The 57,671-nt window shown below is 42.6% G+C and carries 51 protein-coding genes; 45 read left to right on the top strand and 6 right to left on the bottom strand.

Annotation, left to right across the window (positions count from 1 at the left end; translation table 11 throughout):
• Positions 1–74: 74 nt before the first annotated feature.
• From WKT01_RS11015 to WKT01_RS10920, 20 genes are all read left to right on the top strand, one after another.
• Positions 75–1,139, top strand: coding sequence for a sugar ABC transporter substrate-binding protein (locus tag WKT01_RS11015; RefSeq protein WP_117975762.1), 1,065 nt, complete (start codon positions 75–77; stop codon positions 1,137–1,139).
• Between the two features lie 47 nt (positions 1,140–1,186).
• A complete protein-coding gene (locus WKT01_RS11010; protein ID WP_117975761.1) occupies positions 1,187–2,170 on the top strand; it encodes an ABC transporter permease in 984 nt (327 codons plus the stop codon).
• Positions 2,171–2,173: 3 nt separating this feature from the next.
• Positions 2,174–3,685, top strand: a complete 1,512-nt coding sequence (locus WKT01_RS11005; RefSeq protein WP_117975760.1) for a sugar ABC transporter ATP-binding protein — start codon at positions 2,174–2,176, stop codon at positions 3,683–3,685.
• Positions 3,682–4,635: an ABC transporter permease gene (locus WKT01_RS11000; protein ID WP_117975759.1), complete on the top strand. Its 954-nt coding sequence runs from the start codon at positions 3,682–3,684 to the stop codon at positions 4,633–4,635. Before WKT01_RS11005 ends, WKT01_RS11000 begins: the two co-directional genes overlap by 4 nt.
• Before the next feature lie 12 nt (positions 4,636–4,647).
• Entirely contained in the window at positions 4,648–5,682 is a 1,035-nt protein-coding gene (locus WKT01_RS10995; RefSeq protein ID WP_117975758.1) for a lactonase family protein, read from the top strand.
• A gap of 15 nt (positions 5,683–5,697) precedes the next feature.
• On the top strand, positions 5,698–6,540 hold the full coding sequence (locus WKT01_RS10990; protein ID WP_117975757.1) for an SDR family NAD(P)-dependent oxidoreductase: 843 nt from the start codon (positions 5,698–5,700) through the stop codon (positions 6,538–6,540).
• A gap of 4 nt (positions 6,541–6,544) precedes the next feature.
• Positions 6,545–7,555 (top strand): 6-bladed beta-propeller, encoded by a 1,011-nt coding sequence (locus tag WKT01_RS10985; RefSeq protein ID WP_270396207.1) that lies wholly within the window; start codon positions 6,545–6,547, stop codon positions 7,553–7,555.
• A 23-nt stretch (positions 7,556–7,578) separates the two neighbouring features.
• A complete protein-coding gene (locus WKT01_RS10980) occupies positions 7,579–9,015 on the top strand; it encodes an aldehyde dehydrogenase family protein (protein ID WP_340312342.1) in 1,437 nt (478 codons plus the stop codon).
• Between the two features lie 9 nt (positions 9,016–9,024).
• The gene (locus tag WKT01_RS10975) at positions 9,025–9,903 is read left to right on the top strand and encodes a dihydrodipicolinate synthase family protein (RefSeq protein ID WP_340312341.1); all 879 of its coding nucleotides are present in this window, start codon (positions 9,025–9,027) and stop codon (positions 9,901–9,903) included.
• Entirely contained in the window at positions 9,900–11,312 is a 1,413-nt protein-coding gene (locus WKT01_RS10970) for an aldose epimerase family protein (protein WP_117975754.1), read from the top strand. Before WKT01_RS10975 ends, WKT01_RS10970 begins: the two co-directional genes overlap by 4 nt.
• 115 nt (positions 11,313–11,427) lie before the next feature.
• On the top strand, positions 11,428–14,091 hold the full coding sequence (locus WKT01_RS10965) for a translation factor GTPase family protein (RefSeq protein ID WP_117975753.1): 2,664 nt from the start codon (positions 11,428–11,430) through the stop codon (positions 14,089–14,091).
• A complete protein-coding gene (locus WKT01_RS10960; protein WP_059066177.1) occupies positions 14,081–15,484 on the top strand; it encodes an alanine/glycine:cation symporter family protein in 1,404 nt (467 codons plus the stop codon). The genes WKT01_RS10965 and WKT01_RS10960 overlap by 11 nt, the downstream gene beginning before the upstream one ends.
• 131 nt (positions 15,485–15,615) lie before the next feature.
• On the top strand, positions 15,616–16,212 hold the full coding sequence (locus WKT01_RS10955) for a CD225/dispanin family protein (RefSeq protein WP_082667406.1): 597 nt from the start codon (positions 15,616–15,618) through the stop codon (positions 16,210–16,212).
• Between the two features lie 49 nt (positions 16,213–16,261).
• Positions 16,262–16,657, top strand: a complete 396-nt coding sequence (locus tag WKT01_RS10950) for a DUF2752 domain-containing protein (protein ID WP_270396204.1) — start codon at positions 16,262–16,264, stop codon at positions 16,655–16,657.
• 215 nt (positions 16,658–16,872) lie between these two features.
• A complete protein-coding gene (locus WKT01_RS10945) occupies positions 16,873–17,586 on the top strand; it encodes an HAD family hydrolase (protein ID WP_117975752.1) in 714 nt (237 codons plus the stop codon).
• A 163-nt stretch (positions 17,587–17,749) separates the two neighbouring features.
• Positions 17,750–19,366: a phosphoenolpyruvate--protein phosphotransferase gene (ptsP, locus tag WKT01_RS10940; protein ID WP_059066180.1), complete on the top strand. Its 1,617-nt coding sequence runs from the start codon at positions 17,750–17,752 to the stop codon at positions 19,364–19,366.
• Between the two features lie 667 nt (positions 19,367–20,033).
• On the top strand, positions 20,034–21,314 hold the full coding sequence (locus tag WKT01_RS10935; protein WP_059066181.1) for a cation:proton antiporter: 1,281 nt from the start codon (positions 20,034–20,036) through the stop codon (positions 21,312–21,314).
• A 112-nt stretch (positions 21,315–21,426) separates the two neighbouring features.
• Complete coding sequence (locus WKT01_RS10930; protein ID WP_117975821.1) at positions 21,427–21,804, top strand: diacylglycerol kinase family protein; 378 nt, start codon at positions 21,427–21,429, stop codon at positions 21,802–21,804.
• Between the two features lie 48 nt (positions 21,805–21,852).
• Positions 21,853–22,200 carry a phasin family protein gene (locus WKT01_RS10925; protein ID WP_117975822.1) on the top strand — a complete coding sequence of 116 codons (348 nt, stop codon included), beginning with the start codon at positions 21,853–21,855 and terminating at the stop codon, positions 22,198–22,200.
• Complete coding sequence (locus WKT01_RS10920) at positions 22,193–23,776, top strand: ABC1 kinase family protein (RefSeq protein WP_059066184.1); 1,584 nt, start codon at positions 22,193–22,195, stop codon at positions 23,774–23,776. Before WKT01_RS10925 ends, WKT01_RS10920 begins: the two co-directional genes overlap by 8 nt.
• Positions 23,777–23,844: 68 nt before the next feature.
• Here WKT01_RS10920 and WKT01_RS10915 read toward each other — a convergent pair whose 3' ends face one another.
• Positions 23,845–25,551: a S8 family peptidase gene (locus tag WKT01_RS10915; RefSeq protein WP_059066185.1), complete on the bottom strand. Its 1,707-nt coding sequence runs from the start codon at positions 25,549–25,551 to the stop codon at positions 23,845–23,847.
• Between the two features lie 224 nt (positions 25,552–25,775).
• Between WKT01_RS10915 and WKT01_RS10910 the strand changes: the two genes are divergently transcribed.
• Genes WKT01_RS10910 through WKT01_RS10890 form a run of 5 tightly spaced genes read left to right on the top strand, consistent with a single transcriptional unit; the run spans position 25,776 to position 28,978 of the window.
• The gene (locus WKT01_RS10910) at positions 25,776–26,489 is read left to right on the top strand and encodes a zinc ribbon domain-containing protein (RefSeq protein ID WP_117975823.1); all 714 of its coding nucleotides are present in this window, start codon (positions 25,776–25,778) and stop codon (positions 26,487–26,489) included.
• Positions 26,490–26,528: 39 nt separating this feature from the next.
• A complete protein-coding gene (locus WKT01_RS10905; protein WP_059066187.1) occupies positions 26,529–27,029 on the top strand; it encodes a signal peptidase II in 501 nt (166 codons plus the stop codon).
• An 11-nt stretch (positions 27,030–27,040) separates the two neighbouring features.
• Complete coding sequence (nudC, locus tag WKT01_RS10900) at positions 27,041–27,877, top strand: NAD(+) diphosphatase (RefSeq protein ID WP_059066188.1); 837 nt, start codon at positions 27,041–27,043, stop codon at positions 27,875–27,877.
• 12 nt (positions 27,878–27,889) lie between these two features.
• Positions 27,890–28,312 carry a bacteriohemerythrin gene (locus WKT01_RS10895; RefSeq protein WP_059066189.1) on the top strand — a complete coding sequence of 141 codons (423 nt, stop codon included), beginning with the start codon at positions 27,890–27,892 and terminating at the stop codon, positions 28,310–28,312.
• 6 nt (positions 28,313–28,318) lie between these two features.
• Positions 28,319–28,978, top strand: a complete 660-nt coding sequence (locus tag WKT01_RS10890; protein ID WP_340312336.1) for a YczE/YyaS/YitT family protein — start codon at positions 28,319–28,321, stop codon at positions 28,976–28,978.
• 105 nt (positions 28,979–29,083) lie between these two features.
• On the opposite strand, the gene WKT01_RS10885 is transcribed toward WKT01_RS10890, so the two are convergent.
• The 5 genes from WKT01_RS10885 to WKT01_RS10865 form a co-directional block, all read right to left on the bottom strand.
• Positions 29,084–30,274 carry a quaternary amine ABC transporter ATP-binding protein gene (locus WKT01_RS10885; RefSeq protein ID WP_059066191.1) on the bottom strand — a complete coding sequence of 397 codons (1,191 nt, stop codon included), beginning with the start codon at positions 30,272–30,274 and terminating at the stop codon, positions 29,084–29,086.
• Between the two features lie 15 nt (positions 30,275–30,289).
• Positions 30,290–32,176, bottom strand: a complete 1,887-nt coding sequence (locus tag WKT01_RS10880; RefSeq protein WP_082667407.1) for a glycine betaine ABC transporter substrate-binding protein — start codon at positions 32,174–32,176, stop codon at positions 30,290–30,292.
• A gap of 35 nt (positions 32,177–32,211) precedes the next feature.
• Positions 32,212–32,829, bottom strand: coding sequence for a TrkA C-terminal domain-containing protein (locus tag WKT01_RS10875; protein WP_059066192.1), 618 nt, complete (start codon positions 32,827–32,829; stop codon positions 32,212–32,214).
• Positions 32,830–33,140: 311 nt separating this feature from the next.
• Positions 33,141–33,983, bottom strand: a complete 843-nt coding sequence (locus WKT01_RS10870) for an ABC transporter permease (protein WP_059066193.1) — start codon at positions 33,981–33,983, stop codon at positions 33,141–33,143.
• A gap of 14 nt (positions 33,984–33,997) precedes the next feature.
• Entirely contained in the window at positions 33,998–34,681 is a 684-nt protein-coding gene (locus tag WKT01_RS10865; protein WP_242866567.1) for an ABC transporter ATP-binding protein, read from the bottom strand.
• 215 nt (positions 34,682–34,896) lie between these two features.
• Between WKT01_RS10865 and WKT01_RS10860 the strand changes: the two genes are divergently transcribed.
• From WKT01_RS10860 to WKT01_RS10765, 20 genes are all read left to right on the top strand, one after another.
• Entirely contained in the window at positions 34,897–35,616 is a 720-nt protein-coding gene (locus WKT01_RS10860; RefSeq protein ID WP_340312331.1) for a helix-turn-helix transcriptional regulator, read from the top strand.
• Positions 35,617–35,715: 99 nt separating this feature from the next.
• Positions 35,716–36,030 carry a hypothetical protein gene (locus WKT01_RS10855; protein WP_242866568.1) on the top strand — a complete coding sequence of 105 codons (315 nt, stop codon included), beginning with the start codon at positions 35,716–35,718 and terminating at the stop codon, positions 36,028–36,030.
• A gap of 367 nt (positions 36,031–36,397) precedes the next feature.
• Entirely contained in the window at positions 36,398–37,879 is a 1,482-nt protein-coding gene (locus WKT01_RS10850; RefSeq protein WP_059066195.1) for an RNA-binding domain-containing protein, read from the top strand.
• A 10-nt stretch (positions 37,880–37,889) separates the two neighbouring features.
• On the top strand, positions 37,890–38,381 hold the full coding sequence (locus tag WKT01_RS10845; RefSeq protein WP_059066196.1) for a hypothetical protein: 492 nt from the start codon (positions 37,890–37,892) through the stop codon (positions 38,379–38,381).
• 228 nt (positions 38,382–38,609) lie between these two features.
• Complete coding sequence (gene clpB / locus WKT01_RS10840; RefSeq protein WP_340312330.1) at positions 38,610–41,207, top strand: ATP-dependent chaperone ClpB; 2,598 nt, start codon at positions 38,610–38,612, stop codon at positions 41,205–41,207.
• On the top strand, positions 41,204–42,463 hold the full coding sequence (locus tag WKT01_RS10835) for a Y-family DNA polymerase (RefSeq protein ID WP_340312329.1): 1,260 nt from the start codon (positions 41,204–41,206) through the stop codon (positions 42,461–42,463). Before clpB ends, WKT01_RS10835 begins: the two co-directional genes overlap by 4 nt.
• Positions 42,426–43,457, top strand: a complete 1,032-nt coding sequence (locus WKT01_RS10830; protein WP_340312328.1) for an acyltransferase — start codon at positions 42,426–42,428, stop codon at positions 43,455–43,457. Before WKT01_RS10835 ends, WKT01_RS10830 begins: the two co-directional genes overlap by 38 nt.
• Positions 43,458–43,533: 76 nt before the next feature.
• Positions 43,534–45,006 (top strand): UDP-N-acetylmuramoyl-L-alanyl-D-glutamate--2,6-diaminopimelate ligase, encoded by a 1,473-nt coding sequence (locus WKT01_RS10825; protein ID WP_340312327.1) that lies wholly within the window; start codon positions 43,534–43,536, stop codon positions 45,004–45,006.
• Between the two features lie 13 nt (positions 45,007–45,019).
• Complete coding sequence (gene priA / locus WKT01_RS10820) at positions 45,020–47,248, top strand: replication restart helicase PriA (RefSeq protein ID WP_340312325.1); 2,229 nt, start codon at positions 45,020–45,022, stop codon at positions 47,246–47,248.
• Between the two features lie 27 nt (positions 47,249–47,275).
• The gene (def, locus tag WKT01_RS10815; RefSeq protein ID WP_117975038.1) at positions 47,276–47,767 is read left to right on the top strand and encodes a peptide deformylase; all 492 of its coding nucleotides are present in this window, start codon (positions 47,276–47,278) and stop codon (positions 47,765–47,767) included.
• Positions 47,768–48,721, top strand: a complete 954-nt coding sequence (fmt, locus tag WKT01_RS10810) for a methionyl-tRNA formyltransferase (RefSeq protein ID WP_117975039.1) — start codon at positions 47,768–47,770, stop codon at positions 48,719–48,721.
• A 39-nt stretch (positions 48,722–48,760) separates the two neighbouring features.
• A complete protein-coding gene (locus WKT01_RS10805; protein WP_117975040.1) occupies positions 48,761–49,468 on the top strand; it encodes a zinc metallopeptidase in 708 nt (235 codons plus the stop codon).
• Entirely contained in the window at positions 49,461–50,825 is a 1,365-nt protein-coding gene (gene rsmB, locus WKT01_RS10800) for a 16S rRNA (cytosine(967)-C(5))-methyltransferase RsmB (RefSeq protein WP_117975041.1), read from the top strand. Before WKT01_RS10805 ends, rsmB begins: the two co-directional genes overlap by 8 nt.
• Positions 50,822–51,853, top strand: a complete 1,032-nt coding sequence (rlmN, locus tag WKT01_RS10795; protein WP_059066207.1) for a 23S rRNA (adenine(2503)-C(2))-methyltransferase RlmN — start codon at positions 50,822–50,824, stop codon at positions 51,851–51,853. The genes rsmB and rlmN overlap by 4 nt, the downstream gene beginning before the upstream one ends.
• A gap of 13 nt (positions 51,854–51,866) precedes the next feature.
• Positions 51,867–52,607 carry a Stp1/IreP family PP2C-type Ser/Thr phosphatase gene (locus WKT01_RS10790; protein WP_059066208.1) on the top strand — a complete coding sequence of 247 codons (741 nt, stop codon included), beginning with the start codon at positions 51,867–51,869 and terminating at the stop codon, positions 52,605–52,607.
• The gene (pknB, locus tag WKT01_RS10785; RefSeq protein WP_117975042.1) at positions 52,604–54,631 is read left to right on the top strand and encodes a Stk1 family PASTA domain-containing Ser/Thr kinase; all 2,028 of its coding nucleotides are present in this window, start codon (positions 52,604–52,606) and stop codon (positions 54,629–54,631) included. The genes WKT01_RS10790 and pknB overlap by 4 nt, the downstream gene beginning before the upstream one ends.
• Before the next feature lie 19 nt (positions 54,632–54,650).
• Positions 54,651–55,529 (top strand): ribosome small subunit-dependent GTPase A, encoded by an 879-nt coding sequence (gene rsgA, locus WKT01_RS10780; protein ID WP_117975086.1) that lies wholly within the window; start codon positions 54,651–54,653, stop codon positions 55,527–55,529.
• Between the two features lie 2 nt (positions 55,530–55,531).
• Positions 55,532–56,194: a ribulose-phosphate 3-epimerase gene (gene rpe / locus WKT01_RS10775; protein ID WP_059066210.1), complete on the top strand. Its 663-nt coding sequence runs from the start codon at positions 55,532–55,534 to the stop codon at positions 56,192–56,194.
• Positions 56,187–56,840, top strand: a complete 654-nt coding sequence (locus tag WKT01_RS10770; protein ID WP_059066211.1) for a thiamine diphosphokinase — start codon at positions 56,187–56,189, stop codon at positions 56,838–56,840. Before rpe ends, WKT01_RS10770 begins: the two co-directional genes overlap by 8 nt.
• Before the next feature lie 33 nt (positions 56,841–56,873).
• On the top strand, positions 56,874–57,611 hold the full coding sequence (locus WKT01_RS10765) for a hypothetical protein (RefSeq protein WP_117975044.1): 738 nt from the start codon (positions 56,874–56,876) through the stop codon (positions 57,609–57,611).
• The last annotated feature ends 60 nt before the right edge of the window (positions 57,612–57,671 follow it).

The raw sequence follows: 57,671 nt of genomic DNA, 5'->3' as shown, positions 1-57,671 counted from the left end.
AAAATCGATCCGGAGCAATTTTACTATTTGTTTAAATAGGAAAGTAATTTTTATAAACAAAAAGGAGAAAAAGTATGCAGGTGAAGAAAAGAATGAAAAAGATTTTGGCAATTGTATTGTCCGCAGCACTTTTAACAGGTTTAGGCCTTACTGGTTGTTCCCAGACGGAAGAAAAAGAGGAGGATGGCAAAAAAAGTGAAGTAACAATTGGAATTGCATGGCCATCTTTAGGAACTCAGGCATGGTCAGCTATGGCAGATTATTTGAGATGGTACGTAGAAGACTGGAATAAAGAGAATGATGTACAGATCAAATTAATAGAAACAACTGCCGGAGATGATGCGGCGGCTCAAGAGACGCAGATCAGGGATTTGTTAAACCAAGATGTAGATGTTGTTATATCAGGAGCAATTGATACAACAGCTATTTGGTCTTCCATCACAGAGACGCATGATGCAGGAAAAAAGTTTATGTCATTTTGCCGCAGACTGACACCTGGCGGACCAGAAGCTGATTCTACAGTTGGACCGGATACCTATGATACAGCCTATGTATCTGTAGATGCTGCGATCAAAAAAATGGTAGAAGATGGAATCGCAGCAGAAGACATTCAAGTAATCCGTGTACAGGGGGACTTGAAAGATCAAAATGCCATGCGCTATGGAGAAGGTTGTGAAGCGGCAGTTGAAGATAACGGGGCAAAAATCGTAGCAGATATTGAAAGTAATTGGTCTGTGGAAACAGTTATGAATAAATTAGCACCTACTTTACAGGCAAATGAAAAAGCAAATCTTATTTTTACCCCTAATGAAGATCTGATGTTGGGCGTACAGAGTGTACTGGAAGGCCAGGGACAATGGATCAAGTCTGGAGAAGAAGGGCATATTTATCTGGCAGCTGCCGGTGGATGTGAAATCGGTTTGGAAATGATTCAGAGTGGATACCTGGATGCAACAGGTTATGAAGATTTGAAGGCTGTATCAGAAAATGCAGTGGAAAATGCAGTAAAACTTGCGTTAGGTGAGGAACCAGGCGATTCTTTTGTGAAATCAGAGGCGATTACACAGGAGAATATAGAGCCACTGTTAAGCGAAAATCATTTTTGGGTATATGATTATGTAGAAAAAACAGAAAAGTAGGTGTGTGCCGGCAGGCATACGCCTGCCGGAATTAAAAGGAGGTTTCTATGAGTATACGGCAATATTGTGTTGACAAAAAAAACGCCTTTATAAACAGAAAAGATAAAGAATTTGTTCTTATAAGCCTGCTGGTTGTTATAGCTTTCCTACTTATTATCCTGTTTACTCGTCCTAATTTTTTTAATGCAAGAAATATATCCAGTATTTTGATCCAGTGTAGCGCAGTAGCAATTATGGCGGCCGGACAAATCTACGTTATGGTAAGTGGAGGTATTGATTTGTCTATTCCTTCTGTGATGATGCTTTCTGGTTGTATAGGTGCGCTGATAATGAAAAATACAGGAAGTATAGTTTTAGGAATTTGCTGCATATTTGCAGTATCCATTACGGCGGGGTTGTTTAATGGGTTATCAGTGGCTAAATTAAAAATTAATGCGTTTGTAGCAACAATGATTACAATGTTGATCGCAAACGGACTTTCATTGAAAGTGACTAATTCAAGCAGCATACCTATACCACAGCAATTTACAAAACTATTTGGCAGTTATTACGGTCCATTTCACGCAAATATAATTGCTATGATCATTTGCTTGATTATTCTACAATTTTTATTGACTAAGACAGGATTTGGACGTTGTATCTATGCGATAGGAACAAACGAAAAGAGTGCGGAATCATGTGGGATTCCGACTAGTAGAGTAAAAATTCAAGTGTATCTTATTTCTGGTATTTTGTCAGGAATTGCAGCGGTTGCGTTAACAGCCAGATTATCTTCCTCTTCACTGTCATTAGCGTCTGATTCAACATCTTTGGATGTTATTGCGGCGGCGATTATCGGTGGAGCGAGTATAAAAGGGGGAGTAGGAACTGCTCTAGGAGCTTTTGTAGGAGCATTTACAATTAATGGCTTATCGAATTTGCTGGTATTATATGGAATTGATTATTATACGATTCAAATAATAAAAGGTTTAGTATTTATTTTTATTACGTATTTTGATACTATCCGTTCAAAAGTGAGGAGGGAGGTATAAAATATGCAAAACCAAAAATATTTTGAGGCAAAAAGATTACATAAATATTTCCCAGGAGTACATGCTTTAAATGATGTAAGTATAGCGGCGGACAAAGGAGAAGTATTAGGTGTTATAGGAATTAACGGAGCCGGTAAATCTACATTTATGAATGCTTTGGCGGGAGAAATCTGTATAGATTCAGGAGAATATTATATAGATGGTATAAAGACAGAAATTAGAAATCAAAAAGATTCTGAAAAAAATAAGATCGCATTGATCCACCAGGAAGCGGTTGTATTCAAGGATATTACGGTTGCAGAAAATATTTTTATATACAATATGCAGAAATATGAAAAAGCAGGATGTCTGCAGTATAAGAGAATGTTTAAGGATGCGGCAAAATACCTGGAGATGATTGGTGCAGACGTAAATCCAAAAGAGTTAGTGAAAAATATTACAGTAGGACAAAGGCAGATGATCGAAATTGCAAGAGCTTTGGCAAGGAGTGCAGAAATCGTTTTATTTGACGAACCGACATCATCGCTGTCTATTGAGGAAAAAGAGAATTTATTCCGCATTATCGGACAATTAAAAGAACAGAAGAAGATCGTTATGTATATTACGCACTTTCTAGATGAAATTATCCGCGTATGTGACAGAGCAACAGTAATGAGAGACGGAAAAGTGGTAGGAGATTTCCGGATGAGTGAAGTAAGTACAAGAGATTTGATCACTGGAATTGCTGGACGAGAGGTAGAAACGATTATTAACCGGACGGAAGAGACGAACAGGGAAGATGTTTTAAAAGTAGAGGATCTGAATTGTTATCCTATGGTTAAAAACGTAAATTTCACAGCAAAAAAGGGAGAAATTTTAGGATTATGGGGTCTGTTGGGCTCTGGAAGAACAGAAATTATAAGGAGCATTTTAGGACTGGATAAAGCAGACAGTGGAAATGTATATAGAAGAAGTTCAAATGGCGACATGGTAAAGATCAGCGGACATAGGTTATTGGAAGAATGTGCCTATGTAACAGAAGACAGGCATCAGGATGGTTTGTTTATGCCTATGCCTATTTGGAAGAATATTACGATGGCGAATCTGCGTAAATTTTCAAATATACAAATGAATGAGAAGAAGGAACATATATATGCAAAAGAAATGATTCAGGAAATGGAGATTAAAACACCGGACGAAAATGTATCCGTTGGAACTTTAAGCGGAGGAAACCAGCAGAAAGTTGTGATGGCCAGATGTATCGGCAAAAATCCGGATATATTTTTTATCGATGAACCCACAAGAGGAGTTGATGTCAATGCGAAATCTTTCATTCATAAAAAGATTTTAGAACTGGCACAACGAGGGTGTACAGTTGTAATGGTATCTTCAGAAATAGAAGAGAATTTGAATTTATGCGATAGAGTGTTGATTGTAAGAAATGGAGAAATAACAGCAGAAGTAAAAAAGAAAGATATCAATAAACAGTGCTTGATGGATCTTTGTCTTGGAATAGAAAAGGAGGGCAGAAAATGAGTAAAACCATGAAACTTAAAAATATAAAATTAACAGCTCTCAATAATGCGGTGTATATATTTGGACTTCTGATGATTATTACGTTTTCTGTTCTATCTGAACATTTTTTTACGGCTACGAATGGAATTACTATTTTAAGAAATTCTACTTTGATGTTATCTATAGGAATCGGACTCACCTTTGCGCTGATCGTCGGAGAACTAGATCTGTCTGTAGGAGCAAACTGTAGGTTTGCAGCATCAGTCAGTGCGCTTTTGATGGTGAATTATGGATGGAATCCGTATCTGTGTATGTTGCTCATGCCTCTTTTGGGAGCCGCGGTAGGACTTATAAACGGCGTGTTGGTAACCAGAGTGAAATTAAATGCTTGGCTGGTAACATTGTCCATGAAATTGGTTTTGGTAGGAGTTGTCGTAAAACTAACAAATACAGTGGCGATCAATATGCCGGATGAAGTTTTGAAGTTCCGTAACATAAAGATATTTGGCCTGTCCAGCTTTATTATATTTATTTTAGTCATTATGTTGGTGATGCAGATTGTTTTAAAATATACCGCATTTGGAAGAAAGCTGGTTGCGGTTGGCTCTAATCCGGCAGCTGCGGAAAAATTAGGAATCAGTGTGAAGAATTATAAGCTGGCAGCTTTTGTGATTTCCGGTTTGTTTGCAGGTCTTGGAGGATTACTGATCTCGATAAACTTAGGAAGCATTACAAGAGAATTAGGCGATGGATATGAATTTACAGCTGTATCGGCGGTTGTTCTGGGAGGAGTCTCTCTGGCTGGCGGGGAAGGGAATGTTTTTCCTAAGGCGTTTGTTGGAGTCCTGATTCTGACAATGATTGAAAATGGTCTGACAATGGTAGGGGCGGATATTTATCTGTTTCAGGTGGCTAAGGCATTGATCATCTTTTTGATGATGTATATTGACTCCATAAAAAATAAAATGTGATGAGGAAGAGAAATGCAGCAAACAATATTTACAGGAGGATATACCAAGGCTTCAAAAGGAATCTATATTTGCGAATTTGATGATGAAGCGAAAAAGATTTTCATAAGAGGAGTAGAAAAAAATTGTAAAAATCCTAATTTTATTGCAGTAAATTGGAAAAAAAACCTTCTGTGTGCATTAAATGAAAATCAGGAACATACCTGGATCACGCTATATAAAATATTTGATTCTGAAAAACTGACCCTTTTAGATAGTCTGGAAATAGGGGGAAAGGGACCCTGTCACATCAGTATAGATGAAGAGGGAAAAAGAATTTTTTATGCCAATTATGAGAGCGGCGATATCGGTATGGTATGGATAGAAGGAGAACGGCTGTCAAAGGAGGTAAAAAGAGTTTATCATCAGGGGAGAAGTATCACACAGCGTCAAAAAAACGCACATCCTCATGGAGTACATATCATATATCAAAATAAGTTAGTTGTGCCTGATCTGGGGACAGACCAAATATACATTTATGATATTAGTGGCCGAGATTTGAAATTTGAGGAAATCATACCGGTGAGAGCAGGAGATGGACCTAGGCATGCGGTACTGCATTCAAATAAAAAAGTGCTATATGTTATATGTGAATTACAAAATGTGATTTATACATTTATATTAGAAGGAGAAAAATGGAAAGAAATACAGAGAATTTCTATTTTGCCCCCAGAAATACCAGGAGAATTTATTGCAGGTGAAGTGGAAGTGACCTGGGATGGGAAATGGTTATTGGCATCGACAAGGACATGGGGAGAAAATGCAGAAAAGGAAGGTTATATTTCCATTTTTTCTATAAAAGAGGGCGGAAAATTAGATTATAGACAAACAGTTGGATCTGGAGGGAGCCATCCCAGAATGTTTACAATAACAAAGAACGGAAAATATGTACTGGCCGCAAACCAGTACTCAGATGTTTTAGTTGTGTTTACATTGGATCAAATAACAGGAGAATTAAAAAGAAGTTGTTCCGTTCAGATTCCGGAAATAACATGTGTAGTATGTGAGTAAGAAAGGAAAGGCAATATGAATAAAAAAGCAGCAATTACAGGTGGCAGCAGAGGAATTGGAAGAGGAATCGTAAGAAGACTGGCAAAGGATGGATACGATATTTCTTTTACATATAGTTCGGAACGTGGAAAGGTGCAGGCAGAAGCACTGGTAAAAGAAATCAAAGAGAAATATCGGGTAAAATGTTTCGCGCATCAGGCAGCCTTAAATGAGAAAGGTGAGGCAGAGAAATTTGTGCAGAAAGCATATCATGAACTTGAAGGACTTGATTTACTGGTATGCAATGCCGGACAGTCTCTGGTCAATAGTATTTATGAGATGGATGAGAAGACGATTGATTTTTTGATCAATTTAGATTTCCGTTCTTATCTGATGGCAGCCCGGGAAGCGGGCAGGATCATGGGTGAGAATAAGATTAAAGGAAATATTATATTTATTTCTTCCTGCCGTGGCATAAGGGCGTATCCATATGATGAGCTATATGGCGGATTAAAGGCTGGTCTGATACGTTCTATACAGACGTTTGCTTTAGATCTGGCTCCTTATGGAATCCGGGCAAATTGTATTTCGCCAGGACCGATCAGGGTGAGAACGAGCGAGGAAATGAGAGAAGAAGGGGTTTGTGAACAGGAGATAGAAGATCTGGATAATCTATGGAAACAGCTGCCTTTAGAGAGAATGGGAACACCGGAAGATATAGCAAATGCAGTATCTTTTATAGCCAGTGAGCAGGCCTCTTATATTACAGGTGCGAACCTTGTGATTGATGGAGCGGCTTCTCTGCCGGGAATTCCTGAAAACCGTCCGAAAGACGATGAAGAGTTTAAAGTGTGGTGCAATTTTAAGCGGAGGTGGTAGACAAATGATGAAAATCGTATGTGGGAGTAAAGAAAGAGATACACAGGCAAAAGTGATTCTGCAGGATGGAGAATTTCGATATGAACTACAAAAAGAGGTGTTGGAACTTCCGGATTTTCTGAAATATGCGCCGCTTTGTACAGGATGTTGTGATAAAGAAGATTTTCTTTATTTAGTTACCCGTGATTATAAACATCCAATTGTTGTGATGGACCAGAATGGGAAATATGTTCGAGATTTTGGAGAAGGATTATTTCAGTTTATCCATTCTATATTTATAACAGAGCATAATACATTGTTGTGTGCAGATGCAAATGCTCATGTGATTCGTGAACTATCTCTTGACGGTGAGGTAATACGTGATTTTGGAAATTATGGTGTTCCAAGTGACAGTGGATATCAGGGAAATATTTGGAGAGATATGCATCGGGAAGGAAATATCATACCGATGAATCTTCCCTTTCAGAAAGATTGGAGCTTTATTGAGAGCATCAAGTCGATTAAACGAGCGGCAGAACCATTTAATCGTCCGACATGTGCTGTGGAAACGTCAAAAGGCGACATTTTCGTAAGTGATGGTTATGCAAACTGTGCTTTACATAAATTTTCACAGGATGGAACGCTGCAGCATACATGGGGGGCGCCGGGAATAGGACCGGGGAAATTCTTTGTCATGCATAGTCTATGGGTTGATAAGAAGGATAGGATATGGGTGGCGGACAGAGAAGGAAACAGCATTCAAGTATTTACAGATGAGGGAGAACTTTTGATGTATTGCTCAGAAGGTCTTTATCAGCCGTCAGAGATATGGGCAGATGACCAATATATCTATGTAGGAGAACGAGGAGGCGTGACAATTTTTGATTATAATATGGAAATTGCCGCACAGATCGGGTTCTATATGTCCTCTTTGATGACACATGGCTTTTGTGGAGACTCAAAAGGAAACTTATATATTATGACCTTAAGTCAGGATATACCGTATTCATTATTAAAGTTGAAAAAATGCGATTAATAAGATGGTAGGAGGAAAAGAGCATGTTGGTATATATTAATGGGAAAAAGACAGGAGAAGATTTGAAACAAATGGAAATCACAAATCCGGTAAATGGACAAGTAGTAGATACGGTTCCGGAAATACCAGAGGCATTGATCGATGAAGCTGTGACAGCGGCCAGAGAAGGACTGTTGGAGTGGGGGGCTTATTCTCAGGGAAAAAGAAATGAGATCATATATAAATATATTCATCTATATGAAGCGAAGAAAAAGGATATCGCAAAAATTTTAACGCTGGAAACAGGAAAAACACTAGTAGAAGCAGAAGCAGAGTTTGATGTGTGTACGAAGGTAACAAGAGGGTATTGTGAGATGGCGGCACACCTATATGGGAATTGTATGCCAGGCGGCAGTACACTTGGAAATGAAGAAACGGATATTATTTTTACCAGGAGAGAACCGCTGGGCGTTATGGCCATTATACTTCCGTTTAATTATCCTGTAGATCTCTTCTCACATAAAGTAATGCCTGCCTTGGTAGCGGGAAATTCTGTGATAGTAAAACCACCAACAAATAATCCGTTGGCAATTACTATGATGGTTGAACTGCTGTATGAAGCCGGTGTACCGAAGCGTGCAGTACAGGTAGTAACAGGTCGAGGTTCTAAAGTGGGGGACTATTTATGCGGAAATCCAGGCTTGGATGCAATCTCTATGACAGGAAGTACAGAAGTAGGAACTGAAATCTATAAGAAGGCTGCAGCTAATTTAACCAGAGTCTTTTTGGAATTAGGGGGAAATGATGCTTTCATTGTACTGGAAGATGCAGATGTTGATCTGGCTGTAGATGAAGCAATAGGAAGCAGATTAGGAAATGCCGGGCAGATCTGTTGTGCAAGTAAGCGATTTTTAGTACACGAGAAGGTAGAAGAAGAATTTACTCGTAAATTAGTAGATAAGCTGTCGAAGGTGAAAATGGGAGATCCCATGGATCCGGCATATACGGTTGGCTGTCTGATCAGCGAAAAAGCAGCAATTCAAGTAGAAGAACAAGTAAATGTTTGTATTGCACAGGGAGCACAATGTGCTTTGGGTGGCAAGCGGTATGAGAAAGCCTTCTTTCAGCCGACTGTACTGACAGGTGTGACTGCAGAGATGGATGTGGCAAAAGATATGGAAATCTTTGGACCGGTTTTCCCAATTATAACAATCCGGTCAGAGGAAGAGGCAATTCGAATTGCAAATCAGTCTTGCTATGGTCTTTCTGGATCTGTATTTAGCGGAAATGTAGGTAGAGCCATTTCTGTATCTTCTAGATTACAGACCGCTGGGAATGTTATTAACGGAGGCAGTGCATACCGTGTTCCAGATCTGGCATTTGGTGGATATAAGAAAAGTGGAATCGGAAGAGAAGGTATTTCTCGGACATTAGAAGAGTTGACGCAGGAAAAGAATTATATATTAAAAGGAGTTTTATAGGAGGATGTTATGCAAGGAATATATACAGCGATTGTAACGGCATTTCAAGACAACGGGGAGATTGATGAGAAAGGGACGAGAAGTGTCATAAGACACAGTATAGATCATTGTAAAGCGGATGGGATATTAGTCGGTGGAACAATGGGAGAAAGATATAAGATGTCTACAGAGTCTATGAAGAGATTGCTGGAGGTTGCGGCGGCAGAAATAAATGGAAAAGTTGATATGGTTGCTAATATTTCAGCAATATCACGAGAAGAAGTGCTGGAATTGGGAACTGCTGCAGCTGCAAATGGATATGCAACGGCTACACTTATAGCACCAATTTTTCATAAATATAGTGAAGAAGAAATCAAACAGTATTATTATGATATAGCGGACCATAGTAAATTACCTTTGATGATTTATGTAATTCCCTCTTTTTCAGGAGTGAATTTTACAGAAAATATGTTAGAAACACTTTTAGAACATCCAAATATTATAGGCATGAAGTTTACACATAACGATTATTACTTGTTGGACAGAATACGTGTGAAAAAACCAGAAGCTACACTTTTTACAGGATTTGACGATATCCTATTGCAGGCATTGATCATGGGAACAAACGGTGCGATAGGAGGTACATTTAATTTGACAGGTGTATTTGCTAAAAAATTATATGGGGCAGCATGCCGTAAAGAATATGAGATGGCATTAAAATATCAGAGAAATATTAATGATGTGGAAGATATGTTAAATGAAACGGGACTTTTTCCGACAATTAAAGCGACGCTGCAGGTTATGGGAATACCGTGTGGAGAATTGAAAGCACCTAGCATGCCTATTACGGAGAGACAGAGGGAGCAGGGCAAAAAGATTTTAGACTATCTGGAGAGGAATGGAGGATGAAAACATATAATATTCGCAATGAATATGTATCGCTGACAGTTTCAGAATTGGGAGCGGAAGTGATTTCTTTACAGGATATTCAGACAGAGACAGAATTTATCTGGCAAGGAGATACCCGATACTGGAATGAACATTCTCCATTGTTATTTCCGGCTGTGGGAGATTGGAAGGATAATCAGTATGAATATGAGGGAAAAATATACCAGATGCCTTTGCACGGTTTTGCAAGATATCAAAAATTCTCTGTTATATCCAAGGAAAATCAGTTGATTTGTATTTTATGTTCCAATGAGGAAACCCGACAGTATTATCCATTTTCTTTCTCTTTAAAAATTGTATATAGCCTAGATAAAAATATTGTGCATGTAGAGCAGTATATAAGCAACACGTCTGATAAGAAAATGCCATATTCGATTGGAGAACATATAGGATTTCGGCTTCCTTTGCATGAAGAAGAAGCATACGAGGACTATTATGTGGAATTTGAGAAAGAAGAAACGGCATGCAGGTATCCTCTCATGGACGGCAGAATGATCGGAAAGCCTATACCTTGTCTTGAAAGAGAAAAAAGTATCAAGCTGAAAGCCGATATGTTTGAAAACGGAGCGTGGAATTTTGAAGGCCTCTCTTCGGAAAGAGTGTATATAAAAAGTGTTCTGCATGATATAAAGGTGATACTTGATTTCCCGGATTTTAGCCATTTTTCCTTGTGGTCTATACCGTCAGCACCGTATTTGTGTCTGGAACCATGCAATGGAATGGCGGGGCTGCCTTCAGAGGGGGCCGATCCGTTTAAAAAAAGAGGAATACATATTTTAGATCCTGGCAAAGAAGAAACTGCTGTATATAGTATTTCGATTGAGAATAATGACATAAACAGAAAATTAAAAGAAGAATTTGAAAACTCGATTATAGAAAAACGAAATTCTGTTCGGAAGTTTTTGAAAAGAGTCGTAACCAAAGAGAAAATAAAAGCAATCCTTCGCCATGCTATGACTGCCCCGAGTGCAGGAAATAACAGAGAATGGGAATTTTTTGTAGTCAGTAAAAAAGAAGATAAAAAAAGAATTTCTTTGATGAGTCCATATGCAGGGCCGGCGGCCGAGGCAGGCGCTTTGATTATTCCTTGTATGAATAGAGAAGTTATGAAGAAGGATAAACAAGGGAATATGTGGTGGATACAAGATTTAGCCGCATGTGCACAAACAATTTTACTGGCAGCAAAAGAGGAAGGTATAGACGGAGTATGGATGGGAATGTATCCAGATAGTGAAAGGGTAAAAAAATTATCGGACTATCTAAAGTGTGGAGAAAAGCTTGTACCATTTGCTGTTATCGCAGTAGGATATGCAGGCGTAAAAATCGTGAGAAGAGAAAAGTACGATGAAAAACTTGTACATTATATATAAGAAAATGGTGTTATGTATTGCATAACACCATTTTCTTATATAGTAGGAGAATTATCGACTTTCATTAACAGCTGTGTTATAATTTAGGCATTGTTTAAAGAAATGAGTGAAAAGAATGATCAAAAGATCTTTAATTCTGGGTACTTTAGCCCACGTCGACGCAGGAAAAACAACGCTGTCCGAGAGTTTTCTGTTTTTAAGCGGGAAGCTGCGTAAAGCCGGGCGTGTGGATCACAAGGATGCCTTTTTAGATACATATGATATGGAACGGGAACGGGGGATCACGATATTCTCAAAGCAAGCGGTGTTTGATTGGAAAGGAATGGATGTGACACTTCTGGATACGCCGGGGCATGTGGATTTTTCTGCGGAGATGGAGCGTACTTTGCAGGTACTGGATTATTCAATACTCGTGATCAGCGGTCCGGACGGCGTGCAGGGACATACGATGACGCTCTGGAGGCTTTTGAAACGATATGAGATCCCGACATTTATTTTTGTCAATAAGATGGATCAAGATGGCACAGACAAAGAAGAAATCCTGGCAGAATTAGAGCGTCAGTTTGGAGAAGGCTGCATGGATTTTAGTCATCTGGATGATACAGCCTTAGAAAATCTCGCCCTCTGTGATGAAAAAATGATGGAGTCATACCTGGAATCTGGTAAGATCGGTGATGAACTCATCAGAAAAGCCATCCGCACCAGAAATGTATTCCCCTGCTATTTTGGTTCTGCGCTTTATATGGAAGGTGTGGAAGAACTTTTAAACGGGATTTTACGATTTACAGAGCAGTCAGAATATTCAAAAGATTTTGGTGCGAAAGTATATAAGATCGGCAGAGATGAACGAGGAAACCGTCTGACTTACTTGAAAGTAACAGGCGGAGAACTTAAGGTCAGAGACAGTGTGGATGACTCTGGAGAAAAAATAAATGAAATACGTGTATATTCCGGCGCGAAATACACAAATAGTTCCTGTGTGACAGCAGGAAATGTGTGTGCAGTAACAGGACTTTCGCATACCTATCCGGGGGAAGGACTGGGGGTAGAACCGGAATCGGCACTCCCTGTTTTGGAACCGGTGCTGACATATCGGATTGTTCTGCCGGATGAGTGCGATGTACATAAAATGTTGGCAGATCTAAAAATGTTGGAAGAGGAAGAACCAGAACTTCATATAGTATGGGAAGAACAGATAGGAGAAATACATGCCCAGCTGATGGGAGAGGTGCAGACAGAGGTGCTGATCCGTATGATCAAGGAACGATTTGGTGTATGGGTGGAATTTACAGAAGGAAATATTGTGTACAAAGAAACAATTAAATTTCCTGTGGAAGGAGTTGGACATTTTGAACCGCTCCGGCATTATGCGGAAGTACATCTGTTGTTAGAACCGGGAGAGAAGGGAAGTGGCCTTCAGTTTGCGTCTGACTGTAGTGAAGATATACTGGATCGCAACTGGCAGAGGTTGATTTTGACGCATTTAGGGGAGAAAGAACATAAAGGAGTGCTTACCGGAGCAACGCTCACTGATATGAAGATCACTCTGCTTGCAGGACGGGCACATCAGAAGCATACGGAAGGCGGAGATTTCAGACAGGCGACGTATCGGGCAGTGCGGCAGGGACTGAAAAAGGCAGAGTCTGTTTTGTTAGAACCGTACTATGCATTTAAAATGGAACTCTCACAGGATATGGCTGGAAGGGCAATGGCAGACATCCAGAAGATGCAGGGCAGCTTTGCGCCCCCAAAGATGACGGGAGAAATCGTCACATTAAGCGGCAGTGCGCCTGTATCCCAGATGAGGGGATACCAAAAGGAGTTTATTTCTTATACAAGAGGCAAGGGACGTCTGTTTTGTGAACTGAAAGGATACGAGCCTTGCCAGGAGCAGGAGGAGATCGTCTCTCGTATAGGCTATGATGCAGAGGCAGATACAGAAAACCCTACAGGTTCAGTATTCTGTTCACATGGAGCCGGCTTTGTAGTTCCCTGGTATCAAGTAGAAGAGTATGCACACATGGAAAGCTGTTATGCTGTCAAAGAAGAAGCAAAAAAACAGACGCCTTCTTTTAATCCTCCGCCTGTATCCAGGATCGAATTGACACAGGAAGAACTGGATGCCATCTATGTAAAGACGCCGGATCCGGCAAAAAGAGGGTATCAGACAGGTCCTGTTACAGTGCATGCAGTGAAAAAAGCAGAGGGTACGGGGAAAAGGGAGTCCCGGGGAAAAGAAAAGAAAAAAGAAGAATACCTGTTGGTGGATGGATATAATATCATTTTTGCATGGGAGGAGCTAAAGGAACTTTCCGAAAAAAACATAGAAGGCGCCCGCAGTAAACTAATGGATATCTTGTGCAATTATCAAGGATATAAAAAATGTACGGTAATCCTTGTCTTTGACGCTTATAAAGTAGAAGGAAATTTAGGCGAGGTAATGAAATATCATAATATCTATGTTGTCTATACAAAAGAGGCGGAGACGGCAGATCAATATATTGAGAAAACAGTACGGCGTATAGGACGTCAATATGATGTTACTGTTGCTACATCTGATGCCCTGGAACAAGTCATTATACTAGGACAGGGGGCACGCAGGATGTCGGCAGCAGGATTGAAGGAAGAGATCAAACTGGCGGAAAAAGAACTGCGGGAGGAATACTTGAGAAAAGATACAGTCCATAGAAATTATCTTTTCCAGTATTTACAGAAAGACGCGGCAGAAGCTATGGAGAAAATAAGATTGAGAGGAAATGAGGAAGAGGATGTTAAATAATATTTTAGGAACAATCAATGATTTTATGTATACATATCTGCTTTTATTCCTGCTTATAGGGACAGGAGTGTATTTTACAATACGTACACGATTCGTACAGGTAAGGATGATAAAAGAAGCGTTTCATGTATTGAAGGAGAAAGAAAAAGAGGAGGATGGAAAGAAACAAGTTTCTTCTTTCCAGGCGTTAATGATTTCAACAGCATCCCGTGTAGGTACCGGAAATATCGCGGGAATTGCAACTGCCATTGCGGCAGGGGGAGCTGGAGCAGTTTTTTGGATGTGGCTGATGGCCGTGATAGGAGGCGCCTCTGCTTTTATCGAGAGTACACTGGCCCAGGTTTATAAGGTGAAAGATGGGGCGGATTTTAGAGGCGGACCGGCGTATTATATGGAGCAGGGGCTGGGAAAGCGTTGGCTTGGGATTATCTTTTCTATTCTTATGATCATATGTTTTGCTTATGGTTTCAATGGCTTGCAGTCGTTTAATATGTCGTCTGCGTTGGAATATTATATTCCCGGTTATGGCAAGTCTGCCTATCCGGCAATCGTAGGCCTGCTTTTAGCATTGGCAACGGCTTTTGTGATCTTTGGAGGTGTACATCGGATTGGATTTATTACATCTGTTATGGTTCCGATCATGGCCGGCATTTATCTTTTGATAGGAGTAGTTACCATCTGTCTGAACCTTCCGGCTCTTCCGGGAGTGGTCGCATCTATTCTCTCGCAGGCATTTGATGTGAAGGCGATTATGGGAGGCATGGCGGGAAGCGCAGTGGTGATCGGGATAAAAAGAGGACTTTTTTCTAATGAAGCAGGTATGGGAAGCGCGCCAAATGCCGCTGCTGCCGCATTTGTCAGCCATCCGGCAAAACAAGGGATGGTACAGGTATTATCCGTTTTTATTGATACGCTTTTGATTTGTTCAGCTACTGCAGTGATGCTTTTACTCTCCGGCATAGAAGGTATCCCGGGGACGTTGGATGGGATTCCATTTGTGCAGAAAGCTATTTCCGCAAATGTAGGAAACTGGGGGATCCATTTTATCACGCTTTCTATTTTTGCGTTCGCATTCAGCAGTCTTGTTGGAAATTATTACTACACGGAGGCAAATCTATTATTTATCAAAAACAATAAAAAAGTTCTTTTTGTCTTTAGATGCACATGCCTTCTTGCTGTTTTTCTTGGAGCGCAGGCAGATTTTTCTGTAGTATGGAATTTTGCGGATATAACAATGGGATGCATGGCTGCGGTAAATATCATAGCGATTTTGCTGCTTGGAAAGAAAGCTCTCCTTGTATTAAAAGATTATGAAAGACAGAAAAAAGAAGGAAAAGATCCCGTTTTTAAAGCAGAAGAAATTGGAATAGAGAATACACAGTGTTGGAAATAAAAAAGAATACAGAATTTACAAAAAACAAAAAAATTTCATAAAAATAAGGTTTTCTTGTAACTATTTTCTTGGTAGAATGGTATTATTGATAAATACATATAATGAAAAAACAAGAGAGTGAGGTAGAAATTATGAATTGTATTAATTGTTATAAGGAGATACCAGATGATACAAAGTTTTGTCCATATTGCGGCGCACAGCAGATAAAACCGGCACAGGCAGAATCGTCTGCGGAAACTCCGGCACCGGAAGTGCAGGCAGAATCGTCTGCGGAAACTTCAGCGCCGGAAGTGCAGGCAGAACCGGCTGCGGGGAATCCGGCACCGGAAACAGCAATGCACAATGAGCAGCCACAAGCAGCTGCCTATCAGGGGATGGAACAGCCGCGGGAGACAGCATATCAGGCGCAGCAAACTCCGCCGCCGGTGTATAATGTTCCGCCGGTACAGCAGGAATATATGCAGGAACCGCCAGTAAATTGGGTGCCGTATTTAGTGTTGTCTATTCTTAGTACGATTTTGTGCTGTACACCGTTTGGTATCGTGGCAATCGTATTTGCCGCAAAGATAAACAGCGCTGTAACAGCAGGTAATATGGCAGAAGCAAAAGATGCAGCGAAGAAATCTAAAATATGGATCATCGTATCAGCAATTGTGGGCGTTGTATTGTGGATTTTAATGGTTATATATTTTGTAGTGATCGGTGTGAGTGCGGCATATTACTATTAAAATGAAGGAATTGTTCAGAAAGTCAAGGACAGCACGCATATCGGCAGTTATGGCGATAGCTGTAGCAGTGCTTGCGGGGTGTATATATTTATTCTATCATAATCCGATCGTGTATCCGATTCCTTGTGTGATACATATGCTGACAGGTTTGTACTGCCCTGGATGTGGAGCCGGAAGAGCTTGTTATGCGTTGCTCCATGGACGGATCTATGAGGCGTTTGCGTATAATCCCCTTCTGCTGGTCTTGCTTCCATTTCTGGCCTTGTATATTGCAGCCAGGTTTGTGGATTGGATGCTTACAGGAGAAAACCATATAGACTCCCGAATATCTGTCAAGCTGTTAGTTGCCGTGCTTATCATAGTAGTTGTTTATGGTATAGTACGTAATCTGCCGGTATTTCCATTTACACTTTTAGCACCGGGAGGAATTTTAAAGGGGATTTAAAAAGAGGAACATCAATGCCGTCAAAGAGGCGGTATTGGTGTTTTTATATGCATTGCTATAGGAAAAATCTACCTGTTTGAAAGGGATGTATTGCGGCGGGTTCGGATGAGTATATGCAGAACGTAAATTTATGTACCAAGCTGAAAGAAAATATGCTAGAATAGAAATAGTTCTTTGGGTACTGTCAGGACGTATGAATAGAGGGAAAGAAGTATATGATAAAAGCAGTGTTTTTTGATGTGGATGATACCTTATTTGCCTTTACACAATGCAGCAGGCATGCAATGGAAAAGGTAGAAAGATATGCAGTGGAGAAACTGGAGGTTGTTCGGGAAGATTTACAAGAAGCGATTTGTATGGCTCAGAAGCAAATAGGCGACAGATTAGGATTTTCACACCCATCTTTTCATAATAGGCAGATACGTTTTCAAAATGCATTGGAGATTTTGAAAAAACCGATCTATCCATATGCAACGGAGATGTATACGATATATTGGAACGATGTTTTGGAACATGCCTGTGCAGAACCTGGGGTGGAAAAGTTTTTAGGATTGCTGAAAGAAAAGGGGATCTATACGGGCATTGGTTCAGATATGACTTCTTATATCCAGAATAAAAAAGTGGAAAGGCTGGGGCTTGCGCCGTATTTTGACTGTTTTATCACAAGTGAGGAAGCCGGCCAGGACAAGCCAGGACAGGAGATTTTCAAACTTTGTTTGGAAAAAGCAAAGGTAAAGCCAGAAGAATGTTTGTTTATAGGGGATAACCCTGACAAAGATATAGCGGGCGCAGAAAAAGCCGGGATGTATGCAGCCTGTTACAGTAAATATTCCACTCCTTTTCAAAAAGAGCAGATGAATTGCTTCGATTCATATGAAGCGTGTATATATGGTAAAGAGATAAAAGTTGGAAATATCCAAATTGTATAAAAGAAAAATAAAAAACAGACTGAAAAATCGTTATGCAGGGAAAGAGAAAGGAGGAAAGCAGCTTATTATAGCAGCAGAGCGGCATACAGTAAAAAGAGCTGTTCAGTATCTGGCATAAGAGGACACACAGTAAAATTTGGCGGCCTGAAGGGAGGAAAAAAGTATGGAACAGTATACAGGCAAATCAATATTTAAAAAAATGGCTATCGGCAAGATTTTTTATTACGAAAAGAATCAGACTGCTGTGAAAAGGGAAAAGGTAGAAGACGTAGAAGCAGAGGTTAAACGTTTTGACAGTGCGCGTGAGACTGCAAAAGAGCAGTTGCAGCGTTTGTTCGAGAAAGCACAGCGTGAGGTCGGGGAGACAGAAGCGGCAATTTTTGAAGTGCATATGATGATGATGGATGATGGCGATTATCTGGATTCTGTTTATAATATCATCCGGACGCAGGAGACATGTGCAGAATATGCTACAGCTGTGACCGGAGATAACTTTGCGGCAATGTTTGCGGCTATGGATGATGAATATATGAAGGCAAGAGCAGCAGATGTGAAAGATATTTCTGAGCGCATTGTCAATGTGTTGAGCGGAAATGGACAGGATGTGACAGAAATGGAGGAACCGGTGATTCTTGTTGCAGACGATCTGGCGCCAAGCGAGACAGTGCAGATGGATAAATCAAAGCTGCTTGGTTTTGTGACACGATACGGTTCTGCAAATTCTCATACAGCGATCCTTGCGAGGACAATGAATATCCCCGCTTTGATTGAAGTGGATATCCAGAAAGACTGGAACGGGAAAATGGCCGTGATTGATGGATATGAAGGAACCGTGACGATAGATCCAGATGAGGAATACTTAAATAAAGCAAAGGCGATCCAGCAGGAAGAACTGAAAAAACAGGAACTTCTCAAGGAAATGAAAGGAAAAGAGACGGTCACGAAAGGCGGAAAGAAAATCCATCTTTATGCAAATATAGGCAGTGTCTCAGATACAGCGGCGGCACTTATGAATGATGCAGAGGGGATTGGATTATTCCGCAGTGAATTCCTGTATCTGGAGTCAGAAGATTTCCCGACAGAGAATGAACAGTTTCTTGCCTATAAGACAGTTGCAGAAAATATGGCAGGAAAGAAAGTGATCATTCGTACTTTGGATATCGGAGCAGATAAACAAGTAGGCTATTTTAATTTAGAAAAAGAAGAAAATCCTGCGCTTGGATATAGGGCGATCCGTATCTGTCTGACAAGAGAAGAAATTTTTAAAACGCAGCTTAGAGCTATCTTAAGAGCAAGTGCATTTGGAAATATATCTGTTATGTTCCCGATGATCATTTCTGTGGAAGAAGTGAAACGTGCAAAGGCGATCTTAGAGGAAGTAAAAGCAGAATTAAAAATGCATGGGATGGCATATAAGGATATTGAGATCGGCGTTATGATAGAGACGCCGGCTTCTGTCATGATCAGTGAAGAATTGGCGGAAGAAGTAGATTTCTTCAGCATCGGTACAAATGATCTGACACAGTATACACTGGCAATAGACAGACAGAATCCAAAACTGGATACTTTTTATGATCCGCATCATCCGGCGGTTCTGCGCATGATCCAAAAAACAATTGAAAATGGACATAAAGGCGGAGCTTGGGTAGGAATTTGCGGCGAATTAGGCGCAGACATGGAATTGACAGAAACATTCCTGAAGATGGGAGTAGATGAACTTTCCGTATCCCCGACCTTTGTACTGCCGGTAAGGGATAAAGTAAGAAGCTTAGAAATATAAATTTAATTGACGAACTGCCTTATAGAGAAAAGGTAAAATTTATATAGAAGGTACGCAAAGAAACACTATGTCAGAACACAGGACAGGACCCGCTTTACCTCATCCGTTCGAGTGGTTCTAAGCACAGAACATCGACGTGTCCATTGGAACACGCAGATGTACTGCGCTAAGAACCAGGCGAACTGTATTCGGAACGCTCCTGTCAATGCCCTGCTTATCTGACATAGTGTTTCTTCGCTGTCTCTTCCAATCAGAAGTTTCACTCTACTATCAGAAGGCAGATTCCTCAATTAAATTTCAGAAAAAAAGACGACCTCACGTTGCTACAAACTTCCAAACAGAAGTGTTTTTTGCCTTCTGGCGGAAATGCGCAGCAGCGTGAAGTCAATTTTTCAAACAGAAACATGAACTTAAGCGGCGAAAGTGAATGCATGAAATGTATGTTTTGCGTGAGCGAGGAATTTCGGCAAAGCCCTGACGAGCGATGCAAAATACACATTTCATGCGCCCTTTTGCCATTTGACTTCATATTTCTTTTGTCAGTTAAATTTATATTCCTCTGTTTAAAATATGTTAAGTTTACTCAATAAAACTTGAAAAAGTTATATTTATGGAGTATTCTTATTACTGTTTGAAATAAATTAGACAGAAAGAGTGAGGAATAAAAATGAGCAGTTATAGTTATTTGTTGGATTTGGCAATCATTTTGCTATGTACGAAATTCCTGGGGATTTTGACGCGGCGTGTGCAGATGCCACAGGTAGTAGGCGCGCTTCTTGCAGGGCTCGTTCTGGGTCCGGCAGGTTTTGGTGTCCTTACGGAAACTTCGTTTATTAAGTCAGTGGCTGAGATTGGCGTGATCATTTTAATGTTCAGCGCTGGGATGGAGACAGATATTAAGGAACTTAAGGCAAGTGGGAAAGCATCCTTTGTGATAGCGCTTTGCGGGGTTATTGTTCCTCTATTGGGAGGCTTTGGAGTAGCATGGTTTTTCAACAGACCGGATATGATCGAGTCTACGGCGAAGGGAAGTATTTTTCTCCAAAATATATTTATTGGTGTTATTTTGACGGCAACCTCTGTTAGTATTACGGTAGAAACATTAAAAGAACTTGGCAAACTTAAGACCCGTTCAGGAAACGCCATATTGGGAGCTGCTATCATAGACGATATTCTTGGCATCATTGCACTGACGATCGTAACGAGCATGGCTGACGCAAGTGTAAGCCTGACAGTTGTGCTTCTGAAAATTGTGGGATTCTTTGCTTTCTCCGGCATTGTAGGGTTTTTATTCTATAAGTTATATAGGAAATGGGTGGATGATGCAAAGAAGGAGTTGCACAGACATACGATCGTAGCATTTGTATTTTGTCTGCTTATGGCATATATAGCAGAAGAAGTTTTTGGAGTTGCTGATATTACAGGCGCGTTTATTGCAGGGCTGATCATATCAAATGTGCGCCGCGCCAACTATTTGGAGAGGAAATTTGATATTCTTTCTTATCTCCTTTTATCACCGGTATTTTTTGCGAGTATAGGTCTGAAAGTCGTGCTGCCTAAAATGTCAGGCGCGATCATCGGGTTTGCAGTTGCGCTTACGATCGTAGCGGTATTGACAAAAGTAATTGGCTGCGGGATCGGAGCAAAATTATGTGGGTATAAAAATTATCAAGTGAAGAGAATTGGTGTTGGTATGATATCACGTGGCGAGGTTGCCTTGATCGTAGCAAGCAAGGGAGATTCTATGGGACTTATGAGTCCAGAGTTTTTGGGACCTGTGATCATTGTAGTGGTGATTACAACGATTGTTACGCCGATTCTTTTGAAGATTGTATTTGGGCCAGGTACGGCATCGGTACCGGAACAAGTAGTGCCGGATAGTGAACGTGTTACAAGTTACTATGAAAATGCTGCGGAGATCCGTGGAGAGGAATATGAAAAGAGATAGATAGAAACAAGGGAGAGAAGGGATAAAGATATGGTGTCCTTTCTCTCCCTTGTTTACTTTCTAAGGGATGTTTGCTAAAATACGTATAAGAATATGTGAGAAGGTGAATCGTATGAGAAAAAGGAAAAAACCACCTTTATATCAGAGTTTTGGCTATGCGTTTGAAGGGCTCTTTTTCTGTATCGCAAAAGAGCGCAATATGAAAATACACTGTGCCGCAGCAATTTTAGTCACACTTGCAGGAACACTTTTTCAGATTTCTGTGACGGAATGGTGTATATGTCTGTTGCTGTTTGGTCTGATCTTGGCTCTGGAATTGGTGAATACAGCGGTGGAGGCAGTGGTAGACCTTGTGACAGAAGAAAGAAAACCTCTGGCAAAGATTGCTAAGGATGCGGCGGCAGGCGGTGTGCTGATTGCGGCGATCATGGCAGCGCTGATCGGAGGAATTATTTTTATTCCGAAATTAGCAGTCTTTTTGAAAATATAAGGAAATGTATATTTAGAAGATCAAAGTAAATTAAGAAAGGAGAAAGACATGGAAAAATTAGGTGAAAATGTAAAAAAGATTTTTTTGGCAGGAATAGGGGCAGTTGCAGTGACAGCTGAAAAATCAAAAGATCTGCTGGATGAAATGGTGAAAAAGGGAGAATTGACAGTAGAGCAGGGAAAAGTACTCAATGAAGAATTGAAACATAATATGAAGAAAACGATGCAGGAAAAGAAAAATGCACCTGCAAGAACGTCTTCTTCAGAAGAAATAGAGGAACTTCTTGACAGCATGACACCGGAACAGCTTACTGCATTAAAGGAAAGACTCCGGCAAAGAGAAAGTGGGGAGCAAACTGCTAAAAGTGTAGAAGAACAGGAAAAAGTGAATGAATAAACAAGGAACAGGTATGTATTCCTCCAGACTTAAAGAAATTACCGCTGTACTTAGAAAGCACGGGATCACAGGCGGCATAACGCCTGTGAAGCTGCGTCTTATTTTAGAAGACCTGGGTCCTACCTTTATAAAGATAGGACAGATCATGTCCATGCATTCTGACATTCTGCCCAAAGAATATTGTGAGGAACTGACAAGGCTTCGCGCAGAAGTGACACCTATGTCTTTTGATGAGGTCACAGAGATACTGGAAAAATCCTATGGGATCCCCTGGCAGAAAGTATTTTTGCACATTGAAGAAAAACCGCTTGGTTCGGCATCGATCGCGCAGGTGCATAAGGCGGTTTTAAAATCAGGCAAAGATGTTGTAGTGAAGATACAAAGGCAGGGGATTTATGAGAAGATGGCGAGAGACATTGCTCTTTTGCACAAGGCGGTAAAATTGATACCTCCAGTCAGTGTGAAGGGACTTGCCGATCTGGATATGGTCTTGGATGAATTATGGGCAGTGACGCGTGAAGAGATGAATTTTCTCAAAGAAGCTTCCAATATGGAAGAGTTTGCAAAGAAAAATAAAGACATCGCTTTTGTGGGAAGCCCAAGACTGTATCAGGAATATACAACTTCTTATGTGCTTGTCATGGAATATATAGATGGATGTGGTATAGATGACAAGGAGAAGCTTCTGGAAGAAGGATATGATCTAAAGGAGATCGGCACAAAGCTTGTCGATAATTTTATCAAGCAGGTCATGGAGGATGGCTTCTTTCATGCAGACCCTCATTCCGGAAATGTAAAGATCAGAGAGGGAAAAATCATTTGGATCGATATGGGGATGATGGGCAGGCTTACCGAACATGACAGAGAAATGATAGGCAAGGCAGTGCGAGGCGTAGCGCTGCATGAAGTAGAATTGATCCAAGAAGCGGTTCTGGCTCTGGGAGAATTTAAAGAAAAACCGGATCAGAGCAAATTACATGAAGATATAGACGGACTGCTTTTGAAATATGGCAGCATGGACATGGGAAATATTGATATTGCGGCTGTAATGACGGATCTGATGGAGGTCATGAAAGAAAATAAGATTAAGATGCCGCATGGTTTGACGATGCTTGCGAGAAGTATGACACACATGGAAGGAGTTTTGGCAGATATAGCTCCGGAAATCAATATGGTGGATATCGCATCTGCTAGAATAGCAGGCAGTTTTTTCAAAAATCTGGATCTGAAAAAAGAACTGAAAAGTGGGGGGAGAAGCCTGTATAGATCATTGCAAAAGGCGGTAGACATTCCTTCTTTATTGGCGGATATACTGCGTGGATATTTAAAAGGGCAGACAAGGATCAATTTGGATCTCCATGTATCCTCTGAACTGTCAGAACTTTTGCGGCGTTTAGTAAGAAATATCGTTATGGGACTGTGGGTGATGGCCTTGCTGATCAGTTCCAGTATCATCTGTACGACGGATATGTCTCCTAAGATATGGGGGATCCCTGCGATCGGAGCTTTTGGGTATTTGATTGCGTTTGTGATCGTGATGTATGTATTTGTGAAGCATTTATTTTCAAAAAAATAAGGAAACAGGCAGAAGGGGAGAATGTGGTGTCTCCCCTTTTATTGTGGTACGCCTGTCGGTACATGTTCTTATAGACGGCGCATTTCATCCAGAGAATTAAACAGGTTTAACTGTCCATATCCCCACTCGCGGTTTGGATACTCCATGCTCGAAGGGCGGACAGCGCCGAGTATCATAAGATTTTTTATTTGATAGGAATCTATGCTAGGATTCCCAAGATGGAACAGGATCCATTCTAAGAGAAGGGCGGCGGAACCGGCAGTGATAGCTGTAGCAATGCTGGAACCGGAGCGTACTGTAAAATTACCGCCGGGCAGGGCGCCTTCCACTTCAATGCCGGGGGCGGTGATACTAGGACTGACAAGATCAGAGCGGGTATATCCTCTGCCGGAAGATAAGGCAATGCCATTGGTGCTGCCATTATAATAGGAAACAATCACAGGTTTTACCGTATTGGCCGGATTTGTCAATGTATAGTAGGGATCCGGTTCCAGAAAATATACTTCGCCGGACAGAAATTCCGTAAGAGGCAGCCATATGTGAAAGCGTCCGTCTATTATGCGCAGCGGTTTGACGATCAGTTTCCAGATACCGGGGGCCGGTGCTGTAAACCGAAAAGCTACAAGTTCAGAGTTTGTTTGTTCCACGAGAATACGATAATCGATCGTTACGGCAGTGTTTTCAAAGAGAAAATGAAATTCTGTTATATCATTTATTCTGGCAGGGACCGTAGAGGTAGTTTCGCCTGAGGGAGAGATAAGGGAGATGGACAGGAGATTGGGAATCTCGGTCCAAAGCTCCATGGTGAAGCCGGATACGTTCTCTCCGACTCGTATTTCTACTGTTTTTGTATCTGCATTGTCGAGGATTTCATTAGAATAGTGATGTCTTTTATCTGCTTCATTTCCTACGCCTATGACGGGGATCCAATTGGACGAACTGCTGTAATGTTCGAGCAGGGAAGAAAACGGAAGCGAGCCAATATGTCCGCCCATGCTGGTACCAAGTGCAATACACAGAACGAGCGGCATATCCAGAGAAGCAGCCAGATCATTTAAGTAGCGCAGAGCAAGCAGAATGTCTGTTTCTTGGTAACAAACAGTGTCTTCCGGGATATAATAATATTCTTTTAGGTATTTCTTGGCGGGCTTTAACTTTACCACAGCGATTGTAGATTCAGGAGCAGCGCCCAAAAACTGTCTGGAAGGAACTGCGGAGCCGGCAGCAAGGCTGGCGATAAATGTACCGTGTCCGGTTTCATCTTTTGTAGGAACGAGTGAGGCGGAAGCATTTGAAGCGAGCGCTTTATTAATAGAATCTTTTGTGTATTCAGAGCCATATAAAAAACCGTTCGGAGGGATGCCGGTCTGTATCGTCTGATCCCAGATTGCTGCGATACGAGTAGAACCATCCAGGTTTCTAAATACGGTATTAGTATAATCGATGCCACTGTCTATAAAACCAATTAAGATCCCCTTTCCTTTCAACTGCAAAGTGGGATAATTCTGTATGGAAAGGATACCGGCCTGATTTAATGTATCCATACTAAGCGGGGCATAGCATTTGGGAATGGAATTATAAGAAAATTGTTTGCTGTTTAGAGAGCCGGCCTGTAGTTTGGGAAGATAAACACAACGATAGTTAAAACCTGCAGATTGTTCGCAGGTCGGATCTTGCGCAATATTTTCTAAAAAGGCAGTGCGGTTATCATTTATAATGAAATCTCGGTATTCTTCAGAAAGAATCCACTCTTTGCATTTCGTTTCATTTGCCATGGAAACTCCTTTGTAAATAACTTTGTGATAATATATGCAGAAAAGGGAAAAATATTATAAAAGTGTAAATTCAGAAATGATATGGTTGAAGTCAGCGTATAGTGGGGTATAATGTATATCAGGTGAGGGTCTTCCGTCTTAGATGGCGGCAGGCAGGACAGTATCCTATGCGCAGGCTCACTTGAGGCGAGTCTTGAAAAGTTCAAATGAAGGGAGAAGGCAGAATGAAAGAATTTTTTGAAGATTTAACTAAACGGATAGGCGAAACGGCAGAAGCAGTGACAAATAAAGCGGGGGAAGCGGTAGAGATACAGCGCCTGAAAAATCAGATTCGTTCACTGGAACGGGAAAATGAAAAAGATTTCGCAGAGATTGGAAAAAGAATATATAGACTTTATCAGGAAAACACGGCAACTGATGAGGCGGCTGCCGGTTATTGTGAAGCAATCAAAAGCCGGGAAGGAAGTATAAGGGAATATCATCATAAAATGGCAAAAGTCCGTGGAACTATGAAATGTCATACATGCGGCAAAATGGTAGAGAAGGAAATGGCCTTTTGTCCATATTGTGGAGCAAAAGCAGAAAAGACAGAGGAGGCACAAGATATGGAAAAACAGACAGGGCATAAAGCGGCGGACGCAGTAGAAAAAGCGGCGAACAAAACAGCAGATGCGATAGATCAGGCTTCGCAGAAGACTACGGATACGGTAGAAAAAGTGGTGCGTAAGACAGCGGACGCAGCAGATAAAGCAGTGCACAAAACAGCGGATATAGCAGATAAAGCAGTGCACAAAACAGCAGATATGGCGGATAAAGCAGCAGAGAAGACCGCAGATATGACACACAAGGCGGCAGAGAAAGTTGCGGACATGGTAGAAAAGGTGGCGGATAAAGCAGCTGATATTGCCGGGAAAACGGAAAAAAAGGCAGAAGAATAAAAGCGAGAGGAAATTGGCCGCTCAGACAGGAGGCTGTAGATGACGGGAAGAATAAAAAGTATAGGCGCGGCAGGCTTGCTGCTGCTGGCAGATCAGACAGCAAAATTCTATACAGAAAAAAAGATAAAAGGTAAGGAAGAAAAAAAGCTGGGCAGTAAAGTGATCATAAGGAAGGTATACAATGAAGGGGCCTGTATGAATCTTTTGGATAAATATCCGGGACTTGTACGCGTACTTTCTTTGTTCCTTTCTATTATCCTGTCTTTGCGCCAGATATGGATTTCTGGCAGGGAAAGGAATTTCTTGGAAAAAGCCGGACTGGTTCTTCTGACTGGAGGGGCGTGGAGCAACACGCTGGACAGGTGTGTGCGGGGACATGTGGTAGATTATGTGGCTGTAGAAAGCAAACATACAAAAATTCGAAAAATAACATGTAATTTTGCAGACCTATTTATCTTTGCGGGCAGCATTCTTACAGTATTGTTTTCTGGTACTTGTATTTTAGAGCCCATGCGGTATAATAAAACAGAAAGAGAATAGGAGAGGGATACATGATACAGGATATTTCACCGCATATATACGATAACCAATACAGGCCGCAGCCTCCGGAGAAAGATAGTATTGCGCTTTACTATGAGGGGCATGGGATATTGCTCAAAAAAACGCAGGAGGGTATTATATTTCCGAGATTTCGGGATCTGGAGCGTTTGAATGAAGAAATATATCAGGATTACATATATTTGTTTACGATCGATGAAGAACGGTACTATCTTGTAAATGAGATAAACAGGGAACGTCTGTCAGAATTTACGCTTGAAAATACAGAAGTTTTTAGAATGGCAGAGCCGCAGTTTCGTGCCTTTGCCGGAATTACTGGATATCAGCTTTTTAACTGGTATCAGTCTCATAAGTATTGTGGGAGATGTGGGCATACCATGAAAATGGATGGAAAAGAAAGAATGTTGTTCTGCGAAGAATGTCATAATATGGAGTTCCCGAAGATCTGTCCTGCGGTGATCATCGGCGTGACGGATGGAAATAAACTCCTTTTATCAAAGTATGCAGACAGAGCATTTAAAAAGTATGCACTTTTAGCAGGATATACCGAAATAGGAGAGACTGTGGAAGAAACAGTGAAGCGTGAAGTCATGGAGGAAGTAGGGCTTAAAGTCAAGAATATCCGGTATTATAAAAGTCAGCCCTGGTCTTTTACAGACACGCTGCTGATGGGTTTTTATTGTGATCTGGACGGAGAAAACCAGATTACTCTTGACAAAGAGGAACTGGCTCTGGCAGAATGGTTTGAGCGGGAGGATATTCCGGTAAAAAGTTCCAGGGACAGTCTGACAAATGAAATGATCATGAAATTTAAAAATGGAGAAGTGTAGGAGGTAAGATGTATGAGAGCGGAATTTGATGAAAGTTTGGTAACAGGAAATGAGATGATCGACGCACAGCACAAGGAACTGATCGATAAGATCAATAAACTTCTGGATAGCTGTGAGACAAGCAAGGATAAGCTGGTGGCAGTAAAGACATTGGATTATCTTGCAGATTATACGGAGTTTCATTTTGGGGAAGAAGAAAAACTTCAGGAGTCTATAAAATATCCTGCTATTGCTGAGCATAAGAAGGAACACGACAAACTCAGAAATGTCGTAAAAGATCTCTATAGCATGCTGGAGGAAGAAGAAGGACCGTCAGATGCTTTTGTGGAGCAGGTAAACAAAAATGTGATCGAGTGGCTGTATAGACATATTAAAGGTTTTGACCGTTCTGTAGCGGAATATAAGTTCATGAACGCAAGCAGTGAGAGACTGTAAAACTATATGCTGCAGGATACTTCAAAAAGAACAGCTATACAGTGGGCAGAAGGACTGCTTACTTTATTTATAGGCCTTGTAATTGCCCATTTGGGTGTGACCTTGTTTTTAATCGCGGAATTAGGTTCCGATACGTTTACGATCTTTATCCAGGGACTGGCGAAAACATGTGGGATTTCCATAGGAACCTGCCATGTGATCATATTGATCTTGCTGATGGTGCTGATGCTTATTTTTACCAAAGGCTATGTAAAGCCGGGGACAGTGATCTGCGCATTCTGCGGAGGGTGGATCATCGATTTCTTTTTATTTTTGTTCGGGGAAGATGTTTTGGCATCCTCATCTATGGGCGTACGTTTTGTTGTCATGTTCTTAGGGTGTGTCGTCTTAAGTTTCGGCATGTCCATTGTGATCCAGAGCAATTCCGGAACTGGACCGAATGATCTGGTGGCTATCATCCTGACGGATACGATAAACAAACGGCATAAAGTCCAGTTTAAATGGGTGCGGATCACCTGCGATCTGATCTTTACTGTGACAGGTCTTTTCATGGGCGGGATATTTGGTATCGGGACGCTTACAGCAGCCCTTGTAACAGGACCGCTTGTACAGAGGTTTCTTCCTGTGAGCAAGAGGATCATACAGAGTTGTTTTCCTAGTTTATAGGACAGAAGCACAAAGAAGATTGGATATAGAAAAGGGAAAAATACATAATACCCTGACAGGGACACAAAGATAAGAAATGTGCCCTTTGTCAGGGTATTTTTGGCTTTATGCCAGTGAGGATAAAACTTTTGCTTTTGTTACAATCCCTTTTAGCTGTCCGTCTTTGCCCACAGCAGCGATTGGATAACGCGCCTCGGCGGCAAGTGTCATAATATCGGCGACCAGGGCATCTGTATCCACAATCGGTATCTCTTTTTCCATAATTTCTGTAATAGGTAAATGCTCCTTTCTGGCACGCAGGGCATCATTGATCGTAAGGACCCCTGCAAGCCGGAAATCTTTGTCGACGACATATACAGTAGAAAGTTCGTTTTTGTTCATGACGCGGATAGCATGTTCCGGACCATCGTCAGTCTGGATGAGTGCTTTTGGTGTGATCATGATATTGTGAACGGACAGTACACGAGACTTATCTGCATTATCAATAAATGCCGCTACATATTTGTCCGCAGGATGTTCGCTCATCTGTTCCGGGGTATCGACCTGTACGAGTTTGCCGTCTTTCATGATCGCGACTGTATCCCCCAGTTTAAACGCCTCGTCAATGTCGTGGGTAATGAATACAACGGTTTTTTTCAGTTTCCGCTGTATCTGGAGGAGCTCAAACTGCATATCTTGACGTACGAGTGGGTCAAGCGCAGAAAAGGGCTCATCCATCAGTAAAACGTCGGGATCATTGGCAAGCGCACGGGCGATGCCGACACGCTGTCGCATTCCTCCGGAAAGGTTTTTGCAGGATTGGTGCTCCCAGCCTGAAAGCCCGACCATAGAGATGACCTCCATTGCTTTTTCTTCACGCTCGGATCTGGATATTCCCTTGACTTCAAGTCCATAAGCGACATTTCCCAGTACGTCACGGTGGCTCATCAGACCAAAAGACTGAAAGACCATGGAAATATTATTACGTCGGAATTCCAACAGTTCTTTTTTTGACAGTTTCGCCAGATCTTTCCCATCAAATAGGATCGAGCCGGAGGTGGGTTTATTTAAGCGGTTAAAACAGCGGACCAGTGTGGATTTACCAGAACCTGACAAGCCGATGATGACAAAGATCTGTCCACGGGGGATCTGGAGATTAATATCCCATAATCCTACCGATACGCCGGTTTTTTTCTGTACTTCTTTTTTTTCACTGCCTGCCTCCATCAGACGGGCAGCCTCTGGTTTGTTCAGACCATATAATTTACTTACATGCTGTACTTCAATGATCGCTTCTTTTTGTTCTATCATTCCCATTTTTCCCTCCTGTTCTTATTCTTCGTTTCCATTGCCGGTACTGTCGGTACCTTTGTTAAACCATCCCTGCGTCAGACGGTCAAGTACGACGGCGAGTATGACGACACAGCTTCCAGCAATGAGTCCGCGGCCGATCTCAATGCGGTTGACTGCGTTTAATACTTCCATCCCAAGACCGCGAGCGCCGATCATAGAGCAGGTGACGACCATTGCCATTGCCATCATCAGTGTTTGATTGACTCCGGTCATGATTGTGGGGATTGCCTGTGGTATCTGGACTTTGAACAGAGTCTGCCATCGTGTGGATCCGAAAGAACGAGCCGCTTCCACTACTTCTTTATCGACCTGACGTATACCAAGGCTGGTAAGACGGATAACAGGTACAATGGCATAAATGACTGTTGCTATCACTGCAGAAGCATTCCCCATGCCAAATAAGAGAAGTGCTGGGATCAGGTAAACAAATACGGGCATTGTCTGCATTGTATCTAATATCGGACGAATAATCCGGTTGGCTTTGGGAGAGCCAGAGATTAAAATACCTATTGGAAGTCCTAAAAGAAGTGCGATCACAACACTTGCCAGCACAATAGAAAGCGTCAGAATCATTTCATCCCAATATCCTACGATTCCCACCAGACTCAATATGACCGCATATAAAATGCCGTTTTGTATCCTGCGGCGCACTTTCCATCCCAACAGAAATACAAGAAACAAAAGGAGAAACCATGGAATGTGCGACAATAACCATTTGAATAGATTGACCAGTCCGCTTAGCACATTTTGAATGGCGTTCAATACAGATTCAGCTGCTACGGCAAAAGAGCGGACACCATGATCGATGGAAGTTGTATCTGGTTTATATACAAACGGAAAATGAAACAGCCAGTCCGCACCAGTTTTGCTGCCGGCTTCCTTTTGCAAACTGGCATTTAGAAGTTCTGCCTGTTTTGGAGTGAGCCATTCTTCGATCAATTCCGGATGCTGTTTTAGCAGCCATTTAGCTGCTGCTTTATGATCGTCGGGGTCATGATTCTGCATATAGGCGAGCCCTTCGCTGATCAATGCAGAACCGGTGTGATAATTCGATAGGAATGTGCAAAATTCCGGATTAGATTGGGCGAACGCATTGCTGGCGGCTACGGTGACGGTAACTGCCGGGGAAGAACCGATGCCATCGTGATAGGTAGCCGGATCATAGGGGCTGTCATCGAGAAGGATAAGATCATATTTTCCCATCAGCCAGGTCGGCTCCCAGTAATACGCGACGAAAGGTTCTTTATTATCCCAGGCGGAAGTGATGGTAGAGTCTAAAGCGGCATTGCTGCCTGGAATCAGATAATTGTAATAGGCATCCAGACCATAGGCGTCTATTTTTTTCTGCATGATCTCTGTTGCTTCCCATCCGGGTATTCCTCCATAAATGATTCCTTTGGAAGGGTCTTCCGGATCTGGAAAAAGTTCGGGGTAATTAGCAAGATCTTGGACTGTTTTTAAATTAGGATATGCCTCCGCTACATATTTGGGGATATATAATCCCTGATAATTATCGTCAAAGTTGACGCTAAGCTCTGTAAAAGTACCATTATCCAAATCTGTTTGATAAGTAGGAATGTTATTCGTCCATTCTTCCATATTGACGTCGATCTCGTTTTTCATCAATGCTTCGTGCGTGATAGGAGTAGAACCTGGCATTTCCTCCCATGTATAGCCAAAGACTTCCTCGGCGATCAGTCCGGCGATAGCATTATTTAATTTTACAGAATCCCATCCTACATCGGCAAATACGATCTTCTGTTTTTCTTTTGTATCCGCGGCGTTTGCGGCAATAGCAGGAACAGAAGAAAAAAAGGTACCTGTCAGCAGAAATGAGGTGACTGCGAGTGATAAAATCTTTTTCATAAGGGACCTCCTGTACAATATAGTAAAAGGTGAGATCAGCCAACAAGCTCCGCTATATAGCTGATACTGGTTACATTACATGCGACAACAAGGATATCTCCACTATTGAGGACCGTTTTGGAATCTGGAGAAAGCTGTATTTTACCGTCCTTTCTGACCGCAACGACAGTGCCGCCTGTACTTTGTCTGAATTTTAACTCTTCGAGCGTTTTGCCCGCTGCCTTGCTTTCGGCATGGACGGTAAATTCATAAGTATGAAATTGGTCGCTGTCTTTGAAACGTTCCTCTAGTTCCATGATTTTTAGAAACGTATCGTTGATATCTTGATTCAACTGATCTCTTTGGGTAATGAGTTCTTTAAGACGAGCTTTCAAAGCTCTTAGATCATTATCGACTTGATACTGCTCTACGTAGGCAATGGCATGCTGTCTGGACAGAACAGTAGCCCCGACATTTTGCTGGATCTCAATAATATGCATATTAGAAAGCAAGTTCATGGCGCGGCGGATCGTCTCGGATGATGCCGCATACTGTGAAGCCATTAAAGAACGACCTGAAAATCGCTGCCCTTCTGCAAGTTTACCGTTTGCGATTTGAGAAGCAATATCATACGCGACGCGGCTGTAAACCGGTGTGTTTTTTGAAATTCTCATATACATTTGCTCCTTGATTTAAAAATACTGACAACCTAATGTTATAGCTAAGGTTGTCAGATGTCAAGGAAAACAAGAAAGTTTATAAGAATTTTATACCTTGACGTGCGCAGCACGCCGGCCTGTAAGGCATAAGTTGCGGTGTGCCCGAAGGGGTATACCTTGACGTGCGCAGCACGCCAGCCTGTAAGGCATAAGTTGCGGTGTGCCCGGATGGGTATACCTTGACGTGCGCAGCACGCCAGCCTGTAAGGCATGAGTTGCGGTGTGCCCGAAGGGGATTATATATTATACATACATAGAAAGAATCGTTATTTTAAATCTTGTTTCTTAAAAAAAATTATCCCAATTTTACAAAATAGCATTAGTTCCAATAAATTAAAAATACAGAATTCAAAATGGTAGGGAGCATTTTTTAGGAGCAGAGAGTTAGCCGCTTTATTTTCCGGTTCTGTCAGCATAGAAGGTTCATATTGTACTTGGGCAAACGGTGAGAGTATAAGATGGAAGGTCGCGGCAGTTCTTTTCATTCCTTTGATATACAATGGATTATCAACCGTTTCTTTCGTGACCGGATCCGTCCAAACGGAATCTTGCCGTAAACGGGAAATTGTATTTTCACCAAAAGACAACATTGCCAGGGAAAGCAATAGGACAAGACCCAGGCTTATGAGCTGTTTATGTGTGATCATGACGATCATTGTGAATAAGGTGGAAATTGTGATAAGACACAGCAGGCTGATGACGGCATTGAGTATAAAAGAAATATACGTTACGTGATCACCGAATTCTAAATGTTCCATGCTGGAACATATAAAGATAAAAATAATATCAACTATGAATAAAACAGAAGAACAGACGGCGCTGATCCCTGTTTCTGTAAGATAAATCTGTTTTCTGGAATAGCCGGCAGTTATCTTATTGTTGATCGTACGGGCTGCAAAGTCGTGACCAATATGTAATGAAATAAAAATAGACATAATAAGGCAGATTAAACCGGAATTATCAAATACTGTGCTGGTTACATAGCGAGTGTATCCGTAACCGGTCAGAAGGATCGTATAGATATCGACAGCGATGACCGCAGCAATTCCAAGCCATAATATAGGCGAAAGAAATGCCCGTTTGAGTTCCATGGATAATAATTTTTTCATTGCAAATCCTCCTTTTAGGACAAAATATTTTTAAAGTAAAATACTTCAAGATCTTCATCTTCTATTTCAGATGAAGAAAATTCACGAATGAGAATACCATTTTTTAAAAAGCCATAATCAGTCGCCACTTTTTGTAATTCTCCAAGGATATGGCTCGAAATCAGGATGGTCACATTGAATTTTTGATTCAATTCCAAGAGAATGGAGCGTATATCTTTGATACCTTCCGGATCCAATCCATTGAGAGGCTCGTCCAGGATCAGAAAATCCGGTTCACTAACAAGAGCCATGGCTAAGGCTAGCCGTTGTCTCATCCCCAGTGAATAGTGCATGACTAATTTTCTTGAATCTTTTAGATGGACAAGCGAAAGAAGTTCTCTTATCTTTTTCTTACATTCTTTTTTGGAATAACCGCTGATTCTTAACTGATACTCTAAATTGCCGCGGGCGCTTAGTGTAGGATATAGAGCAGGAACTTCTATTAGAGCACCCATTTTAGATCCTTCAGATTTTATAATGGTTCCTGCTGTTTGTGTTTGCAGTTTGGCTAAAATACGCAGCAGAGTTGTCTTGCCGGCTCCATTATTTCCGATCAGGCCATAAATAGACCCTTGTGGAATATGGATGGAGACATTGTGTAAGGCAGTGGTTTCTTTGTATTGCTTACAAAGATTTCTTGTTCTAACAATCGTATGCATAAAATTCATCCTTTCTTTTTTTAGAGCGATCACTTTTATTACGGAAAGCATACCGAATCATTTCCGGATAGGAAAGCTTTTAGAACTTTACAAGACATTTCTGAACGATAAGATTGCTTTACATCGATGTAAGGAGGGATTGTCTTGTCTGAAAATGTGGATTGTGGCATACTTGAGTTAGAAGTTTGCATGAAAGTCAGAAAAAGGAGACGGAAATGACAGTTGCTGAAATGATAAAACAAACCCGGGCAGAATCGAACATGACACAGGAGGAATATGGTTTAAAGTTTGGTGTGACACGACAAACAGTTTCCAGCTGGGAAAATGAAAGAAGTCTGCCGGATCTTCAGATGTTGATCGATATTTGTAATACGTATCATGTTTCCTTGGATAAGCTGTTGAATGAAGATAAAGAGTTTGTTGAAAAAATAGATTTTTACAGTAAATATAAAAAGGGAATTAAAATATTAGGAATGTGTCTGGCAGCATGTTTTCTTATTTTTGCGGTAATCTTTATCAATTGGAAAATAACAGAAGGAAACATGAACCAGACGTTTAAGACAAAAGTGGAACAATTAGGATTTGTGAAGGAAAAACAAATCTACGAATTAGAGAGAGACGACGTATGCTATCAACTGCCAAATCAAAAATTGCCTTTTTTGAAAAAGGATTTTTATGTCAAGAATAGCTATGCGGATTTCAGGATGGGTGATACAGAAATCAGTATCACTATTTATGATGGAAGTGAATTTGAGGTTCAGTTAAATCATTATCGGAATATAAAGGGTACGATAGGAAAAACAGATAAGATCCAAATAAAAGAAAATTCGTTAAACGATACGGAGAAAAAATTCTATGAAGAAAATAAAGAAACAATAGAGCAGGTGATGAGCCGATTGTTGGAAATTCATAAAAGTGTTTATCTAAAATCTTGAGATATGCTTTTTGTGATATAATGGTAAATACAATGTGAACAGATATTTCAAGCAAATAAGATTGAGGTGAAAAATGGCAATTAGTTACTTAAAATTACAATGAATAATGGAGGTGTTCGCACAAAATGTCTTTACCGTGCATTACGTGTAGGTTGGATCATAGAAATTATTGAATTGTATAACGAAAATGATGTGTGGGTAAACTATTGGGAAAAAGTAAATTCAAAGAAGAAAAAGCGTTTGTATATACATTATCAGGAAGAAGAATTAGATTATCTGACTGTGCTTGAAAAGAAAAGTGAAAAAAGGATGCAGTTGATAACAGCTTATCCAGTATTTTTTGTAAGTGCCAAGAAAGATTGTGAAAAAGATTATCAGAATTACATAAAAGAGATAGAAAAAGAAACAAAATAAAAACCGGTAATCGCAATGCGAAAACCGGATTCTCCTTCTAAACGTGTTAGATGAGTTACTATTATTATATGTGTTGAAGAGAAAAAGGTCAATGTGAAAAGGAAAAATAGTTCTGGTAAAATAAAGAAAAGGATGATACATGATGATAGACGAAAAAATCAAAAATCCGGCTATGACAGCTAACCCGATTTTGCTTCAGAAAATTTATCATTCCGAAGTCTATCATCTAATGCGTAATGCGTGACGGTGTTTTTGATATGCACTGCATGAGCGAGCTGTATCTTGCAGAGGAACTAAGACTGGAATATCAGATGAAATAATAAAAAGGCTATGCACTGCGTAGCGAATTGAAAGCGAGGTGTTAACAATGACTATAGAAGAAATTCTTACAGGAGAATCGAAGAATGTGGAGTTCAAGGAAAATCTGCCGGAGAAAAGCAGCAAATATATGAAGTCTGTGGTTGCCTTTGCAAATGGAACCGGAGGGAAAATCATTTTCGGAATTGCCGATAAAACCAGAGAGGTTGTTGGCTTTGACAAGGAAGATGTGTTCAAGAAAATGGATGCCATTGCCAATGCCGTATCAGACAGCTGTGAACCGGCAATTATCCCGGATATTACGTTACAGACGGTTGATGGTAAAACTGTTATTGTGGTAGAGGTTTCTGAGGGCAGACAGCGGCCATATTATGTCAAAGCTCTTGGCAGAGATGGCGGTGTATATGTCCGTGTTGCCGGAACTACCCGCCTTGCTGACGAGTATATGATAAAAGAATTGTTGTTTGAGGGTAGCAATCGTTACTACGATCAGGCTTTATGTACTGGGTTAAATGTTACAGATGAAGATATTGATGCCCTTTGCAAAGCTATGAAGGAACAGGCAGTCAAAAATGCCCGTACAGAGGAACAGAAAGTATCGATTAAAGATGTGGGAAGACAGCAGTTGCGTTCCTGGGGCATTTTAATTGAGTGTGATGGAAAAGATTATCCGTCTAATGCTTTCGCTATTTTGAATGGTAACGGAGGACTTCATGTTGCAACGCAATGTGGTGTGTTCAAAGGGACAACAAAAGCAGTTTTTGTTGATCGTAGAGAATATACAGGTCCGCTTTGGAAGCAGATAGACGAAGCATTTCAGTTTGTTCTTAGAAATATTCATTTGGGTGCTACTATTGTGGGAATTTACCGCCAGGATGTTTATGAGATTCCGCCGGATGCCATTCGTGAGCTAATTATCAATGCCATGGTACATCGTAGTTATTTGGATCATGGTACGATACAGGTTGCGGTATATGATAACCGATTGGAAATCACTTCTCCAGGAAAGCTGCCAATGGGACAAACGATGGAGCGTATGAAAGAAGGCTATTCTAAAATTAGAAATGAAGCTCTTGCTCATGCGTTTGCTTATATGAATCTGATCGAGCACTGGGGAAGCGGTATTCCGAGAATTATTGATAAAGTAAAAGCTGCCGGACTGCGGGAACCAGAGTTTATTGGTGGCGAGGTTGATTTGCGTATCAATATTTATCGAGGTCAGGTTGATACAAATAACGCCATGATTAACGCCAATGACACTAAAAATGGCGTTAATGGCGTTGATTGTGGCGTTAATGATGCTGGAAATGGCATTAATGGCGTTGAAGTGCCACTTAATAAAGAACAAGCACAGATAGAAAAATTGTTGCAGATTATAGAGAAAAATCCGTCTGCAACACAGGCATATTATGCAGAAGAGATAGGCATGTCGAAAAGAACGGTTTCTCGAATGTTTGCTTCTTTACAGGAAAAAGGCATATTGGTACAGAGCGGAACAAAACGAAAAGCAAATTGGACAATTATAAGGTAGGAGGAGCAGCATGGATACAGACAAAATAATACAAGACTTGAACCGTAGATTTGCTGCACCTCTCCCGGAGTTTTATCAGCGTCGTATCATCTTCTGGTACGATGAAGATAAGGAATTTGAAGATAAGCTGGACGAAGTGGTTTTGGAAAATGCAAAGGTGATTGTTCTGATTGGAAATAATGCGTTTTCTGTAAAAAAACACTTTTCAGTAGATGATTTGACCACAAATTATCTGGTTTACAGTCCGTGTGTCTATAACCGCCCGGATGATAACTGGCTTCTGGATGTGGAGCTTTACAGTGAGGAGTTCCGGGCAGACCTGATTTCCATCTGGATGGATGAGATGGGGCTTGCATCGAATCCGGCCATGCGGAAGCAGGTCAAGAATTACCGTGCTTATTTCAATGCGAAAGACCGTCGTTTGAAAGTCAGCACACAGAATAAAGTTCCGGAACACCGGCACAGTTACACATGGCTGTCATGGCGGCAATCTGTGGCTTGAAAGACGCACAGTCAAATATGATTCTCCGCAGTGTGTTCCGTGCCGGATTGGATTTGCAGTGGACGAGTTTGATTTTTTTAGTTAATGCCGTAGCGATTTCCTAATTATGATTTTAAAGGGCTTCACAAAATTTATACGAAAATATTAGCACTCACCTATTGACAGTGCTAATAATGACTGCTATATTACTAATAGAACAATGAAACCATCAGTAAAGGAGGATTTGCTATGAATATAAATAAATTTACACAAAAATCTATGCAGGCAGTACAGTCCTGTGAAAAATTAGCATATGATTATGGAAATCAGGAACTTGCCCAGGAGCATCTTTTGTATGCCCTTGTGACACAAGATGACAGCCTGATCTTAAAATTACTAGAAAAAATGAGCATCCAGGGAACGCTGTTTGTAAACCGCACGGAGGAGCTGCTGCGCAAACGTCCGAAAGTGCAGGGCGGGCAGGTATTTGTAGGACAGGAGTTAAATAATGTTCTGATCCATGCGGAGGATGAGGCAAAGCAGATGGGGGATGAATATGTCTCTGTGGAGCATTTGTTTTTGTCTCTTTTGAAATATGCCGGTAGGGAGGTAAAACCACTTTTCAGAGAATTTGGTATCAGCCGGGAAGGGTTTTTACAGGCATTGTCCACTGTACGAGGCAATCAGAAAGTGACAAGCGACAATCCGGAGGCGACCTATGATACACTGAATAAATACGGACAGGATTTAGTGGAAAGAGCGCGGGAGCAGAAATTGGATCCGGTTATCGGAAGAGACGAAGAGATACGTAATGTTGTCCGCATCTTATCCCGTAAGACGAAGAACAACCCGGTCTTGATAGGAGAACCCGGCGTAGGGAAAACGGCAGTAGTAGAAGGACTTGCGCAGAGGATCGTGAGCGGAGATGTGCCGGAGGGGTTAAAAGAAAAAACCATTTTTTCACTGGATATGGGCGCTTTGGTTGCCGGCGCAAAATATCGAGGAGAATTTGAAGAACGTTTAAAGGCAGTTTTGGAAGAAGTCAAGAATAGCGATGGGAAGATCATCCTGTTTATTGATGAACTGCATACGATCGTAGGCGCGGGGAAGACAGACGGCGCCATGGATGCAGGCAATATGTTAAAGCCAATGCTTGCAAGAGGAGAACTGCATTGTATCGGAGCGACAACCTTAGATGAATACCGGCAGTATATTGAGAAAGACGCGGCGTTGGAACGCCGGTTCCAACCTGTCATGGTGGAAGAACCGACAGTGGAGGACGCAATCTCTATTCTGCGGGGACTAAAGGAACGTTATGAAGTCTTTCATGGTGTGAAGATTACTGACAGTGCGCTTGTAGCAGCTGCGACTTTGTCCAATCGGTATATATCCGATCGTTTTCTTCCGGACAAAGCAATCGATCTGGTAGACGAGGCATGCGCTCTGATCAAGACAGAATTGGATTCCATGCCGACGGAATTAGATGAGCTCAGACGACGTGTCATGCAGCTGGAAATTGAAGAGGAAGCTTTGAAAAAAGAGGACGACCGTTTGAGCAGAGAACGGCTGGAGCATTTACAGGAAGAACTTTCCGAACTGAAAGAAGAATATGCAGGGAAGAAAGTACAGTGGGAAAATGAAAAAACGTCAGTAGAGCATGTGCAAAAGATCCGTGAGGAGATAGAGCAGGTAAACAAAGAAATTCAGAAAGCGCAGAGAGAATACGATCTGAATAAAGCGGCAGAATTACAGTACGGACGGCTTCCGCAGCTGCAAAAACAGCTGGAAGAGGAAGAAGAAAAGGTAAAGGCAAAGGATTTAAGTCTGGTACATGAAGCTGTCACAGAGGAAGAGATCGCCAGGATCATATCCAGATGGACGGGGATTCCGGTAGCAAAGTTAAATGAAAGCGAGCGGAATAAAACACTGCATCTGGCAGACGAACTGCATAAACGTGTGATCGGACAGGAGGAAGGCGTAGAACTTGCAACAGAAGCGATCATCCGTTCCAAAGCAGGAATCAAAGATCCTTCCAAGCCAATTGGTTCTTTCTTGTTCCTGGGTCCTACCGGAGTAGGAAAGACGGAACTTGCTAAGGCGCTTGCGGAAGATCTCTTTGATGACGAGAACAATATGGTACGTATAGACATGAGTGAATATATGGAAAAATATTCCGTGTCTCGTTTGATCGGAGCGCCTCCGGGATATGTCGGATATGATGAAGGAGGACAGCTTACAGAAGCTGTCAGAAGAAAGCCGTATTCTGTCGTTTTGTTTGATGAGATCGAAAAGGCACATCCGGATGTATTTAATGTACTGCTTCAAGTATTAGATGACGGGCGTATTACGGATTCACAGGGACGTACGGTAGATTTTAAAAACACGATCCTGATCATGACATCTAACATTGGAGCCGGATATCTTCTGGAAGGAATACGAGAGGATGGGACGATAGAGGAAAAAAGTCAGGAAATGGTCATGCAGGATCTAAGGGCACATTTCAGACCAGAGTTTTTAAACCGTTTGGATGAAATAATCATGTTTAAGCCATTGACGAAAACAAATATTCATGCGATTATTGATTTGTTAGTGGCAGACGTGAATAGGCGTCTGGAAGAAAAAGAACTGAAGATCGCCTTGACGGATGCGGCAAAGAATTTTGTCGTGGAAGGCGGATATGATCCGATGTATGGGGCGAGACCGCTTAAGAGATATCTGCAGAAAAATGTAGAGACATTGGCAGCGAGAATGATCCTTGCCGGAAATGTAGGTAGAGAAGATACTATCGTGATCGATGTTGCAGATGGTAAATTAGCGGCAAGTGTGAAAGGACAGGTCGTTTCATGAAACCTACCATCTTCCATATTGATGTCAACTCGGCTTATTTAAGCTGGACAGCAGTGGAACAACTGAAAAAAGGCGCAGAGCAGGACTTGCGTTTGATACCGGCTATCATCGGCGGCGACCAGAAGGCACGCCGGGGCGTGGTACTGGCAAAGTCGCTGCCTGCGAAAAGATATGGCATCCGCACAGGGGAACCTGTTGCGAATGCCTTTCGTAAGTGTCCGAATCTTGTCATGAAGCCGCCGGAGCATACTGTGTACAGAGAGAAAAGCAGGGAACTGATCGAGTATCTTCGGACATTTACGAAAGAAATCGAGCAGGTCAGCATAGACGAGTGTTATATGGATTTTACTTCTATCGCAAAATACTATCACTCTTCCGTGGACGCGGCTTTTGAGATAAAAAATGGGATCCGTGACAAGTTTGGATTTACTGTGAATATAGGAATCTCTACCAACAAACTTTTGGCAAAAATGGCATCGGATTTTGAAAAGCCGGATAAAGTGCACACATTATTCCCAGAGGAAATCCCGGTGAAAATGTGGCCTCTGCCGATCGGGGATTTGTATATGGCAGGGCATTCCAGTGTGGAGACTTTAAAAAAACTGGAAATACAGACAATCGGGGATCTGGCACAGGCAGATGTATGCCTGATCACTGCGCATTTGAAAAGCCATGGGCGGATGCTCTGGGAGTTCGCAAACGGGATCGATCATTCCAAGGTGCAGGCGGAACAGACTGAGGCAAAGGGAATCGGGAACTCTACAACCCTGTCGACAGACGCAAGAACCTTTGAGGAAGTAAAAGAAGTGTTTAAAAGCCTGGCAGACAGTGTGGGAAGACGACTGAAAAAGGCAGGACAAAAGGCATATATGGTCAGCATGGAAATCAAATATTATAATTTTCAGACCATTTCTCACCAGATGCAGGTGGACAGACCTACAAATGAGCCGTCTGTCCTATGCGAGACCGCTTGTCGTTTGTTTCAGGAGACATGGAACGGAGATCCTGTACGGCTCTTAGGAATCCGCACAGCAAAATTGGTAGACGAGACGGAACCAGAGCAGATCACCATCTTCGATATGGAGATTCCCAAGCCTTTAGATGAAAAACATAAGAAACTTAATGCGGCTGTGGAGGAATTAAACGCACGGTTTGGAAAAGGTGCTGTGATAAAAGGGACGTTTTTGAAAAAGAAAAATCAACAGAAAGAAGAAAAAAATGCAGGGAAAGCAAAGAATAAAGAAAAGGGATTATAATCTGGAAATAGTACGGATATTCTCATTTTTTTCCGTGATCGCGATTCATGTGACGAATTATTTCTGTCGTGCATATGATGAAATTTCAGCAGGAGAATATGGTTTTTCTCTGGCGCTTAATACAGTGGCACGAGTCAGTGTTCCGTGCTTTTTTATGATCACAGGAGCTCTTTTGCTTGGAAGGGAAGAAACACTTGAAAAACATATGAAGCGGCTTATGCGGTTTGTGATCGTGCTGGTGGTGTGGAGCATACTCTATTATATATGGAATACAGTTTACATGAAAACTCCGTATCGCCTGCGTGATATCCTGTATGTGCCTACAGAGCCGCATCTATGGTATTTATATGCAATGATACCGATCTATATGGTGCTGCCATTTCTCCAGATTATGTGCAGATTTATGGGAATGAAGCTGGAATATGCTTTTTTGGTTCTTATAAGTATAACGACGGTGTTCAACTATATTTCTTCTCTGCTCCATGAAGAAGCCTATTACGATCTGCCTTTGGTCGGAGATAAGGTGTATATGTTTTATGTTTTTATCGGATATTATATATACAGATATAGAAAACATATCCAGATCAGCCAGAAAGCGGCGTTTCTTCTGTTTGTGGGAAATATGGCAGCGGTATACGGAATCACCGTGTGGGTGACGGTAAATGCCGGAGAACACTATGAGCGGATCCTGGAATATGGATGTCCGTTTTTGGTAGCAGGATCTGCCGCATTTTTTCTCTGGATGATTCGCTTTCGAAGATGTCATTTTGAACCAGCAGAAAAGAGTAAGAAAAGGATAGAGAAGATCTGTTCCTGTTCTTTTGGCATCTATCTGGTGCATATTCTGTTTTTAGATACATATAAGAAATATATAGAACCCGCCGATCTTACAGCATGGGCAGCAGTCCCGCTTCTGATCTGTGGGATCGCGGCGGTTTCATATGTCTGTATTTTTCTATTGCGAAAATGCGCATGGGGAAGACAAATAACTTAAATGCTGTTATAATAAACCGTATCGAGATACATTTCCCTGTCAAAGAGGGGAGATGATCCTTAGGAGGAAAGAAAGCATGAGATTAGAGCAGTTGTTAGAACGTTTAGAATATGAAGTTGTCAGGGGAAGCGACAAAACAGAGGTGACGATGCTTGCCAACGATTCGCGAAAAGTAGAGAAAGGGTCTGTGTTCGTCTGTATAAGCGGCGCTGTGTCCGATGGGCACGCTTATATAAAAGAAGTGGCAGAGAAAGGCGCTTCCGCCGTCATTATAGAGAAAGACGCAGAGACGCCGGAAGGATTGACGGTGATCCGTGTCAGAGATACACGGTATGCGCTTGCGCTTATGTCAGCCGCTTATTTCGGGTATCCGGCAGAAAAGCTGAAGATCATCGGTATCACAGGGACAAAAGGTAAAACAACGACGACCTACATGATCAAGTCTATTTTAGAAGGTGTGGGGCATAAGGTGGGTCTCATCGGAACGATCGAGGCGATCATCGGGGAGAAGCGGATACCTGCGGCAAATACGACGCCGGAATCGTATACCATTCAGCAGTATTTTGCCCAGATGGTCAAAGCAGGCTGCGACAGTGTCGTCATGGAAGTATCCTCTCAGGGACTGATGCTGCACAGAACGGCAGGCATTCCGTTTGAGATCGGGATTTTCACGAATTTGGGAAAGGACCATATCGGTCCTAATGAACACAAAGATTTTGCGGATTATAAAAGATGCAAAGGCTTATTGTTCCAACAGTGTAAAATCGGAATCGCCAATATAGACGATCCATATTTCAAGGATGTCTTCGCAAATGCTTCCTGCCAGATCGAGACTTTTGGTTTTGCCAAAGAAGCAGACATGCGGGCGGAGGATGTACGTCTGCTGTCCAGTCCAGGATACTTGGGAGTAGAATATCATGTGACAGGACTGCTTGATATGGAGGTAGAGATCGATATCCCAGGAACATTCAGCGTATATAATTCCCTGACAGCGATCGCGGTGTGCCGTCATTTCGGCGTTTCGAAAGAGACGATACAAAAAGCGCTGAAAAAGGCGAAGGTAAAGGGGCGGATCGAGATGGTAAAGGTATCCGATGCGTTTACACTGATGATCGATTATGCTCATAATGCAATGAGCCTTAAAAGTCTTTTGGAGACACTTAAGGAATACCATCCTAAGCGTCTGATATGCGTGTTTGGCTGTGGAGGAAATCGCTCAAAAGACCGCAGGTTTGAGATGGGGGAAGTATCTGGAAAACTCGCGGATCTGACTGTGATCACGTCGGATAATCCGCGGTTTGAGGAGCCGCAGGCGATCATAGACGACATCAAGACGGGCATTGGCAGGACAGATGGACAATATGTAGAAATCTGCGATCGGAAAGAAGCAATACGTTATGTCATCGAGCATGGACAGAAAGGGGATGTCATCGTCCTGGCAGGAAAAGGACACGAAGAGTATCAGGAGATCAAGGGCGTGAAATATCCCATGGATGAACGTGTCTTGATCCGGGAAGTGTTGGAAGAGTTAAAGGCAGAGAAAAAGTAGGTGAGGCAGATATATGTTCGCCAATATCATAGTAGATATTACGCATGAAAAACTAGATAAGATCTTTCAATATAAAGTCCCCTCCCGGATGGAAGGGGAACTTTCTATTGGTATGGAAGTGTTGGTTCCCTTTGGGAGGGGAAACAGAATGACAAAGGGATATGTGACGGGATTTTGCGAACACTGCGCATATGATCTGTCAAAGGTCAAAGAAATCGCGGAAATATCCAGAGAAGGTATTGTTATCGAGACCAAGCTGATCGCCCTTGCGGCGTGGATGAAAGAACAGTACGGCGGCACGATGATCCAGGCATTGAAAACGGTGCTTCCTATTAAACAAAAGGAAAATGCAAGAGTAAAAAAGCAGGTGCGTCTCCTTCTGGATGAAGAAACGGGAAAGAGACAGCTCGCTTTTTATCTGGACAAAAATCAGAAGGCGAGAGCGAGGCTTTTGGCCGCACTTCTGGATACCCCGGTTCTTGACTATGACCTGGTAAATAAAAAATTAAACATCACCTTGTCAGTCGTTCGCGCGTTGGAGGAACAGCAAGTGCTTGCCTTGGAGACAGAGCAGGTATACCGAAATCCTGTAAAGGGAAAACGCCGAGAGAAAAAAGAAATCCTCCTTACAGAGGAACAGAAGCATGCCATCACTCTTTTTAGGCAAGACTATGAAAAACAGGACTATAAAACCTATCTGCTGTACGGTGTGACAGGAAGCGGTAAGACAGAAGTATATATGGAAATGATACAGTCTGTGGTAGGGGCAGGCAGGCAGGCAATCGTGCTGATACCGGAAATCGCCTTGACATATCAGACAGTGATGCGTTTTTATGGACGGTTTGGAGAGCGGGTATCGATCATGCATTCTCGTTTGTCAGCGGGTGAGCGTTATGATCAGATGATGCGGGCAAAAGCAGGAGAGATCGATGTGATGATCGGGCCTCGCTCGGCGTTGTTTACACCTTTGCCGGATCTGGGATTGATCGTCATTGATGAGGAGCATGAGACAAGCTATAAAAGTGAACAGGTGCCACGGTATCATGCCAGAGAAACAGCGATCAAAAGAGCAGAGATAGAAGGCGCCAGCGTTGTCTTAGGAAGTGCGACTCCTTCTATGGAAGCCATGTATCGTGCCAGGAAGGGGGCGTATACATTACTGCAGATGAAGAATAGAAGCAGGATGCAGAAGATGGCCGGTGTCACGGTGATAGATCTGCGGGAAGAATTAAAGAGTGGAAACCGCTCGATCTTAAGTCGGAAACTGAAAGAACGGATGAAAGAAAAGCTGGAGAGAAAGGAACAGATCATGCTGTTCTTAAATCGCAGAGGATATGCAGGTTTTCTTTCCTGTCGGGCGTGCGGTCATGTGATCAAGTGTCCTCACTGTGACGTATCCTTATCTCTGCATAGAAACGGCAGGCTTGTGTGCCATTACTGTGGGTATGAAGAGAAAAAGAAAAGTGCATGTCCTATCTGCGGTTCCCGTCATGTGGGAGAATTTAAGGCAGGTACACAGCAGATAGAAGAAGTCGTAAGACGGGAGTTTCCCACGGGGCGTATACTCAGGATGGATCTGGATACGACGAGAGGAAAAGATGGACATGAAAAGATCTTGTCTGCTTTTGCAGACAGAGAAGCAGATATTCTGATCGGGACACAGATGATCATAAAAGGACATGATTTTCCGGATGTGACATTGGTAGGGATCCTGGCGGCGGATATGTCTTTGTACGCAGATGATTACCGCGCCGGAGAACGAACTTTCCAGCTTCTGACGCAGGCAGCGGGCCGTGCCGGAAGGGGAGAACGGGAGGGAGAAGCAGTGATCCAGACGTACAGTCCCGGCCATTATGCGATCGAGACAGCTGCGGCGCAGGATTATGAAGCTTTCTATGAAGAAGAGATACGATACAGGGAAATGATGGGATACCCGCCGGCAGAAAATCTCCTTGCCGTACTGGTGAGCGGGAAGGAGGAAAACCTGTTGGAGACAGGATGTAGATATTTAAAAGAATATGCCGGGCGCTTCATCCATGAAGGAGACGTACAACTCATCGGACCTGCCAGTCCGGGGATTGGAAAGGTCAATGATATATATCGAAGAGTACTCTATATAAAAGCAGCGAGATATGATACACTGGTAGGGATAAAAAACAGATTGGAGCAATATATTGAAGTGAACCGAGGGTTCGATAAGATGCGGATCCAGTTCGATTTCAATCCGATGCATGTATTTTAAATAAAATGAGAAAAACAGGAGGTAGCTATGGCAATCAGAGAAATACGGGAAATAGGAGATGAAATCTTGACGAAACAGTGCAAGGATGTTGCAAAAATGACGTTTCGCACAAAGATATTGATAGGTGATATGCTGGATACGATGTATGAGAAGATGGGAGTCGGACTTGCGGCGCCTCAGGTCGGCATTCTGAAGAAGATCGTTGTGATCGATGTGGGAGAAGGACCTATTGTACTGGTGAATCCACAGATCATAGAAACGAGCGGGGAGCAGACCGGCGAGGAAGGGTGTTTAAGTGTTCCTGGAAAATGGGGGACCGTGACACGGCCGGAACATGTAAAGGTGCGTGCTCTGAATGAAAATATGGAGACTTTTGAGATGGAAGGAGAAGGGCTCTTAGCGAGGGCGTTCTGTCATGAAATAGACCATCTGCAAGGCGAGCTGTATGTGGATAAGACGGAGGATGGACTGCATGATGTTACCTACAATGAGTCGGAAGATGAGGAGGAAACAGAGTAGATGCGAGTGATTTTTATGGGAACGCCGGATTTTTCAGTAGGGACATTGGAAGCTCTGCTCCATGCCGGACATGAGGTGTGTCTTGTCGTGACGCAGCCGGACAAACCTAAAGGAAGAGGAAAGCAGATGCAGTTTTCCCCGGTAAAAGAAACAGCGCTGAAGTATCAGATCCCTGTTTTTCAGCCGAAAAAGATACGGGATAAGGAATGTGTGGAGGAACTAAGAAAGTACAATGCGGATGTGATGGTCGTGATCGCCTTTGGACAGATACTGCCCAAAGAAATCTTAACACTTACTCCATATGGATGTATCAATGTCCATGCTTCTTTGCTGCCCAAATACAGAGGGGCTGCGCCAATCCAGTGGGCCATCATAAACGGAGAACAAATGACGGGCGTGACGACGATGCAGATGGATGAAGGATTGGATACCGGAGATATGATCTTAAAAACACAGGTGCCTATCGAAGAGGAAGAGACAGGAGAAAGCCTGCATGATAAACTTGCCTCTGCGGGAGCGCGGCTTTGTGTAGAGACGCTCAAGAAAATAGAAGAAGGGACCGCTGTATTTCAAAAGCAGGGCGACAGCCCGACAGCCTATGCCAAGATGCTGGATAAGAAAATGGGAAATATTGATTGGAGCCAGTCAGCCGTTGTCATTGAACGATTGATACGGGGACTAAATTCCTGGCCCAGCGCTTATACCCATTGGGACCAAAAGGTGATCAAGATCTGGAAGGCAAAAGCAGATCCCGCAGAAGCATCCGGGGAAAGCAAGACAGCGCCCGGAACCGTGACAGCGGTAAAAAAAGACAGTATCTGTGTACAGACGGGGGATGGCGTTCTGTCTATCTATGAACTGCAGATCCCCGGGAAGAAGAGAATGGAGACAGCAGCTTTTCTGAGGGGATATAAAGTAGAGACGGGAACAGTATTTACAAGTGCGGGCTTTTAAGGAGCCTTCTGTATCCTGCGATCTTAAGGAGGTTATGCTATGTTTTATGGATATTATCTGGATCCTACGTATATATTAGTGGTGATCGGAGCGCTCATCTGCGTGATCGCTTCGTCGAGGGTGAATCGGGTATATGCAAAATATTCCCGTATGCAAAGCCACACGGGAATGACGGGGAAAGAGGCGGCAGAACGGATCTTGCGCATGAATGGCATATATGATGTAACGGTGCGTCACATACCGGGAAATCTGACAGATCATTACGACCCGCGCAATAAGACGCTGGGACTTTCCGATGCGACCTACCATTCTTCCTCCGTGGCAGCTATCGGTGTGGCGGCACATGAATGTGGGCATGCGGTACAGCATGCGGTCGGATATGCTCCGCTTAAGATCAGAGGCTCTCTTGTGCCGGTGGCAAATATTGGTTCCATGGCGGCATGGCCCTTGATTTTGATCGGACTTTTTATGAACGGAAGTATGTCTTCCGTTTTGATCAATCTGGGGATTTATCTTTTTTCAGCGGCCGTTTTGTTCCAGCTTGTTACGCTGCCGGTCGAGTTCAATGCTTCCGGCAGAGCAGTGAGAGCATTGCAAACGTCCGGTATGTTGTATCCGGAGGAGGCAGAGGCGACGAAGAAAGTATTAAGAGCGGCTGCCCTTACGTATGTGGCGAGTGCGGCGGCAATGATCCTGCAGCTTTTGCGGCTGCTGATCCTGACAGGAGGAAGAAGAGACAATGACTAAGCCGGTAAGTGAGAGGGAACTGGTACTTGCAATTCTTTTAGAAGTTTTGGAGAAAGGGCAGTACAGTCATATTGTTCTTTCGAGAACATTGGAAAAATACCAGTACCTGGAGAAAAAAGAACGTGCTTTTATTACCCGTGTCACGGAAGGCACACTGGAACATCTGATCGAGATCGACTATATATTGGATCATTTTTCAAAAGTAAAAGTGAAGAAAATGAAGCCTGTTATCCGGTGTATTTTGCGAAGCGCAGTCTATCAGCTGAAATATATGGACAGTATACCGGATTCGGCAGTCTGCAACGAGGCGGTCAAACTGGCGGTGAAGAAGGGGTTTGCAAATCTAAGAGGTTTTGTAAACGGCGTGCTTAGAAATGTGGCTCGAAACTTGGAACAGGTGGAATATCCGAAAGAAGAAAGAAAAGCGTTGGCGCTGAAATACTCTATGCCGGAATGGATTTTAGAAATGTGGGAGCGGGATATGCCCTTTTCTGTCATAGAGAAAATAATCGCTTCTTTTCAGCAGGAGATTCCGGTTACGATCCGCTGCAATCAGGAGAAGGCATCTCCCGAACAATTGAAAGCAGCTCTGGAGGCGGAAGGGATCACGGTCGAAGAGCATCCTTATCTGCCCTCTGCATTTCGCATATCCGGGTACGACTATCTGAAAAATCTGTCGTGCTTTCGTAAAGGATGGTTTGTTGTACAGGACATCAGTTCCATGCTGGCGGTGGAAGCGGCGCAGATAAAGGAAAACGACCGGGTGCTGGATGTCTGCGCGGCCCCAGGCGGCAAGGCGCTCTATATGGCGGAAAAGCTAAAAGGGACAGGCATGGTAGAGGCGAGAGACCTGACTATGTATAAGACAGGGTTGATCGAGGAGAACATTGCGCGTACGGGATTTCAAAATATAAAAGCCGTCTGCAAAGACGCTGCGGTATTGGATGAAGAAACAATAGGCAGCGCGGATATTGTACTTGCCGATCTGCCTTGCTCCGGTCTGGGAGTGCTGGGGAAAAAGACGGATTTGAAATATAAAGTGTCTCCCGCAGGGATGAAAGAACTGGTCCTTTTACAGCGAAGGATATTGCATACAGTACAAAATTACGTGAAGCCAGGGGGCACTCTTTTATACAGCACTTGTACGATACATAAGGAAGAAAATGAAGAAAACGTCCACTGGTTTTTAAAAGAACATCCGGCGTTTGTTTTAGAAGATATACGAAAAGACCTGTGCTGGGAACTGCAAAGCAGCGTAAATGAAGAAGGATGGCTGCAGCTTCTTCCGGGGCTCCACGACAGCGACGGTTTTTTTATCGCCAGATTAAGGCGCAGACAGGAAAGTGACAAGATATGAAAAAAGATATTGGCGCATATACATATGAACAATTGCAAAAAGAAATAGAAATGCTTGGAGAAAAAACATTTCGCGCAAAGCAGGTCTATGAATGGATCCATGTGAAATTGGCTTCTTCTTTTGAAGAAATGACCAATGTATCGAAAGAACTGCGGAAGAAATTGGACGATCACTATATCATACTGCCTGTTCGGGAAGTAGAAAGACAAGTATCAAAGCTGGACGGAACAAATAAATTTCTATTTGAATTGTATGATGGCAATATGGTGGAGAGTGTGCTGATGCGGTATAAACATGGCAATTCGGTCTGTATTTCTTCTCAGGTCGGATGCCGGATGGGATGCCGTTTTTGTGCATCCACGATCGGTGGACTCGTGCGGAATCTTTCCCCTTCTGAGATGCTGGGACAGATCTATCAGATCCAGAAGATCACAAAGGAACGAGTATCCAATGTAGTTGTGATGGGAACCGGAGAACCACTTGATAATTATGACAGTCTTCTGCGCTTTATCCGCCTTCTGACAGACGAACACGGCCTGCATATCAGCCAGAGAAATGTGACGGTATCTACCTGTGGACTGGTACCGCAGATCCTGCGTCTGGCGCAGGAAGAACTGCAGATCACACTGGCACTGTCTCTGCATGGTTCTACACAGGAGAAGCGAAAGAAGCTTATGCCTGTGGCAAATAAATATGATCTGGAAGAAGTACTGCATGCCTGTGATCTGTATTTTGAGAAAACCGGCAGAAGAATGACATTTGAATACAGCCTGGTACATGAGGTCAATGATACAAAAGAAGATGCAGAAGAATTGATCGAGATCTTACAGCACAGAAACTGTCATTTGAATCTGATCCCTGTAAATCCGATCCGCGAACGAAAATTTAAACGACCGGACAGTAAAAATACCTTGAATTTCAAAAATAAACTTGAAAAAAATGGGATAAATGTTACTATAAGAAGGGAAATGGGCGCAGATATTGATGGAGCGTGCGGACAGCTCCGCAGGCGCAGGCAGAATGATTAAAGGAGAAGAGTGTATGAAGACATTTTCCATTACTGACGTAGGAATGGTAAGACAGGTAAATCAAGATTATGTCTATACGGCAGACAAACCGCTTGGAACCCTGGAAAATTTATTTGTAGTGGCAGACGGAATGGGCGGACACCAGGCAGGGGACTACGCCTCCAAGTATACGGTAGAAGTTTTGCAGAGGGAATTAAAGCAAAGCGAAGAGGAAGATGTAGAAAAAGCTCTTGTGCAGGCAATCAAGAAGGCGAACAAAGAGATTATAAAAAAAGCCTCGTCGGATACACATCTTAAAGGAATGGGAACAACAGTTGTGGCGGCGACGATAGAAGGACAGATGATGTATTTTGCCAATGTCGGTGACAGCCGTCTATATCTGATCAACCAGGGAATACAGCAGCTGACGAAAGACCACTCACTGGTGGAGGAGATGGTGCGTCTCGGAGGAATCAAACCGGAGGAGGCAAAACATCATCCGGATAAGAATATTATCACAAGAGCCATCGGCGCAAAGGCAGATGTAGAAGTGGATTTTTATGAGCACCGTTTGAAAAAGGGAGACATCATTTTGATGTGTACAGACGGGTTGAACAATATGGTAGAAGATGAGGAAATCTTCCATATCGTACAGGGGGGAAGAGATATCGTAGAAGCGGCACAATCCTTGGTAGAAGCTGCAAAAGAAAACGGCGGTACTGACAATATTGGAGTCGTATTGGTGGAACCGTTCGCAGATGAGGTGAGTATATGATCAAAGAAGGAGTATTTTTAGGAAAACGGTATGAAATACTGGGCCGCATTGGTTCCGGCGGAATGGCAGATGTATATAAGGGGAAAGACCATAAGCTGAATCGTTATGTGGCGATCAAAGTGCTGAAAAGTGATTTCCGGACAGACGAGGTGTTTATCCAGAAATTTTTAAGTGAAGCGCAGGCTGCGGCGGGGCTGATGCACCCAAACGTAGTCAATGTGTATGACGTAGGGCAGGATAGAGGCCTCTACTATATGGTCATGGAATTGGTAGAGGGGATCACGCTGAAAGAGTATATAGAAAAGAAAGGAAAACTGTCAGCAAAGGAAGCCATCAGTATTTCCATCCAGATGGTGACAGGTATCCAGGCAGCTCATAACCAGCATATCGTTCACAGAGACATTAAACCCCAGAATATCATTATTTCCAAGGATGGAAAAGTAAAAGTAACAGATTTCGGTATCGCCAGAGCGACGACTTCTACGAATACGATCAGTGCCAGTGTGATGGGCTCTGTACACTATACATCTCCTGAACAGGCGCGGGGCGGCATCGTAGATGAGAAAAGCGATATTTACTCCGCAGGTATCACTATGTATGAGATGGTCACAGGACATGTGCCTTTCGACGGGGATTCTACCGTGTCTGTTGCGATCAAGCATTTGCAGGAGGAAGTGCCTTCTCCGGCAGAAGAAGTACCGGATCTTCCCTATAGTCTGGAATGTATCATACTGAAATGTACCCAGAAGAATCCAAGCGCCAGATACTTAAGCTGTGAAGACCTGATTTTAGATCTAAAACGTTCGTTAGTAGATCCGGAGGGAGATTTTGTTGTTTCCGGCGTCTACGGGAATACAGGAGATCGGACGGTTGTCATGTCTACGGAGGAGTTGGATCGCTTGCAGAAAGAGCGGTATGATGAAGAAGACGATTATGACGGCGAGTATGATGAGGATGAGGAAGACGACTACGAGGACGATAGATATACAAAAAACCGCAAAAAAAATGCAGTGGATCCGAATACAAAGAAGATCATGAAGATCTTGATGATCGTAGCTGCTGCGGTGATCGCTCTGGCGGTCATTTTTATGGTGGCAAATGCGGCGGGACTGTTTAAGGGAGGCGCAGGTACGACGCAGACGGCTTCCTCGAAAGTGACGGTGCCGAACGTAACGGGAATGACAGAAGAAGAAGCGCAGGAAGCGCTGAACAAAAAGAAACTGGGAATGGTCGTCTCCGAGCGAAAAGAGTCGGACAAATACGATAAAGGCGAGATCATCAGCCAGGATCCGGGCAAAGGGAAAAAGGTGGCAAAGAATACGGAAATAAAAGTCGTTGTCAGCACAGGAAAGAAGGCGGAAACAGTAGCTGTCCCCGACGTAGCCGGACAGGACGAGGACAAAGCGCAGAAAGCCCTGGAAAACGCTAATCTTGTAGTGACTTCAGAAGGTCAGTATGATGACAGCATAGAAGAAGGAAAGGTCATCTCCACAGACCCGACAGCAGGAACAGAAGTCAAGGAAGGCTCCACGGTAAAGATGTATGTAAGCCTTGGAGCGGAACCGGCAGTTGTGCCCAATATCGTGGGAATGTGGTCGGAAGACGCGGCGAATGCCTTGTATAATGTCGGTTTGAATCCCGGAAATGTAACGGAAGAATACAGTGATAAGTATGAAGCAGGCATCGTCATCTCTCAGAAAACAAAGGCGGATAAAAAAGTGGATAAAGGTTCCTCTGTAGATTATGTCATCAGCAAAGGACCACAGACGAAGAAGGTATCGGTGCCTTCTCTTTCCGGATATTCCCAGGCACAGGCGGAGCAGATGTTGATAAATGCGGGATTGAACGTGGGCCAGATCACTTATGAAAACAGTGAAGATTTCGGACAGGGGATCGTCATACGTCAGTCTATCAGCGGCAGTGTAGACGAAGGAACTTATGTAGACTTTGTAGTGAGCAATGGCTCCGGTCAGACGGATCCCGGCACAGACGGCGGGGACTCAGAAGACGGTTCTAATGAATGACGGCGGGAAAGAATAGATGATACAGGGAAAGATAATCAAAGGGATAGCCGGATTCTACTACGTTGACGTAGTAGGATCCGGTGTTTATGAGTGTAAGGCAAAAGGAATTTTTAGAAAAGAAAAAAAGAAGCCGCTTGTAGGGGATGAAGTTAAGATCGAAGTGCTGGATGATATAAAAAAAGAAGGCAATATTGTCGAAATCCTGCCGCGCAGGAATGAGCTGATACGTCCGGCAGTATCCAATATAGATCAGGCATTGGTCGTATTTGCCGTGACGGATCCAAGTCCGCATTTTCATCTGTTGGACCGTTTTCTGGTCATGATGGATCTAAAAGACATCCCCGTGATACTTTGTTTTAATAAAAGGGATATTGCGCAGGACAGCCAGATCGCAGAGCTGAAAGAAGTGTATGAGGCATGCGGGTATCCGATTTTATTTACAAGCGCCAAAGAAAAAGACAATATAGGGCAGCTAAAGCGGCTCTTAAAGGGAAAGACAACAGCAGTGGCAGGTCCGTCCGGTGTAGGAAAATCTTCTTTGATCAATCTGGTACAGTCTGCAGTGGAAATGGAGACAGGCAGTATCAGCCGGAAAATTGCAAGAGGAAAGCATACGACGAGACATTCAGAGCTGCTCGTGATAGAAGAAGGATCTTATATTATGGATACGCCGGGCTTTAGTTCTTTATATATCAGCGAAATAGACAAAGAAGAGTTGAAGTACTGTTTCCGGGAATTTGCGCAGTATGAAGGAACGTGTAAGTTCCACGGCTGTTCACATGTCCATGAGCCGGGCTGTGCGGTCAAGCAGGCGGTCGAAGAAGGGAAGATACACAAAATACGATATAAGGATTATACAGATATGTATCAGGAACTGAAAGAGAAAGAGAGGTATTAAAAATGAAGAGAATATTGGCGCCATCCATATTGTCAGCAGATTTTAAAGTATTGGGAGAACAGTTGCAGGCAACTGCCGCCGGAGGGGCGGAGTATATCCATTTTGATGTGATGGATGGAGACTTTGTGCCGAGCATTTCTTTTGGGATGCCTGTGCTATCCTCTATTCAAGGAGTCACTTCACAAGTGATGGACGTGCATTTGATGGTGACAGAGCCGATTCGATATGTAAAGGCATTTAAGGAAGCTGGCGCAGATTTTTTGACAGTGCATTATGAAGCGTGTGAAGATCTGCATAAGACATTATATGAGATTCATGAGTGCGGTCTGAAAGCCGGTATTTCCATCAAGCCAAATACACCGGTACGTATGCTGGAACCATTTTTGAAAGAAGCAGAGATGTTCTTGATCATGTCTGTAGAACCCGGTTTTGGCGGACAGGCTTTTATTCCGGAGTCTCTGCATAAGATAAAGGAATTAAGGTCTTTATTGGATGAAAGAGATTTGTCTGCGGATATTGAGGTGGATGGTGGGATCTACCATCAGAACGTAGGAGAGGTTTTGAAAGCAGGTGCCAATGTGATCGTGTCAGGTTCCGGTGTATTCAAGGGAAATATTACGGAAAATACAGAGAAGTTTATGGAGATATTAAAGAAATATGAGTAAGCATACAGTCATCGTAAGCGGGGGGATGATAGAGGAAGAGTTCGCTTTATCCGTTCTGCAGAATGAAGAGACAGAGTTCATCATTGGGGTGGATAAAGGTCTTGACTTTTTATATGCACATAAGATCTGTCCGGATTATATAGTGGGAGATTTTGACAGTGCGCCTTCCGGTGTTGTGAAGTATTACAAAGAACAGACCAATGTTCCAATCCGGGAATTTAATCCGGTGAAGGATGCGTCTGATACAGAGATCGCGCTGCGGCTTTGTCTGGATCTGCACAGGAAAGAGATTATCATACTAGGCGGAACCGGCACAAGGATCGATCATATATGGGCTAATGTCCAGAGCCTAAAGATTGCTTTGGACGCAGGAGCAGACGCCAGGATCCTGGACAGCCATAATCAGATACGGCTTTTAAAAGATAAGGTCTGTCTAAAAAAAGAAGAAGCGTTCGGGCCCTATTTTTCTGTGTTTTCTCTGGGCGGAACCATAGAGGGCGTCAATATCGTGGGCGCAAAATATCCCCTTGCAGACCATACCCTTTTGCCCTATGACAGCCTCTGTGTGAGCAATGAGTTTGAGGCGGACGAAGTAGAGATTTCCTTTGTCTATGGGACGTTGATCTTGATGGAGACAAAAGACTGACCGGATCATTTGAGATAGAAAGGGGGAAACAGGATGCGTAAATATGTTTATCTTCTTTTGGTATCGATGCTTATTTTGATTAGCGGATGCAGTGGGCAAAAAGAAGCGGCAGCCGATAAAAAAGAGAAAACTGTCCAGTCTGAAACAAAAGAAAAATCTGTGAAGAACGAGAAGAATAAGAAGGAGAACAAGAAGAAGCCTGCGGTATCAGCAACGGAAACCAAAGAAGAACCGTGGACGCCGATCACAGATCCGGCAAATGCGCCGGAAGATTGGAAAAATCAGCAGGAACCGCCCTATTGTTTGGGGTGTGGCAGGACAAAGGAGGAAGTGTCTATCTCACGAGATGGGTATTGCGGTGAATGTTTTACAAAATATTATGAACCTACTTTGCCTCATTGCGATACTTGCGGCGGCTGCCTGTATGGAGGCGGATATATAGGAAATCGACATCCTGAGTGCTATCACTGCGATTATTGCGGAGGAGAGTGGAATGAAAACTATGGAGACCATTGGGACAGCTCTTATGGTTTCGCATGCTGTGAATGTTATATAGAACAGATCGTCGGCTGCTCACAGTGCGGATACAGAGGAGATATGTCTATGTGGGAATCCGGAATGTGCGATGCTTGTCTGCAGCAATGGGAACAAAATGAAAGCCAGGTATATTGTTCTTACTGCGGACAGCCGACGAACGATCCGGATCCGCAATATGGATTATGCCCGGCTTGTCTGCAGATGAAAAATGAAATTGAAAGTTATCCATGGTGAGCTGAAAAACATTGCACTTGGGCTAAAAGTAATAGAAAATAAGTGAAAGATTTTAAACCC

It is taken from the genome of Mediterraneibacter sp. ICN-202921 (assembly GCF_037890075.1).
Taxonomy (GTDB): Bacteria; Bacillota; Clostridia; order Lachnospirales; family Lachnospiraceae; genus Mediterraneibacter; species Mediterraneibacter massiliensis.
This window is presented reverse-complemented; position numbering and strand designations above follow the sequence as displayed.

Coding starts and splice junctions, on each gene's coding strand:
- WKT01_RS11015 (WP_117975762.1), top strand. CDS start 75: ATGCAGGTGAAGAAAAGAATGAAAAAGATTTTGGCAATTGTATTGTCC.
- WKT01_RS11010 (WP_117975761.1), top strand. CDS start 1,187: ATGAGTATACGGCAATATTGTGTTGACAAAAAAAACGCCTTTATAAAC.
- WKT01_RS11005 (WP_117975760.1), top strand. CDS start 2,174: ATGCAAAACCAAAAATATTTTGAGGCAAAAAGATTACATAAATATTTC.
- WKT01_RS11000 (WP_117975759.1), top strand. CDS start 3,682: ATGAGTAAAACCATGAAACTTAAAAATATAAAATTAACAGCTCTCAAT.
- WKT01_RS10995 (WP_117975758.1), top strand. CDS start 4,648: ATGCAGCAAACAATATTTACAGGAGGATATACCAAGGCTTCAAAAGGA.
- WKT01_RS10990 (WP_117975757.1), top strand. CDS start 5,698: ATGAATAAAAAAGCAGCAATTACAGGTGGCAGCAGAGGAATTGGAAGA.
- WKT01_RS10985 (WP_270396207.1), top strand. CDS start 6,545: ATGATGAAAATCGTATGTGGGAGTAAAGAAAGAGATACACAGGCAAAA.
- WKT01_RS10980 (WP_340312342.1), top strand. CDS start 7,579: ATGTTGGTATATATTAATGGGAAAAAGACAGGAGAAGATTTGAAACAA.
- WKT01_RS10975 (WP_340312341.1), top strand. CDS start 9,025: ATGCAAGGAATATATACAGCGATTGTAACGGCATTTCAAGACAACGGG.
- WKT01_RS10970 (WP_117975754.1), top strand. CDS start 9,900: ATGAAAACATATAATATTCGCAATGAATATGTATCGCTGACAGTTTCA.
- WKT01_RS10965 (WP_117975753.1), top strand. CDS start 11,428: ATGATCAAAAGATCTTTAATTCTGGGTACTTTAGCCCACGTCGACGCA.
- WKT01_RS10960 (WP_059066177.1), top strand. CDS start 14,081: ATGTTAAATAATATTTTAGGAACAATCAATGATTTTATGTATACATAT.
- WKT01_RS10955 (WP_082667406.1), top strand. CDS start 15,616: ATGAATTGTATTAATTGTTATAAGGAGATACCAGATGATACAAAGTTT.
- WKT01_RS10950 (WP_270396204.1), top strand. CDS start 16,262: ATGGCGATAGCTGTAGCAGTGCTTGCGGGGTGTATATATTTATTCTAT.
- WKT01_RS10945 (WP_117975752.1), top strand. CDS start 16,873: ATGATAAAAGCAGTGTTTTTTGATGTGGATGATACCTTATTTGCCTTT.
- ptsP (WP_059066180.1), top strand. CDS start 17,750: ATGGAACAGTATACAGGCAAATCAATATTTAAAAAAATGGCTATCGGC.
- WKT01_RS10935 (WP_059066181.1), top strand. CDS start 20,034: ATGAGCAGTTATAGTTATTTGTTGGATTTGGCAATCATTTTGCTATGT.
- WKT01_RS10930 (WP_117975821.1), top strand. CDS start 21,427: ATGAGAAAAAGGAAAAAACCACCTTTATATCAGAGTTTTGGCTATGCG.
- WKT01_RS10925 (WP_117975822.1), top strand. CDS start 21,853: ATGGAAAAATTAGGTGAAAATGTAAAAAAGATTTTTTTGGCAGGAATA.
- WKT01_RS10920 (WP_059066184.1), top strand. CDS start 22,193: ATGAATAAACAAGGAACAGGTATGTATTCCTCCAGACTTAAAGAAATT.
- WKT01_RS10915 (WP_059066185.1), bottom strand. CDS start 25,551: ATGGCAAATGAAACGAAATGCAAAGAGTGGATTCTTTCTGAAGAATAC.
- WKT01_RS10910 (WP_117975823.1), top strand. CDS start 25,776: ATGAAAGAATTTTTTGAAGATTTAACTAAACGGATAGGCGAAACGGCA.
- WKT01_RS10905 (WP_059066187.1), top strand. CDS start 26,529: ATGACGGGAAGAATAAAAAGTATAGGCGCGGCAGGCTTGCTGCTGCTG.
- nudC (WP_059066188.1), top strand. CDS start 27,041: ATGATACAGGATATTTCACCGCATATATACGATAACCAATACAGGCCG.
- WKT01_RS10895 (WP_059066189.1), top strand. CDS start 27,890: ATGAGAGCGGAATTTGATGAAAGTTTGGTAACAGGAAATGAGATGATC.
- WKT01_RS10890 (WP_340312336.1), top strand. CDS start 28,319: ATGCTGCAGGATACTTCAAAAAGAACAGCTATACAGTGGGCAGAAGGA.
- WKT01_RS10885 (WP_059066191.1), bottom strand. CDS start 30,274: ATGGGAATGATAGAACAAAAAGAAGCGATCATTGAAGTACAGCATGTA.
- WKT01_RS10880 (WP_082667407.1), bottom strand. CDS start 32,176: ATGAAAAAGATTTTATCACTCGCAGTCACCTCATTTCTGCTGACAGGT.
- WKT01_RS10875 (WP_059066192.1), bottom strand. CDS start 32,829: ATGAGAATTTCAAAAAACACACCGGTTTACAGCCGCGTCGCGTATGAT.
- WKT01_RS10870 (WP_059066193.1), bottom strand. CDS start 33,983: ATGAAAAAATTATTATCCATGGAACTCAAACGGGCATTTCTTTCGCCT.
- WKT01_RS10865 (WP_242866567.1), bottom strand. CDS start 34,681: ATGCATACGATTGTTAGAACAAGAAATCTTTGTAAGCAATACAAAGAA.
- WKT01_RS10860 (WP_340312331.1), top strand. CDS start 34,897: ATGACAGTTGCTGAAATGATAAAACAAACCCGGGCAGAATCGAACATG.
- WKT01_RS10855 (WP_242866568.1), top strand. CDS start 35,716: ATGAATAATGGAGGTGTTCGCACAAAATGTCTTTACCGTGCATTACGT.
- WKT01_RS10850 (WP_059066195.1), top strand. CDS start 36,398: ATGACTATAGAAGAAATTCTTACAGGAGAATCGAAGAATGTGGAGTTC.
- WKT01_RS10845 (WP_059066196.1), top strand. CDS start 37,890: ATGGATACAGACAAAATAATACAAGACTTGAACCGTAGATTTGCTGCA.
- clpB (WP_340312330.1), top strand. CDS start 38,610: ATGAATATAAATAAATTTACACAAAAATCTATGCAGGCAGTACAGTCC.
- WKT01_RS10835 (WP_340312329.1), top strand. CDS start 41,204: ATGAAACCTACCATCTTCCATATTGATGTCAACTCGGCTTATTTAAGC.
- WKT01_RS10830 (WP_340312328.1), top strand. CDS start 42,426: ATGCAGGGAAAGCAAAGAATAAAGAAAAGGGATTATAATCTGGAAATA.
- WKT01_RS10825 (WP_340312327.1), top strand. CDS start 43,534: ATGAGATTAGAGCAGTTGTTAGAACGTTTAGAATATGAAGTTGTCAGG.
- priA (WP_340312325.1), top strand. CDS start 45,020: ATGTTCGCCAATATCATAGTAGATATTACGCATGAAAAACTAGATAAG.
- def (WP_117975038.1), top strand. CDS start 47,276: ATGGCAATCAGAGAAATACGGGAAATAGGAGATGAAATCTTGACGAAA.
- fmt (WP_117975039.1), top strand. CDS start 47,768: ATGCGAGTGATTTTTATGGGAACGCCGGATTTTTCAGTAGGGACATTG.
- WKT01_RS10805 (WP_117975040.1), top strand. CDS start 48,761: ATGTTTTATGGATATTATCTGGATCCTACGTATATATTAGTGGTGATC.
- rsmB (WP_117975041.1), top strand. CDS start 49,461: ATGACTAAGCCGGTAAGTGAGAGGGAACTGGTACTTGCAATTCTTTTA.
- rlmN (WP_059066207.1), top strand. CDS start 50,822: ATGAAAAAAGATATTGGCGCATATACATATGAACAATTGCAAAAAGAA.
- WKT01_RS10790 (WP_059066208.1), top strand. CDS start 51,867: ATGAAGACATTTTCCATTACTGACGTAGGAATGGTAAGACAGGTAAAT.
- pknB (WP_117975042.1), top strand. CDS start 52,604: ATGATCAAAGAAGGAGTATTTTTAGGAAAACGGTATGAAATACTGGGC.
- rpe (WP_059066210.1), top strand. CDS start 55,532: ATGAAGAGAATATTGGCGCCATCCATATTGTCAGCAGATTTTAAAGTA.
- WKT01_RS10770 (WP_059066211.1), top strand. CDS start 56,187: ATGAGTAAGCATACAGTCATCGTAAGCGGGGGGATGATAGAGGAAGAG.
- WKT01_RS10765 (WP_117975044.1), top strand. CDS start 56,874: ATGCGTAAATATGTTTATCTTCTTTTGGTATCGATGCTTATTTTGATT.